Below are 57671 nucleotides of genomic sequence, written 5' to 3' on the forward strand. Positions count from 1 at the left end.
GCGACCGCCTCGGCCTCGGGCGCGTCGGTGGCCGGGCTCAGCCGGGACACCGTGGCCAGCAGATCGAGGCCGTCCTGCGCGCGGCCGACGTCGACGGCCTTGCGCAGCAGGCGCTCCATCGGCCCGGCGACCCGGTTCTCCGGCGAGCACAGCTGCCCGTAGAGGTGGTTGACGAGCTGTTCGGGCGTCGGGAAGTCGAAGACGAGGGTCGCCGGGAGCTGGAGCCCGGTGGCCGCGTTGAGCTGGTTGCGCAGCTCGATGGCGGTCAGCGAGTCGACGCCGTGGTCGCGGAACAGCCGGCGCGGGTCGTCGATCCCGCCGGGGGCCATCCCGAGGATGCTCGCGCTGTGCCTGACGACCAGGTCGAGCAGCAGGGCGCGCTGCTCGGGCTCGGGCAGGGCTTCGAGCCTGGCCCGCAGGTCGCCGGGGCCGGCCGCCGGGGCCGGCGCGCGCCGCGGCCGGGCGAGTCCGCGCAGCAGCGCGGGCGGGGTGTCGATCGCCGCGAGGTCGAGGCGGACCGGCACCAGCGCCGGGCGTTCGCCGGCCAGGGCGGTGTCGAACAGGCCGAGGGCCTGCTCGGTGGCCAGCGGCAGCATCCCGGTCCTCGCCAGCCGGCGCTGGTCGGCCTCGGTCAGGTTCGCGGTGATGCCGCTGGACTCGGCCCACTGGCCCCAGGCCAGGGAGGTGGCCGGCAGGCCGCGCGCGTGCCGGTACTCGGCGAGCGCGTCGAGGAACGCGTTCGCGGCGGCGTAGTTGGCCTGCCCGGGGGCGCCGAACACCCCGGACGCCGAGGAGAACAGCACGAACGCCCGCAGGTCCAGGTGCTCGGTGGCCTCGTGCAGGTGCCACGCGGCATCGGCCTTCGAGCGCAGCACCGTGTCGATCTGCTCCGGTGTCATCGATCCCACCACGGCGTCGTCGACGACCCCGGCGGCGTGCACGACGGCCCGCAGGTCGGGGATCGAGGCGACGAGATCCCTCAGTGCCCCGCGGTCACCGGCGTCGCAGGCGACCACGGTGAGGGCCGCGCCCAGCTCCTCCCGGAGGCCGGGCGGCTCGACGCCGCGGCGGCCGGCGAGCACCACGTGCCGGGCGCCGTGCCGGGCGACCAGGTGCCGGGCGACCAGGACGCCGAGGGTGCCGGTGCCGCCGGTGATCAGCACGGTGCCGTCCAAGGGCGCACCGTTCAGGGGCCCGGCCGGGGCGGTCGGGGCGGCCGGTGCGGCCGGTGCGGCCGGTGCGGCCGGTGCGGCCCGCACCAGCCTCGGCACGAGGGCGGTTCCGTCGCGCAGTTGGATCTCGGGCTCGCCGTCGCTCACGGCGGCGCGCACCGCGGCGGGGATCGCCCGTCGCGAGGCGGCCGTGCCGTCGTGCCGGACGGTCAGGATCCGCCCGGGGTTCTCGCTGTGCGCGCTGCGCAGGAAGCCGCGGGCGGCGGCCGAGGCCAGGTCGTCGCCGGTGAGGACCACGAGCCGGGCCGGCGTGTCGGTGGCCAGGAACTCCCCTACCCTGCCGAGCAGTTCCCGGGTCACCGTGTGGACGGCCGCGACCGGTTCGCCCTCGCCGACGACCTCGTGGAGGACCGTCTCGGTGTCCGGGCCGTCCGGTGCCGCCATCGGGGTCCAGTCGACGGCGAACAGCGTGTTCGGCCGGCGCCCGACCCCGTGACCCGCCGTTTCGACGGGCCGCAGGACGATCTCGTCGATGGTCACGACCGGTGTCCCGGCGGTGTCGGTGATCCGCACCGCGTAGGTGTCCGGCCCGGTCGGGTGCAGCACCACGCGGACCGTCGCGGCCGACCCGGTGACCGACACGCCGGAGAACGAGAAGGGCATCCGCGCCGGGCTGCCGCCGGCGCCGCCGTCCTCGGCCGCGAGGCCGGCGAGCAGGGTCAGCGGCTGTATGGCGGCGTCCAGGAGCGCGGGGTGGACGCGGTAACCGGTGAGCTGCGCGGGGTCCTCCGGGAAGCTCACCTCGGCGTGCAGGTCCTCGCCGTGCCGCCGGATGCCGGTGAGCCCCTGGAAGGCCGGCCCGTACTCGTAGCCGGCTTCGGCGAGCCGGTCGTAGAGCGAGCCGATGTCGATCGGCGCGGCCTCGCTGTCGTCCGCCCCGGGCACGGCCGTCCGGTCGGCCCGTGTCGCCCGGTCCGGCGGACTGAGCACGCCGGTCGCGTGGCGGGTCCACTCGTCGGGCTCGGCGGAGGTGCGGGAGTGGACGGTGACGGGTCGGCGTCCGGTGTCGTCGGGCGCGCCGACGGTGACCTGCACGTACACGCCGTCGCGCTCGGACAGCACGAGCGGCGCCTCCAGGACCAGCTCGGACAGGACGGGGCTGGCCGTGTGCTCGCCGGCGTGGACCGCCATGTCCACGAACGCCATCGCGGGCAGCAGCGTCGAACCGAGTACGGTGTGCTCGGCCAGCCACGGGTGGAGGGAAGCGGAGAGCTTCCCGGTCAGCACCACGCCCTGCCCGTCGGGGAGCTTCACCAGGGACCGCAGCAGCGGGTGGTCGGGCGTGTCGAGGCCCTCCGACGGGGTGGTGGGCTGGAGCCAGTAGTGCCGGTGCTGGAAGGCGTACGAGGGCACCCGCACGTCCGGCGTCCCCGCCGGTGTCGTCGCGGGTGGCGTCCAGCGCGCGGCGCCGTCCGCCCACAGCCGCCCCAGACCTGCGAACAGCCGCTCCGGGGAGTCACCACCACGGCGCATCAAGCCGTTCCCCACCAGCACCGGATGCGGACCCACCTCCAGCAGCCCCGTGACCCCCTGGCCCGTCAGCCACTCCATCGCGTCGGCGAACCGGACCGGCTCCCGCACCTGCCGCACCCAGTACCCGGGCTCCCCCAGGTCCACCGGACGCCCGGCCACCGTGGAGACCACCGGGATCACCGGCTCACCGAACGACAAGCCCTCAGCCACCTTGCCGAGTTCCTCCAGCACCGGATCCATCCGCGCCGAATGGAACGCGTGACTGACCTCCAGCCGCCGCACCCGGCGCCCACGGCCCTGCCACACCTCAGCGACCGCCGCCACCGCGGCCTCGTCGCCCGACACCACCACCGCGTCCGGCGCGTTGACCGCCGCCACCTCGGCACCCGGCGCCAGCGACCCCACGACCTCCTCCAGCGACGCCTGGAGCGACACCATCGCCCCACCACCGGGCAACTCCTGCATCAACCGGCCCCGCGCACCCACCAGCACACACGCGTCCTCCAAGCTCAGAACGCCCGCCACATGAGCCGCCGCCACCTCACCCACCGAGTGCCCCACCACGAAGTCCGGCCGCACACCCAAGGACTCCACCAGCCGGAACAGGGCCACCTCCAGGGCGAACACCGAACCCTGGGTGAACAGCGTCTGCCCCAGCACCCCATCCGCGTCCTCGAACAGCACCTCCACGGGCAGCTCCAGCAGTTCGCAGACCTCGTCCAACACCCGTGCGAACACCGGGAACTCGCGGTACAGGCCCCGTCCCATCCCCGCCCACTGACCACCCTGACCGGAGAACACGAACGCCGACCTGCCCGAGTCGCGGGCTTCGCCGGTCACCAGCCCGGGATGCGCCTCCCCGCGCAGCAGGGCCGCCAGTGCCTCCGGTCCGGTCACCATGGCCCGGTGGGGGAACCGGGTCCGCGCGGCGAGCGCGGCGGCGATTCCGTCCGCGTCGGGGGCCTTGGCCGCGTACGCCTGCAGCCTGCGGGCCTGGGCCCGGAGCGCCTGCTCGGACTTGGCCGACAGCAGCCACGGCACTGGCACGACGGCTGCGGGAGCGGCGGGGGACTCGGGCGAGGTCTCCTCGGCCGGTTCCGGGGCCGGCTCCGGCGCCGGGGCCTCCAGGATCACGTGCGCGTTGGTACCGCTGATGCCGAACGCCGACACGCCGGCACGGCGGGGACGCCCCGTCTCCGGCCACGGCCGGGCCTCGGTCAGCAGTGAGACCTGGCCCGCCGACCAGTCGACGTGGGAGCTCGGCGCATCGACGTGCAGCGTCGGCGGCAACTGCCCGTGCCGTATCGCCATCACCATCTTGATCACACCCGCCACACCGGCCGCCGCCTGGGTGTGCCCGATGTTGGACTTCACCGACCCCAGCCACAACGGCTCCACCCGGTCCCGGCCGTACGTCGCCAGCAGCGCCTGCGCCTCGATCGGGTCACCGAGGGTGGTGCCCGTACCGTGCGCCTCCACCGCGTCCACCTCTGACGCCTCCAACCCGGCGTTGGCGAGGGCCTGACGGATCACCCGCTCCTGCGACGGACCGTTCGGCGCGGTCAGCCCGTTGGACGCCCCGTCCTGGTTGACCGCCGAACCCCGCACCACCGCCAGCACCCGGTGACCGTGACGACGGGCGTCCGACAGCCGCTCCAGGAGCACGACACCCGCGCCCTCACCCCACGCCGTACCATCGGCCGCCTCGGCGAACGCCTTCACCCGCCCGTCGGCCGCAAGCCCCCGCTGGCGGGAGAAGTCGATGAAGGCGGCGGGTGTCGCCATCACCGTCACCCCGCCGGCCAGGGCCAGCGAGCACTCCCCCGAGCGCAGCGCCTGCGCCGCCAGGTGGATCGCCACCAGCGACGACGAGCACGCCGTGTCCACCGACACCGCAGGACCCTCCAGCCCCAGCAGGTACGACACCCGCCCGGAGGTCACACTCGTCGCCGTGCCGGTGGCCACGTAGCCGTCCGCGTCGCGCGAGATCTGGTCCACTCCGCCCGCGTAGCCGGATGCCCAGATGCCGGTGAACACGCCCGTCTGGCTGCCCCGCAGCGACGTCGGATCGATCCCCGCGTCCTCGAAGGTCTCCCACACCGTCTCCAGCAGCACCCGCTGCTGCGGATCCATGGCGAGCGCCTCACGCGGCGAGATCCCGAAGAACGCGGCATCGAAGCCACCCGCATCCCCCAGAAAGCCACCCGACCGCGTGTACGACGTCCCCGGACCACCGGCAGGATCGTAGAGACGACCCACGTCCCACCCACGATCCGATGGGAACTGCCCCACCGCGTCCACCCCACCGGACACCACATCCCACAGCTCCTGGGCGGACCCCACCCCACCCGGATAGCGGGCCCCCAGCCCCACCACGACCACCGGATCATCCGACACCGGTACCCCGACCGGCACGGGCGCGACCGTCCGGCGCTCCTTGCCGAGGACCACCTCACGCAGGTATTCGGCCAGCCGGGCCGGGGTCGGGTGGTCGAAGACCATCGTCGCCGACAGCCTGGTTCCGACCGCCGTGGACAGCCGGTTGCGCAGCTCCACGCCGGTCAGCGAGTCGAAGCCCAGGTCCTTGAAGGCCAGGTCGCCACCGATCTCGTCGCTGCGGCCCAGCACGGCCGAGGCGTGGGTGCTGACCAGGTCGAGCAGAATCTCGCGTTGCCGGGCCTCGGGGAGCGATCCCAGCTCGCCCGCCAGTCCGGTGGTCCGCACCGGTTTGCGGGCGCGTGTCAGCGCGCGCAGCACCGGCCGGTCGCCCAGTGCGGACACCTTGAGTCGGGCCGCGACCACCGCCGGTTCCGCGGTGTCCAGGCCCCCGTCGAACAGCCCGAGTCCGTAGTCGGTCGCCATCGGCAGCAGCCCCGCGCGGGCGAGGCGTTCACCGTCGGCCTCGGACATCTGCCCGGTCAGCCCGCTGGCCTCGGCCCAGTAGCCCCAGGCCAGCGACACCCCCGGCAGGCCCTGGGCACGCCGGTACGCGGCCAGGCCGTCGAGGTAGGCGTTCGCCGCGGCGTAGTTCGCCTGCCCTGCCGCGCCCAGCGTCCCGGCCGCCGAGGAGAAGAGGACGAACGCCGTCAGGTCCCGTCCCCGGGTGAGTTCGTGCAGGTTCCACGCCGCCCGTGCCTTGGGCTCCCAGACCGCGGCGAGACGTTCGGGGGTCAGCGACTCGACCACGGCGTCGTCGAGCACGCCGGCCGCGTGCACGACCGCGGTCAGCGGGTGCGCAGCCGGGATCGCGTCCAGGACGGCCGCCAGCGCGTCCCGGTCGGCCACGTCACAGGCCGCCACGGTCACCTCCGCGCCCAGCCCCTCCAACTCCTCGCGCAACGCCGCCCCGCCACCACCGCGGCTGACCAGCAGCAGGTGCCGCACACCCCGCTCGGCCACCAGGTGCCGGGCCACATGACTCCCCAGCGTCCCCGTACCACCGGTGATCAGCACCGTACCGTCGGGGCCGATCGGCTGGGGGACGGTGAGAACGATCTTCCCCACGTGAGCGGCCCGGCTCATGAACCGGAAGGCGTCCCGCGCGTGGCGGACGTCCCAGGTGGTGAGCGGTGGCAGCCGCAGCTCGCCCGCGCCGAGCAGCCGGACGGCCTCGGCCAGGATCTCCGCCAGCCGCTCCGGTCCCGCGTCGGCCAGGTCGAAGGCCAGCACGCCGGGCCGGACGTCGGCCTTGCCCATCTCCACGAACCGCCCGCCGGTCGCGAGCAGCCGCAGGGAGGCGTCCAGGAACTCGCCGGACAGCGAGTTCAGGACGACGTCCATGGGCGGGAAGCTCTGCTCGAACTCCAGGGTGCGCGACGAGGCGATGTGGTCCTCGTCCAGCCCCAGGGCGCGCAGGATGTGCCACTTGGCCGGGCCCGCCGTGGCGAACACCTCCGCCCCGAGCCGCCGGGCCAGCTGGATCGCCGCCATGCCGACACCACCGGTACCCGCGTGGATCAGCACCCGGTCACCGGCCTTCAGCCCGCCCAGGTCGCACAGGCCGTACCACGCCGTCATGAACGCGATCGGCACGGTGGCGGCCTGGGTGAACGACCAGTCGTCGGGGATGCGCACCAGCACCCGGTGGTCGGCGACGGCCACCCGGCCGAACGCGCCGGGCAGCAGCCCGGCGACCCGGTCACCCGGCCGCAGCCCGGTGACCTCGGCGCCGACCTCGGTGACGACGCCCGCGCCCTCGCTGCCGAGCAGCGCCGGGTCCGGGTAGACGCCGAGGGCGATCAGCACGTCCCGGAAGTTCAGGCCGGCCGCCCGCACGGCGACGCGCACCTCCAGGGGACCGAGCGGGGCCTGCTCGTACGGCAGGAAGGCGAGGTCGTCCAGGCTGCCCGTGCCCGCCTGCGTCAGCCGTCCGTCGAACGCGTCCTCCGGTGCGGAACGCACGAGCCGGGGCACGTAGACGGCCCCCCGGCGCACCGCCAGCTGGTCCTCGTCGCCGACCGACAGGCCGTTGGGCAGCTCGTCGGCGTCCACGAGCACGAACCGGCCGGGGTGCTCGGACTGCGCGGACCGGACCAGGCCCCATACGGCCGAGGCTTCCGGGTCGCTCACCGCGTCACCGGGGACGACGGCGACCGCGCCCCGCGTGCGCACCACGAGCCTTTCGCCGGGCCCGGCCAGGAAGTCCTGGACGGCCGTCAGCGCCTCGACGACCGAGCCGGGCGAGACGACGGCGTCGCCGAGCGCGCCTTCGCCGGGGGTCAGCGGAATCCAGTCGAGGGCGTGCAGCGGGCCGCGTTCGGCCATCGGACGGGTGGTCAGCGCCTCGATGGTCGCCACGGGCTCGCCGGACCGGTCCGCCAGGTGGATGGCGTACGTGCCGGGGCGCACCACCGTCAGCCGTACGCGCGCGGAGGTCACACCGGTGCGGTGGACCGCGATCCCGCCCAGCGAGAACGGCAGCCGCACGTCGCCTTCCGTGCCGGACAGCAGCGCCAGCGGTTGCAGGGCGGCGTCCAGCAGGGCCGGATGGACGGAGAACCGGGCCGCGTCCGGCACGGTGACCTCGGCGAACACCTCATTGCCGCGGCGCCACACCGCCTGCACGGCCTGGAAGGCCGGCCCGTACTCGTAGCCCGCCGCGGCGAGCGTGTCGTAGAGCCCGGTGACCGGTTCCGCGCCGGCCGGCGGCCATTGCGTCAGTTCCCGCTCGACGACGGCCCGCCCGACCACAGGCTGCCCGCTCACCGTGCCGGTGGCGTGCCGCGCCCAACCGTCCGTACGGGACCGGACGTCGACCGTGCGGCGGCCGGTCCCGTCCGGCTCGCCCACGACGACCTGCACGTCCACCGCGCCGTCCGCGGGCAACACCAGCGGCGCCTCCAGGACCAGTTCCTCCACTGCCGCCCCGGCCGCGTGCACCACCAGTTCCACGAACGCCGTCGCGGGCAGCAGCACCGTCCCCAGGACGGAGTGGTCCGCGAGCCAGGGGTGGGTGGCCAGGGAGAGCCGACCCGTCAGGACCCGCTGCTCGCCCACCTCGACAGCGGCGCCGAGCAGCGGGTGGTCCACCGAGTCGAGCCCGGCCGCGGACACGTCTCCCGCGCCTCCGGCGAGCCAGAACCGCGTCCGCTGGAAGGGGTAGGTGGGCAGCGCCACCGGCTCCCCTTCGGGGAACGGCCACCGCACCGGCACACCCGCGACGAACAGCCGCGCCGCGGCGGCCAGGAACTCGGCCGGGGTGCCGTGGTCGCGGCGCAGTGTCCCGGTCACCACACCCGCCTCGTGCTCCTCCAGCGCGGGCGTGAGCACCGGGTGCGGGCTGATCTCGACGAAGACGGGGGCGCTACCCGAGGCGAGCAGCAGCCGGGTGGCCTGGTCGAACAGCACGGGTTCGCGGAGGTTGCGGTACCAGTAGTCGGCGTCGAGGGCGGAGGTGTCGATCTCCTCGCCGGTCACCGTCGAGTGGAACGGGATCGCCGCCGGGTGCGGTGTGATGTCGGCGAGGTCGGTGAGCAGTTGCTCGCGGATCGCCTCGACCTGGACGGAGTGGGCGGCGTAGTTGACGGGCAGGCGGCGGGCGCGGATGCCGTCGGCCTCACAGGACTTCAGCAGTTCGTCCAGCGCGTCCAGATCGCCCGACACGACGACCGAACCGGGGGCGTTGACCACCGCCACCGTCAGCCGGCCGTCCCAGCGGGCCACGAACTCGGCGGCCTGCTCATGCCCGAGGCCGACCGACACCATCCCGCCCTGGTCGGCCAACACCGCCAGCGCGCGGCTGCGCAGGGCGACCACCTTCGCGGCGTCCTCCAACGACAGCGCGCCCGCCACGTACGCCGCCGCGATCTCCCCCTGCGAATGCCCGACGACCGCATCGGGCTCCACACCATGGGCACGCCACAGTTCGGCCAGCGCCACCATCACCGCGAACAGGGCGGGCTGCACCACATCCACCCGCTCCAGCGAACCACCGCCCGTCAGCACCTCCACCAACGACCAGTCCGTGTACGGCGCCAACGCAGCATCACACGCGTCGACCGCCTCCCGGAACACCGGCTCCGAGACGTACAACTCCCCACCCATACCGACCCACTGCGCACCCTGCCCCGGGAACACGAACACCGAACGACCCAGCGGGCGGGCGGTCCCGGTGACCAGACCCGGCGCCGTGCCGCCCTCGGCCAGGGCGTCCAACGCCTCCACGCCGCTCACCACCACGGCCCGGTGCTCGAACACGGTGCGGGCAGCCAGAGCAGCCCCGACGGCCGCCGGGCTCACCTCGGGACGTACGGCGGTGAAGGCGCCCAGCCGGCGCGCCTGCTCCCGCAACGCCGCCTCCGACTTCCCCGACAACACCCACGGCACCACCCCACCCGAGGACCCGGTCGAAACTCCGACCGGCTCCTCGGCAGCCGCCTCGATCACCACATGCGCGTTGGTACCGCTGATGCCGAACGCCGAGATGCCCGCGCGACGCAGGTGGCCGTTGTCGGGCCAGGGCCGGGCCTCGGTGAGCAGTCGGATGTTTCCGGACTCCCAGTCGACGTGCGAGGTCGGCGCATCGACATGCAGCGTCGGCGGCAACTGCCCGTGCCGCATCGCCATGACCATCTTGATCACGCCCGCCACGCCGGCCGCCGCCTGGGTGTGGCCGATGTTGGACTTCACCGACCCCAGCCACAACGGCTCCACCCGGTCCCGGCCGTACGTCGCCAACAGCGCCTGCGCCTCGATCGGGTCACCGAGCGTCGTCCCCGTGCCGTGCGCCTCCACCGCGTCCACGTCCGCCGTCGACAGTCCGGCGTTCGCCAACGCCTGCCGGATCACCCGCTCCTGCGACGGACCGTTCGGCGCCCCAAGGCCGTTGGAGGTGCCGTCCTGGTTGACCGCCGAGCCCCGCACCACCGCCAGCACCCGGTGGCCGTTACGGCGGGCGTCGGACAGGCGTTCCAGCAGCACCAGGCCGGCGCCCTCGGCCCAGGCCGTACCATCGGCGGCCTCGGCGAACGCCTTCACCCTGCCGTCGGGAGCCAGGCCGCGCTGGCGCGAGAACTCCGTGAAGCCCAGCGGGGTCGCCATCACGGTCACCCCGCCGGCCAGGGCGAGCGAGCACTCTCCCGAGCGGAGTGCCTGCGCTGCCAGGTGGATCGCCACCAGCGAGGACGAGCAGGCGGTGTCCAGCGAGACCGCCGCACCCTCCAGCCCCAGCAGGTAGGCGATCCGGCCGGAGGTCACGCTGGTCGCGGCGCCCGTACCGAGGTAGCCCTCGGCGTCGGCGGGTGCCTGGTCGCCGTAGCCGGATGCCCAGATGCCGGTGAAGACGCCCGTCTGGCTGCCCCTCAGCGACGTCGGATCGATCCCCGCGTCCTCGAAGGTCTCCCACGCGGTCTCCAGCAGCACCCGCTGCTGCGGATCCATCGCCAACGCCTCACGCGGCGAGATCCCGAAGAAGTCCGCATCGAACCCCGCCGCGTCCGCGAGGAAACCACCCGACCGCGTGTACGACGTCCCCGGGTGATCCGCATCCGGATGGAACAACCCCTCGACGTCCCACCCACGATCCGACGGGAACGCCCCAATCGCGTCCACCCCACCCGACACCAGGCCCCACAGGTCCTCCGGAGACCCCACCCCACCCGGATACCGGGCCCCCATGCCCACGATCACCACCGGATCAGCGGCATCACCCACTCCACCCGCCGGCACCACCGGCACCACACCTCCACCGAGGATCCCGCTCAGCAAGTGCTCGGCGAGTTGCCGCGGGGTGGGGTGGTCGAAGGTGACGGTGGCGGGCAGGCGCAGGCCGGTGGCGGTGTTGAGCCGGTTGCGCAGTTCGACGGAGGTCAGGGAGTCGAAGCCGAGGTCCTTGAACGGCTGCCGGTCCCATCCGGCCCCCGGTTCGCGGTGACCGAGCACGGCGGCGGTGTTGGCGGTGACCAGGTCGAGTGCGGCTCGCAGCCGTTCGGCCTCCGGCAGTGACCGCAGGCGGTCGGCGATCGCGCCGTGCCGCGCCGGGCGCCGGGCCGCCTTGCGGGAGACGAGGCCCTTGAGGGCCGCCGGGGCCGCCGGGGAGCCCGCCATCACGGACAGGTCGAGGCGTACCGGCACCAGCGCGGCCCGGTCCGTGGCCAGGGCCGCGTCGAACAGCGACAGGGCGTGGTCGGTGGCCAGCGGCACGACCCCGGCTCGCGTCAGCCGGTCCTGGTCGGCACCGGTCAGGTGCCCGGTCATGCCGCTGGCCTCGGCCCAGTAGCCCCAGGCCAGCGAGGTCGCCGGCAGGCCGAGGGCGCGCCGGTGCACGGCGAGGGCGTCGAGGAAGGTGTTGGCCGCGGCGTAGTTGGCCTGCCCGGGGCTGCCGAGCGTCCCGGCCGCCGAGGAGAAGAGGACGAACGCCGTCAGGTCCCGTCCCCGGGTGAGTTCGTGCAGGTTCCACGCCGCCCGTGCCTTGGGCTCCCAGACCGCGGCGAGACGTTCGGGGGTCAGCGACTCGACCACGGCGTCGTCGAGCACGCCGGCCGCGTGCACGACCGCGGTCAGCGGACGCCCGGCCGGTATCGAATCCAGGACGGCCGCCAACGCGTCCCGGTCGGCCACGTCACAGGCCGCCACGGTCACCTCCGCGCCCAGCCCCTCCAACTCCTCGCGCAACGCCGCCCCGCCACCACCGCGGCTGACCAGCAGCAGGTGCCGCACACCCCGCTCGGCCACCAGATGCCGGGCCACACGGCCCCCCAGCGTCCCCGTACCACCGGTGATCAGCACCGTACCGTCGGGGTCGACCGGCTGGGGAACGGTGAGAACGATCTTCCCGACATGAGCGGCCTGGCTCATGAACCGGAACACCTCGACCGCGTCCCTGACCCCGCGGACGTCCAACGGCAGCGGTGCGAACCCGCCGTCCGTGAAGGCCCGTACGACGGCGTCCAGGATCTCGCCGAGCCGTTCCGGCCCCGCGTCGGCGATGTCGAACGCCCGGTAGACGAGGTCGGGATGGTCGGCCGCGTCGCGGATGTCGGTCTTGCCCATCTCCACGAACCGCCCGCCGGGCACGAGCAGCCGCAGGGAGGCGTCGACGAACTCGCCGGACAACGAGTCCAGGACGACGTCCATGGGCGGGAACTTCTGCTCGAACTCCAGGGTGCGCGACGAGGCGATGTGGTCCTCGTCCAGCCCCAGGGCACGCAGGATGTGCCACTTGGCCGGGCCGGCCGTGGCGAACACCTCCGCCCCGAGCCGCCGGGCCAGCTGGATCGCCGCCATGCCGACACCACCGGTGCCGGCATGGATCAGCACCCGGTCACCGGCCTTCAGCCCGCCCAGGTCGCACAGGCCGTACCACGCCGTCAGGAACACCACGGGCACGGACGCGGCCCTGGCGAACGACCAGTCGTCGGGCATCCGGACCAGCAGCCGCTGGTCGGCGACGGTGACCGGGCCGAAGGCGCCGGGGACCAGGCCCATGACGCGGTCGCCGGGCCGGAACCGGGTGTCCGGGCCGGTTTCGAGGACGACGCCCGCGCCTTCGCCGCCCATCAGGGCCTCGCCGGGGTAGACGCCGAGGGCGATCAGCACGTCCCGGAAGTTGAGTCCGGCCGCCCGCGTGGCGATCCGGACCTGCCCGGGCCCCAGCGGCTCCATGAGCTCCGGGCGGGGCACCAGCGCCAGGTCGTCGATGCTGCCGGTGCCCGTGTCCTCCAGCCGCCAGGTCCCGTCGGGCGGGGTGAGGCTCGCGCCGACGCGGACCAGGCGGGGGACGCGCAACGTCCCCTGGCGGACCGCCAGTTCCGGCTCGTCCGTGCCGGCGATCAGCGCGGGGTCCCAGGTCGGGTCGGCGTCGACCAGGACGAACCGGTCGGGGTGCTCGGCCCGCGCGCCGCGGACCAGGCCCCAGACCATCGAATGGTGGAGGCCGACCACGTCACCGGGCGCGGCGGCGACGGCGTTGCGGGTGACGACCGCCAGCCGCGTCCGCTCGCCCGCCAAGTGGTCCCGGATCACGGCGAGTACGCTCCGCGCGCTCTCGTACGCCGCCTCGACGGTGTCCGCCTCGGGCTCCGGCCCGGGCACCTCGTAGACGACCAGGTCCGCGAGGTCGCCGCCCGTCGATGCCGGTTCGAAGGCCGGCGATTCAAAGGGCAGCCAGTCGAGTGCGTACAGGCTGTCCGGGACGGCGCCGGCCTCCCGGACGGTCAGCGACGTGATGACCGCGACCGGGGCGCCGTCCGGATCGGCCACGGCCACGGTGAACGTGTCCGGCCCGGTGGCGGACAGGCGTACGCGCAGCGTCCGGTGGCCCGTGGGCCGTATCGCCACTCCGCTGAACGCGAACGGCAGGCCGGTGCGGTCGGTGAGGAACGCCATGGGGTGCAGTGCGGCGTCGAGCAGCGCGGGGTGCAGGGCGAACGGTTCCTCGGCGGGAAGCTCCACCTCGGCGTAGACGGTGTCGCCGACCCGCCAGGCCGCCGTGACGCCCTGGAACGCCGGCCCGTACTCGTAGCCGAGCACGGACAGCGAGTCGTAGAGCCCGTCGACGTCGAGGGGCTCACCGGCCTGCGGCCAGTCCCAGGCGCTCAGCGCCGGCTCCTCGCCCAGGGTCCCGGTGGCGTGCCGCACCCACTCGTCGCCGTCACGCGAGTACACCGTGAGCGGGTTGCGGCCGTCGTCCTCGGGGCCCACGACGACCTGGAGGTCCACCGCGGTGTCGTCGAGGACGAGCGGCGTTTCGAGCACCAGCTCCTCGACCGCGCGGCCGAGCCGGCCGGCCGCGTAGGCCGCCATCTCCGCGAACGCGGTGCCGGGCAGGAGGACGGAGCCCCGCACGGCGTGGTCGGCCAGCCACGGGTGGGTGGCGAGCGAGATCCGTCCGCTGAGCACCGCGCCGTCGGGCAGTTCCACGAACGTGCTGAGCAGGGGGTGGTCGCCCGACGCCGTCGGGACGGGCCGCAGCCAGTACGGCTGGCGCTGGAAGGCGTACGTCGGCAGGCTGACGGGCTCGGTGTCGTCCGGGAACCGCCACTCGACCGGGACACCGTGGACGTGCAGGCGGCCGAGCGAGGTGAGGAAGTCGTCCTGGTCGCGCCGGAGCGTGCCGGTGACGAGGAGGTCCGAGCCGTGGTGATGACCGGTCTCCTCGACGGCGGAGACCAGGACCGGGTGCGGGCTGGCCTCGACGAAGACGGTGTGGCCGTGGTCGAGCAGCGCACGGGTGGTCTGGTCGAACAGCACGGGTTCGCGGAGGTTGCGGTACCAGTAGTCGGCGTCGAGGGCGGAGGTGTCGACCGGTTCCGCGGTGACGGTGGAGTAGAAGGGAACGTCCGCGGTCCTCGGCTCGATCCCGGCGAGGTCGGTGAGCAGTTGCTCGCGGATCGCCTCGACCTGGACGGAGTGGGCGGCGTAGTTGACGGGCAGGCGGCGGGCGCGGATGCCGTCGGCCTCACAGGACTTCAGCAGTTCGTCCAGCGCGTCCAGGTCGCCCGACACGACGACCGAACCGGGAGCGTTCACCACCGCCACCGTCAGCCGGCCGTCCCAGCGGGCCACGAACTCGGCGGCCTGCTCATGCCCGAGGCCGACCGACACCATCCCGCCCTGGTCGGCCAACACCGCCAGCGCGCGGCTGCGCAGGGCGACCACCTTCGCGGCGTCCTCCAACGACAGCGCGCCTGCCACGTACGCCGCCGCGATCTCCCCCTGCGAATGCCCGACAACAGCGTCGGGTTCCACACCATGGGCACGCCACAGCTCGGCCAGCGCCACCATCACCGCGAACAGGGCGGGCTGCACCACATCCACCCGCTCCAGCGAGCCGCCACCGGTCAGCACTTCCACCAACGACCAGTCGGTGTACGGCGCCAGCGCAGCGTCACACGCGTCGACCGCCTCCCGGAACACCGGCTCCGAGGCGTACAACTCCCCACCCATGCCGACCCACTGCGCACCCTGCCCCGGGAACACGAACACCGAACGACCCAGCGAACCGGCGACACCCGTGATGACACGGGGGTCTCCGTCGGCGAGGGCGGCCAGTTCCGCCATGAGGTCGCTCCGGGTGCTGCCCACCAGGGCCGCCCGGTGCGCGAGCAAGGTGCGGGTGGTGGCGAGGGCCCGACCGATCGCGGCCGGCCGGAGTCCGGGGTGGGCGGTGACATGGTCCGCGAGCCGCCGGGCCTGGGCGCGCAGGGCGTCATCCGTCTTGCCGGACAGCAGCCACACGGTGGGCTCCGCCGAGTCGTCCGCGGCGGACTGTCCGACGGTTTCCTCCGGGAACTGTTCGATGACGACGTGCGCATTGGTGCCGCTGATGCCGAACGCCGACACGCCGGCACGGCGGGGACGCCCCGTCTCCGGCCACGGCCGGGCCTCGGTCAGCAGGGAGACCCGGCCCGCCGACCAGTCGACGTGGGAGGTCGGCGCGTCCACGTGGAGGGTCCGCGGCAGTTCACCGTGTCGCATCGCCATGACCATCTTGATCACACCCGCCACACCAGCGGCGGCTTGCGTGTGCCCGATGTTCGACTTCACCGACCCCAGCCACAACGGCTCCACCCGGTCCCGGCCGTACGTCGCCAACAGCGCCTGCGCCTCGATCGGGTCACCGAGGGTGGTCCCGGTGCCGTGGGCCTCCGCCGCGTCCACGTCCGCCGTCGACAGTCCGGCGTTCGCCAACGCCTGCCGGATGACGCGTTCCTGGGACGGACCGTTCGGCGCCGCGAGCCCGTTCGACGCGCCGTCCTGGTTCACCGCCGAACCCCGCACCACCGCCAGCACCCGGTGGCCGTTGCGACGGGCGTCCGACAGGCGTTCCAGCAGCACCAGGCCGGCGCCCTCACCCCAGGACGTACCATCGGCCGCCTCGGCGAACGCCTTCACCCTGCCGTCGACGGCAAGCCCCCGCTGCCGCGAGAATTCGACGAATCCCGCCGGCGTCGCCATCACCGTCACACCGCCGGCCAGGGCCAGCGAGCACTCCCCTGCCCGCAGTGCCTGCGCCGCCAGGTGGATCGCCACCAGCGACGAGGAGCACGCCGTGTCCACCGACACCGCCGGACCCTCCAGCCCCAGCAGGTACGACACCCGCCCGGACGTGGCGCTGGTGGCCGTTCCGGTGGCGAGGAAACCTTCGAGGTCCGGCGGCGGCTGGTTGCCGTAGCCGGAGGACCACAGGCCGGTGAACACGGCGGTGCGGCTGCCGCCGAGTGTGGTCGGGTCGATGCCGGCGTACTCGAAGGTCTCCCAGGCGGTCTCCAGCAGCACCCGCTGCTGCGGATCCATCGCCAACGCCTCACGCGGCGAGATCCCGAAGAACCCGGCGTCGAACCCGGCGCCGTCGGCGAGGAAGCCGCCCGATCGGCTGTAGGTCGTGCCCGGCCGGTCCGGGTCGGGGTCGTGGACGACGTCCCATCCACGGTCCGGCGGGAACTCGGTGATCGCGTCGGCGCCGTCCGAGACGAGCCGCCAGAGGTCGGCCGGGGACTCCACTCCGCCCGGGTAGCGGCAGCCCATGCCGATGATCGCGATCGGTTCGCGCGCGGCCTCCTCCATGTCGGCGAGGCGCTTGCTGAGCACTCCCAGGTCGGCCGTGGCGCGCTTGAGGTAAGTGCGGAGCTTCTCTTCGTCGGACATCGCTACTTCTCCTCAGCGTTTCGGGACTCGCCCGATCGGATGACCTCGGTCCTGCGGTGCGCATCGTCCAGAAGGCTGAACAGTTCGTCGTCGCTGGCCTCGTCGACACCGGCCGCGGAGCCGGTGCGTTTGGCGGTCCAGGCCGCGAGCAGTGCTTCGAGGCGGGCCGCGACGGTCTCGTAGTCGGCGTCGTCGGCCGCCGCGTCCAGGGTGGACTTGAGCTGGTCGAGTTCGGCGAGCAGGGGGTCGGGTTCGGTTTCGGTGCCGTGCAGCCGTGTGTGCACGAAGGCGGCGAGGCGGGTCGGTGTCGGGTGGTCGAAGACGAGCGTGGCGGGCAGGCGCAGGCCGGTGTCCGCGTCGAGCTGGTTGCGCAGTTCCACGGCGGTGAGCGAGTCGAACCCGATGTCGGTGAACGCCTGGTCGGGGTTGACCGCCTCCGGTGACGAGTGCCCCAGGACGAGGGCGACCTGGCTCACGACCAGGTGCAGCACGTCGGCCTGCGTCCACACGCGGTCGGCGGCCTGCCTGCGCCGGGGCCGTACCAGCTCCCGCAGCAGGGCGGGCGGGTCGCCGGCGCGGCGCAGCGCCGGCAGGTCGAACCTGACGGGGGCGAGGGTGGGGGTGCCCGCGGTCAGCGCGGCGTCGAACAGGGCCAGCGCGTCCGTCGTCGGCAGCGGCCGTACGCCGGCCCTGGCCAGGCGGTGCCGGTCGGTGGCGCTCAGGCCTCCGGTCATGCCGCTGGTCTCCGCCCAGTAGCCCCAGGCGAGCGACACGGCCGGCTGTCCCTGGGCGTGCCGGTGTGCGGCGAGGCCGTCGAGGTACGCGTTCGCCGCCGAGTAGTTCGCCTGGCCCGCGCCGCCCAGCACACCGGCCGCCGACGAGAACAGCACGAACGCCTCCAGGTCCGAGGTCAGTTCGTGGAGATGCCGCGCCGCGAGGGCCTTCGGCTCCCACACGCGCGCGAACTGCTGCGGGGTGAGGGATTCCACGACGGTGTCGGCCAGCGTGCCCGCGGTGTGGATCACCGAGGTGACCGGGTGTTGGGCGAGCAGCCGCGCCACCGCCTCGCGGTCGGACACGTCGCAGGCCACGATGTCGGCGGTCGCGCCCAGCGCGGCCAGGTCGGCGGTCAGCGCGGCCGCGCCGGGGGCGTCCGGGCCGCTCCGGCTGACCAGCAGCAGGTGCCGCACGCCGTGCCGTAGGGCGAGGTGTCGGGCGATCGTGCCGCCCAGGGTGCCGGTGCCTCCGGTGACGAGCACCGTGCCCTCGGGGCTGAGCGGCGAGGGCAGCGGTTCGGTCCGCGCCCGTTCGAGGCGGGGGACGTGAACGGCGCCGGCGCGGATCGCGAGCTGGGGTTCGTCGCCGGCCAGCCGGACCCCGTCGCCGTCATCGCCGTCGTGGCCGTCGACCAGCACGAACCGGCCGGGGTGCTCGGTGGCAGCCGACCGGACCAGGCCCCAGACGGCGGCGGCCTGCGGGTCGACGTCCTCACCGGGCCGGACCGGCACGGCGTTGCGCGTGGCGACCACCATGCGCGGGGTGTCCGTGGTGAGGAAGTCCTGGATCACCCGCAGGGTCTCGACGGGCGAGGTGGCGTGGTGGACCGGGATGTCCGGTTCGGTGGTCGCCGCTTCGAGGACCGGCCACGCCACCTGGTACGGCACGTCCCGCGTGGTGGTCCCGGCCGGCCGGCGCAGGGTCAACGAGGCGATCTCGGCGATCGGCGCGCCCGACTGGTCGGCGAGGGCGATCGCGCAGGTGTCCTGGCCGGTCACGGTCAGCCGGACCCTGGCGTGCTCGGCGCCGCGCCGGCAGGAGATCCCGGCGAAGGAGAACGGCATCTTCGCCCGGTCGTCGGCGACGGTCACGGTCTGGATCGCGGCGTCGAGTAGGGCGGGGTGCAGGGCGAACCGGGTGTCGCCGGCGGGTACGGCCACCTCCGCATAGAGGGTGTCGCCGTCGCGCCAGGCCGCTCGCAGACCTCGGAAGGCCGTGCCGTAGGCGAATCCGGCGTCGGCCAGGTCGTCGTAGAAAGTGTCGAGGTCGACGGCTTCGGCGTGCGGCGGCCACTGCCGTGCCCAGGGCTCCCGTGGTGCGACGGGTAGGGCGCCCAGCGTTCCGGTGGCGTGCCGTACCCATTCGCCGTCCGCGCGCGAGTGGATCGAGACGCTGCGCCGGCCCGCCCGGTCGGGGCCGACGGTCACGGACACCTGCACGCCGTCCGCGACCACCAGCGGTGTCTCCAGCGTCAGGTCCTCGACGGCCGGGCAGTCGACGTGTTCGCCGGCCCGGAGCGCCAGGTCCACGAACGCCGCGCCGGGCAGCAGGGGCGAGCCCGAGATGACGTGTTCGGTGAGCCACGGCTGCGCGGCGGTGGCGAGTTGTCCCGTCAGCACCACGCCGTTGTCGTCGGGGAGTTCCATGGCGTCCCGCAGCAGCGGGTGGTCGATCCGGCCGTCACCGGTCGGTGCCGGGGTGGTGGGCTGGAGCCAGTAGTGCCGGTGCTGGAAGGCGTACGAAGGCACCCGCACGTCCGGCGTCCCCGCCGGTGTCGTCACGGGTGGCATCCAGCGCACGGCGCCGTCCGCCCACAACCGCCCCAGACCTGCGAACAGCCGCTCCGGAGAGTCACCACCACGGCGCATCAAGCCGTTCCCCACCAGCACCGGATGCGGACCCACCTCCAGCAGCCCCGTGACCCCCTGGCCCGTCAGCCACTCCATCGCGTCGGCGAACCGGACCGGCTCCCGCACCTGCCGCACCCAGTACCCCGGCTCCCCCAGATCCACCGGACGCCCGGCCACCGTGGAGACCACCGGGATCACCGGCTCACCGAACGACAAGCCCTCAGCCACCCGGCCCAGTTCCTCCAGCACCGGATCCATCCGCGCCGAATGGAACGCGTGACTCACCTCCAACCGCCGCACCCGACGACCACGACCCCGCCACACCTCAGCGGCCTTCTCCACCGCGGCCTCGTCGCCCGACACCACCACCGCATCCGGCGCGTTGACCGCCGCCACCTCGACACCCGGCACCAGCGACCCCACGACCTCCTCCAGCGACGCCTGGAGCGACACCATCGCCCCACCACCAGGCAAGTCCTGCATCAACCGGCCCCGCGCGCCCACCAGCGCACACGCGTCCTCCAGGCTCAGAACGCCCGCCACATGGGCCGCCGCCACCTCACCCACCGAGTGCCCCACCACGAAGTCCGGCCGCACACCCAAGGACTCCACCAGCCGGAACAGCGCCACCTCCAGCGCGAACACCGCACCCTGGGTGAACAGCGTCTGCCCCAGCACCCCCGCCGCGTCCTCGAACAGCACCTCCACGGGCAGCTCCAGCAGTTCGCAGACCTCGTCCAACACCCGCGCGAACACCGGGAACTCCCGGTACAAGCCCCGTCCCATCCCCGCCCACTGACCACCCTGACCGGAGAACACGAACGCCGACCTGCCCGGGGAGGCAGTGCCCGTGACGATTCCGGGTTTTCCGTCGATCAGCGCGTCCAGGCCGGCCGGGTCCGTCAGCACGGCACGGTGCGGGAACCGGGCCCGCGCGGCCAGGTCCGCGGCCACCTCGGCCGGTGTGACCTCGGGGTGCTCGGCGAGGAACCCGCGCAGCCTGCGGGCCTGGTCACGCAGGGCCGCGTCCGACTTCGCCGACAGCAGCCACGGCACCGGCACCGCGGCCGCAGGGGCGGGCGTGGAAGCGGCGGGGGACTCGGACGACGGCTCCTCGGTCGGCGCCGGTGCCTCCAGGATCACGTGCGCGTTGGTACCGCTGATGCCGAACGCCGACACGCCGGCACGGCGGGGACGCCCCGTCTCCGGCCACGGCCGGGCCTCGGTCAGCAGTGAGACCTGGCCCGCCGACCAGTCGACGTGGGAGCTCGGCGCATCGACGTGCAGCGTCGGCGGCAACTGCCCGTGCCGCATCGCCATCACCATCTTGATCACACCAGCCACACCAGCGGCGGCTTGAGTGTGGCCGATGTTGGACTTCACCGACCCCAGCCACAACGGCTCCACCCGGCCCTGGCCATAGGCGGCCAGGAGTGCCTGGGCCTCGATCGGGTCACCGAGCGTCGTCCCCGTACCGTGCGCCTCCACCGCGTCCACCTCTGACGCCTCCAACCCGGCGTTCGCCAGCGCCTGACGGATCACCCGCTCCTGCGACGGACCGTTCGGCGCGGTCAGCCCGTTGGACGCCCCGTCCTGGTTCACCGCCGAACCCCGCACCACCGCCAGCACCCGGTGACCGTGACGACGGGCGTCCGACAACCGCTCCAGGAGCACGACACCCGCGCCCTCACCCCACGCCGTACCATCGGCGGCCTCGGCGAACGCCTTCACCCACCCATCGGCCGCAAGCCCCCGCTGCCGCGAGAACTCGACGAACCCCGCCGGTGTCGCCATCACCGTCACACCGCCGGCCAGGGCCAGTGAGCACTCCCCCGAGCGCAGCGCCTGCGCCGCCAGGTGGATCGCCACCAGCGAGGACGAGCACGCCGTGTCCACCGACACCGCAGGACCCTCCAGCCCCAGCAGGTACGACACCCGCCCGGAGGTCACACTCGTCGCCGTGCCCGTCGAGAGGTAGCCCTCCAGGTCGGGCGGCTGTGCCCCGGCGCCATAGCCCGAGGACCAGATGCCGGTGAAGACGCCCGTCCGGCTGCCCCGCAACGACGTCGGATCGATCCCCGCGTCCTCGAAGGTCTCCCACACCGTCTCCAGCAGCACCCGCTGCTGCGGATCCATCGCCAACGCCTCACGCGGCGAGATCCCGAAGAACGCCGCGTCGAAGTCTCCGGCGGCGTCGAGGAAGCCGCCCCACCGCGTGTACGACCTCCCCGGACCACCGGCCGGATCGTAGAGACGACCCACGTCCCACCCACGATCCGATGGGAACTCCCCCACCGCGTCCACCCCACCGGACACCAGATCCCACAACTCCTGGGCGGACCCCACCCCACCCGGGTACCGGGCCCCCAGCCCCACCACGACCACCGGATCATCCGTCACCGGAACCCCGACCGGCACGGGTGAGGCAGGGGCCTGGCGGCGGGCGCCGACCAGGAGGTTCCGCAGGTGGCCGGCCAGCGCGTCGGGGGTCGGGTGGTCGAAGACCATCGTCGCGGGCAGCCGTACCCCGGCGACCGCGGACAGGCGGTTGCGCAGTTCCACCGCGGTGAGCGAGTCGAAGCCCAGGTCCTTGAAGGCCCGCTCGGCGCTGACGGCCGAGGTGTCGGTGTGGCCGAGGACCGCGGCCGTCTGGCCGGTGACCAGTTCCAGGACGCGGCTGTGCTGCTCGGTCTCGGGCAGGGCCGCCAGTTCCCTGCCCAGGGTCGGCCGGTCCGTGCGACGGGCGGGCCTGGTACGGGTGAGGCGGCTGAGCAGGGGGCGGGTGGACGCCGCCGACAGGTCGAGGTGTGCGGGGACCAGCACGGGATCGACGGCGCCCAGGGCCAGGTCGAACAGTTCCAGCGCCTGGTCCGTGGGCATCGGCAGCACGCCGGCGCGGGCGAGGCGCTTGAGGTCGGTGTCGGTGAGGTGTCCGGTCAGCCCGCTGGCCTCGGCCCACTGTCCCCAGGCCAGCGACACGCCCGGCAGACCCAGGGCACGCCGGTGCACAGCGAGGGCGTCCAGGAAGGCGTTCGCGGCGGCGTAGTTGGCCTGGCCCGGGCCGCCCAGCACACCGGCGGCGGACGAGAAGAGCACGAACGCGCTCAGGCCGAGGTCCTTCGTCAGCTCGTGCAGGTGCCAGGCGGCGTCGGCCTTGGGCCGCAGCACCTGGTCGATCCGGCCGGGCGTGAGGGATTCGACGACGCCGTCGTCGAGCACGCCGGCGGCGTGGACGACCGCGGTCAGCGGGTGCGCGGCCGGGATCGCGTCCAGGACGGCCGCCAGCGCGTCCCGGTCGGCCACGTCACAGGCCACCACCTCGGCGTCGAAGTCCACCTCCGCCGCGGTCCTGCTGAGCAGGAGCAGGTGCCGGATGCCGTGCCGGTCGCGCAGGTGCCGGGCGACGAGGCGGCCCAGTGTTCCGGTGCCTCCGGTGATCAGCACGGTGCCGTTCGGGTCGAGCGGGCCGGGTGCCGGGGCCGCTTCGGCCCGCACCAGGCGGGCGGCGCGGGCGGCGCCGTCGCGGACGACCAGCTGGGGTTCGTCCCCCGCGACGAGGACGCGGTCGTCGGTGTCGACGAGCACGAACCGGTCGGGGTGTTCCGCCTGGGCCGCGCGGACCAGGCCCCAGACGACGCTGGACGGCAGGTCGACGGGGTCAGGACCGACCGCCCCGCGGGTCACGACGGCCAGCCGGCCGTCCCCGTCGCGCAGGAAGTCCTGGAGCACGCCCAGCGTCTCGGCGGCGACGGTGTGCGCGGCGGCCACGGGGTCTCCCGCCGGGGGCGTGACGTGGTGGACGGCCGGGGGTTCGCCGGTGCTCTCGACGGGCACCCAGTCGAGGCGGAAGAGCTGGTTGGCCCCGGCGCCCGGGATGCCCGGCGGCCGGTGGCGCACGGTCAGCGCGTCGATCACCGCCAACGGCCCGGACTCGTCGGAGAGCGCGACCCGGAAGGTGTCGGGGCCGGTGGGTGTGAGGCGGACCCGGGCCGTGGAGCCGGCTTTCCGCATCGACACCCCGGCGAAGGAGAACGGCAGGCGGCCGGCCGCCAGCAGGGTCAGCGGCTGGAGTGCGGCGTCGAGCAGCGCGGGGTGGAGACCGAAGCGGTCGCGGGTGTCGGCGGGCAGCGCCACCTCGGCATAGAGCTCGTCGCCCTGCCGCCGGATCTCGCGTACGCCCGCGAACACCGGCCCGTACTCGTAGCCCTGGGCGGCGAGGGTGTCGTAGAAGTCGGTCAGGTCGACGGGCTCACCGGCCGGCTGCCAGGGCTCGCCGGTGTCGTACGGGTGGGGGCGGTCGCCGGTCGCCAGCATGCCGGTCGCGTGCCGCAGCCAGGTGCCGCCCGTCCGGGAGTGCACGGTGACGGGGCGCCGGCCCGTCCCGTCCGGTGCGCCGACGACGACCTGGACCGGCACGGAACCGTCGTCCGGCAGGATCATCGGAGCTTCCAGCACCAGTTCGTCCAGGACGTCGCAGCCGGCCTGCCGTCCGGCGTGCATGGCGAGTTCGACGAACACGGTGCCGGGCAGCAGCACGGAGCCCAGGACGACGTGGTCGGCCAGCCATGGCCGGGTGGCCGTCGAGAGCCGCCCCGTGAGCAGGACGCTCTGGTCCCCGGCCAGTTCGACGACGGCCCCGAGCAGCGGGTGACCGGCCGAGTCCAGTCCCGCCGCGGACACGTCGCCCTTCGCGGCGGTGGGCGTCAACCAGTACGGCCGGTGCTGGAAGGCGTACGTCGGCAGCGGGACGTGGTGGGGCTCGCCGGGGAAGACCGGCGTCCAGTCGACGGCCACGCCTTGCGTGTGCAGGCGCGCCAGGGCGAGGTGGAATTCCTGCTGGCCGCTGCCGCGGCGCAGCGTGCCGGTCACGACGCCGTCCAGCACCGGCACCAGTACGGGGTGCGGGCTGACCTCCACGAACACGCCGTGCCGGTCCTGCGTGAGGGTTTCGACTGCGAGGTCGAAGCGTACGGGTTCGCGGAGGTTGCGGTACCAGTAGTGGGCGTCGAGGGCGGAGGTGTCGACCGGCTCGCCGGTGACCGTGGAGTAGAACGGGATCGCCGCCGAGTGGGGCGTGATGTCGGCCAGTTCGGTGAGCAGTCGCTCGCGGATCGCCTCGACCTGCGCGGAGTGGGCGGCGTAGTTGACGGGCAGGCGGCGGGCGCGGATGCCGTCGGCCTCACAGACCGCCAGCAGTTCGTCCAGCGCGTCCAGATCACCCGATACCACCACGCTGTCCGCCGAGTTGACCACCGCCACCGTCAGCCGGCCGTCCCAGCGGGCCATGAACTCGGCGGCCTGCTCATGCCCGAGGCCGACCGACACCATCCCACCCTGGTCGGCCAACACCGCCAGCGCGCGGCTGCGCAGGGCGACCACCTTCGCGGCATCGTCCAAGGACAGCGCGCCTGCCACGTACGCCGCCGCGATCTCCCCCTGCGAATGCCCGACGACCGCATCGGGTTCCACACCATGGGCACGCCACAGCTCGGCCAGCGCCACCATCACCGCGAACAGGGCGGGCTGCACCACATCCACCCGCTCCAGCGAGCCGCCACCGGTCAGCACTTCCACCAACGACCAGTCCGTGTACGGCGCCAGCGCAGCGTCACACGCGTCGACCGCCTCCCGGAACACCGGCTCCGAGGCGTACAACTCCCCACCCATACCGACCCACTGCGCACCCTGCCCCGGGAACACGAACACCGAACGACCCAGCGAACCGGCGACACCCGTGATGACGCGGGGGTCCGCGTCGGCGAGGGCGGCCAGTTCCGCCATGAGGTCGCTCCGGGTGCTGCCCACCAGGGCCGCCCGGTGCGCGAGCAGGGTGCGGGTGGTCGCGAGGGCCCGACCGATCGCGGCCGGCCGGAGTCCGGGGTGGGCGGTGACGTGGTCCGCGAGCCGCCGGGCCTGGGCGCGCAGGGCGTCATCCGTCTTGCCGGACAGCAGCCACACGGTGGGCTCCGCGGAGTCGTCCGCGGCGGGCTGTCCGACGGTTTCCTCCGGGAACTGTTCGATGACGACGTGCGCGTTGGTGCCGCTGGCCCCGAAGGCCGAGATGCCCGCGCGGCGGGGACGCCCCGTCTCCGGCCACGGCCGGGCCTCGGTCAGCAGCCGGATGTCACCGGTGTCCCACTCGACGTGCGGCGTGGGCTCCTGGACGTGCAGCGTCGGCGGCAGTTCGGCGTGCCGCATCGCCATGACCATCTTGATCACACCGGCCACGCCGGCCGCCGCCTGGGTGTGGCCGATGTTCGACTTCACCGACCCCAGCCACAACGGCTCCACCCGGTCCCGGCCGTACGTCGCCAACAGTGCCTGGGCCTCGATCGGGTCACCGAGCGTCGTCCCCGTGCCGTGGGCCTCCACCGCGTCCACCTCGGACGCCTGCAACCCGGCATTGGCGAGGGCCTGACGGATCACCCGCTCCTGGGAGAGGCCGTTGGGCGCGGTCAGCCCGTTGGACGCCCCGTCCTGGTTGACCGCCGAGCCCCGGACGACCGCCAGCACCCGGTGGCCGTGACGGCGGGCGTCGGACAAACGCTCCAGCAGCACCAACCCCGCACCCTCACCCCACGCCGTGCCGTCGGCCGTCGACGAGAAGGGCTTGCACCGGCCGTCGGGGGCCAGGGCACGTTGGCGGGAGAACTCCGTGAACTGCAGGGGGGTGACGCTCACGGTCACCCCGCCGGCCAGGGCGAGTGTGCACTCCCCCGAGCGCAGTGCCTGCGCGGCCAGGTGGATCGCCATCAGGGACGAGGAGCAGGCGGAGTCGACGGACACGGCCTGGCCCTGGAGGCCCAGCAGGTAGGACACCCGGCCGGAGGTGATGCTCGGCGAGATGCCGGTGGCGAGGTAGCCCTCGGTGTCGGGCGGTGCCTGGTCGGGGCTGCCGACGTAGCCGGAGGACCAGATGCCGGTGAACACGCCCGTCTGGCTGCCCCGCAACGACGTCGGATCGATCCCCGCGTCCTCGAAGGTCTCCCACGCGGTCTCCAGCAACACCCGCTGCTGCGGATCCATCGCCAACGCCTCACGCGGCGAGATCCCGAAGAAGTCCGCATCGAACCCCGCCGCGTCCGCGAGGAAACCACCCGACCGCGTGTACGACGTCCCCGGGTGATCCGCATCCGGATGGAACAACCCCTCGACGTCCCACCCACGATCCGACGGGAACGCCCCGATCGCGTCCACCCCACCCGAGACCAGGCCCCACAACTCCTCCGGAGACCCCACCCCACCCGGCAACCGGCACCCCATGCCCACGATCACCACCGGATCAGCGGCATCACCCACTCCACCCGCCGGCACCACCGGCACCACATCCGCACCCTCACCGGAGAGTTCGGCTGTGAGGTGGTCGGCGAGGTCGGCGGGGGTGGGGTGGTCGAAGACGAGGGTCGCGGGCAGCCGCAGGCCGGTGGCGCCGGCGAGGCGGTTGCGCAGTTCGACGGCGGTCAGGGAATCGAAGCCGAGGTCGCGGAAGGCGAGTCCGGGGGTGATCGCGGCGGCGTCGGAGTGGCCGAGGACGGTGGCGGTGTGGGCGGCGACCAGGGACAGCAGGTCCGACGCGGGCGCCTTGGGCGTCGGCAGGGTCTGCGGCATCGAGAGGTCGGCCGTGGTCAGCGCGGGACGTCCGGCAGCCAGCGCGGTGTCGAACATGGCCAGGGCGCGTTCGACGCTGATGGGGCGGATGCCCTTGCGGGCGAGGCGTTGGCGGTCGGCCGCGGTGAGGTGGGCGGTCATGCCGCTCTCCTGCTCCCAGTAGCCCCAGGCCATCGACACGGCGGGCAGTCCGAGGGCCTGCCGGTGTGCGGCGAACGCGTCGAGGTAGGAGTTCGCGGCCGCGTAGCCGGCCTGGCCGGCGTTGCCGAGTACACCCGCGGCCGCGGAGAACAGCACGAAGGCGGCGAGGTCGTGCTCGCGGGTCAGCTCGTGCAGGTGCCAGGCACCGTCGACCTTGGGACGCAGCACCCGGTCGAGCTGCTCCGCGGTCAGCCGTTCCATGACGGTGTCGTCGAGCACGCCGGCCGCGTGGACGACGGCGGTGAGCGGATGCTCGGCCGGGATCGAGTCCAGAACGGCCGCCAGCGCGTCCCGGTCGGCCACGTCACAGGCCGCCACGGTCACCTCCGCGCCCAGCCCCTCCAACTCCTCGCGCAACGCCGCCCTGCCACCACGGCGGCTGACGAGCAGCAGGTGCCGTACCCCGTAGCGGGACACCAGGTGCCGGGCGACGGCCTGGCCGAGGGTGCCGGTGCCGCCGGTGATCAGCACGGTGCCGTCGGGGTCGATCGGCTGGGGGACGGTGAGGACGATCTTGCCGGTGTGGCGGGCCTGGCTCATCAGCCGGAAGGAGTCGACGGCCTGGCGCAGGTCCGCGGCGGTGACCGGCAGCGGCTCCAGCGTCCCGTCGGCGACCATCGCCACGACCCTGGAGAGGATGTCGCCCTGCCGCGCGGGGTCGACGTCGTTGAGGTCGAAGGCCCGGTAGAACAGGCCCTCGGGTGAGCGGACGTCCGTCTTGCCCAGCTCGACGAACCGTCCGCCGTCGGCGAGCAGCCGCAGGGAGGCGTCGGTGAGTTCTCCCGCGAGCGAGTTGAGGACGACGTCCATGGCCGGGAACCGGTCGGCGAAGCGGGTGTCGCGGGACGAACCGATGTGGTCGTCCGCCAGTCCGAGGCGCCGCAGGGTGTCCCACTTGGCGGGGCTCGCGGTGGCGAAGACCTCCGCGCCGCTGTTCAGGGCCAACCGGATGGCGGCCATGCCCACACCGCCCGCGCCGGAGTGGACCAGGACCCGGTCGCCGGGGCGCAGTTCGCCGAGGTCGAACAGCCCGTACCAGGCGGTGGTGAACGCGACGGGCACCGACGCCGCCTCGGTGAAGCTCCAGCCGTCGGGGATCGCGGTCAGGAGCCGGTGGTCGGCGACCGCGCGCGACCCGAAGGCGCCGGGCATCAGTCCCATGACGCGGTCGCCGGGCCGCCAGGCCGTGACGCCGGGGCCGACCTCGAGGACGGTGCCGGCCCCTTCGCCGCCCAACGGGGGCCGGTCCGGGTACATGCCGAGGGTGATGAGCACGTCGCGGAAGTTCAGGCCGGCCGCGCGTACGGCGACCCGTACCTGTCCGGGTTCCAGCGCGGCCTCCTGCCAGGGCAGCAGGGCCAGGTCGTCCAGTTGCCCGGTGCCGGACTCGCTCAGCCGGTACGCGCCGTCGGGGGCGGTCGGTTCCGGCGCGTACCTGGCCTGCCGCGGCACGAGGACGCCGTCGCGGCGCAGGGCCAGTTCGGGTTCGTCGCCGGCTGTCATGGCGGCCCGAACCGCGTCCTCCTCGGACGCGTCGCCCATGTCGACCAGGACGAACCGGCCGGGGTGCTCGGCGGCGGCGCTGCGGACCAGGCCGCGTACGGCCGCGCCGGCCACGCCGCGGGTCAGGACGGCCAGGCGTGCGGCCGCCCGCTCCGGCTGCTCGGCGAGGAAGTCCTGGACGAGCGCGCGGGCCCGCTGGACGAGGGCGTGCACGGAGTCCGCGTCGGCTTCCGCGGTGAGTACCGGGCTCGGCACCACCTCGGTCGGTGTGCTCGCGGTGAGGGGCACCCACCGGGTGTGCAGCACCGCGGCCCGGGCCTCGGCGGCCGGACGGACGGTCAGCGCGGTGATGTCCGCGACCGGCCTGCCGGACAGGTCGGTCAGTGTCGCGCGGTAGGTGTCGGTGCCCGTGCGGGCCAGGTGGACCCGGGCGGACGACACACCGGTGGCGTGCACGGCGACGCCGGAGAAGGAGAACGGCAGCCGGACCCGGGTGTCGGGGCTGAGCAGGATCAGCGGCTGGAGTGCGGCGTCCAGGAGCGCGGGGTGGATGCCGAAGCCGGCGCCGTCGGGGACGGACACCTCGGCGTACAGTTCGTCCTCGCCCTGCCACAGCTCCCGCACGCCCCGGAACGCGGGTCCGTACTGGTATCCGAGTCCGGCGAGGAAGGCGTAGAACCCTTCGGGGTCCACGGGTTGGGCGTTCCTCGGGGGCCAGTCGAGGCGTCCGGCCGTCACCTGGCCGCCGAGGGTTCCGGACGCGTGGCGGATCCAGCCGTCGCCGCCCTTGGAGTGCACGGTGACCGGGCTGCGGCCGGCGTCGTCCGGGGCGCCGACCGAGACCTGGATGTCCGTGGGTGTGTCCGGGAGCGCGAGGGGCAGGTGCAGGACGAGGTCGTCGACGGTCCCGCCGGCCAGGGTGGCGAGTTCGAGGAAGGCGGTGCCCGGCAGCAGGACCGTGCCGTCGACGGCGTGGTCGGCCAGCCAGGGGTGGGTGCGGGTGGAGACGCGGCCGCTGTGCACGGTGCCCCCGTCGGGCAGTTCGACGGTGGTGCCCGCCAGCGGGTGCCCGGTGCCGTGGTCGCCGGCCGCGGGGGTGAGCCAGTAGGTGCTGCGCTGGAAGGCGTAGCCCGGCAGCCTGACGCCGTGCGGGCGGTCGTGCGGCCAGGTCACGGCGACGCCCTGGACGTGGAGGCGGGCCAGGGCGGTGTGGAATTCCCCGATGGCGCCCTGGTCGCGGCGCAGGGTGCCGGTCGCCACGCCGTCCAGGTCCTGCACCAGCACCGGGTGCGGGCTGACTTCCACGAACACCTCGTGGCCGTCGGCGGTGAGCCGGGCGGTGGCCAGGTCGAACCGTACGGGTTCGCGGAGGTTGCGATACCAGTAGCCGGCGTCGAGGGCGGAGGTGTCGACGGGTTCCGCGGTGACCGTGGAGTAGAAGGGAATCGCCGCGGGCCGGGGCCGGATGTCCGCGAGGTCGGTCAGCAGCTGCTCGCGGACCGTCTCGACCTGCGCCGAGTGCGCCGCGTAGTCGACGGGGATGGCGCGGGCGCGGATGCCGTCCCCGGCGCAGGCTGCCAGCAGTTCGTCCAGGGCCCCGGGTTCGCCGGACACGACGACGGTCGAGGCGGAGTTGACCACCGCGACGGTGATCCGGTCGCCCCAGGGGCCCAGGTAGCCGGCGGCGTCGTCCGCGGACAGCGCGACCGAGACCATGCCGCCGTGCCCGGCCAGGGCGACCAGGGCCTTGCTGCGCAGGGCGACCGCCTTGGCGGCGTCCTCCAACGACAGCGCGCCTGCCACGTACGCCGCCGCGATCTCCCCCTGCGAATGCCCGACAACGGCATCGGGCTCCACACCATGGGCACGCCACAGCTCGGCCAGCGCCACCATCACCGCGAACAGGGCGGGCTGCACCACATCCACCCGCTCCAGCGAACCACCGCCCGTCAGCACCTCCACCAACGACCAGTCCGTGTACGGCGCCAACGCCGCGTCACACGCGTCGACCGCCTCCCGGAACACCGGCTCCGAGGCGTACAACTCCCCACCCATACCGACCCACTGCGCACCCTGCCCCGGGAACACGAACACCGAACGACCCAGCGGGCGGGCGGTCCCGGTGACCAGACCCGGCGCCGTGCCGCCCTCGGCCAGGGCGTCCAGGGCGGCGGCGGTGCCCACCACCACGGCCCGGTGCTCGAACACGGTGCGGGCAGCCAGGGCGCCTCCGACCGCAGCCGGGCTCACCTCGGGACGCACGGCGGTGAAGGCGGCGAGCCGGCGCGCCTGCTCCCGCAACGCCGCCTCGGACCTGGCCGACAGCGGCCAGAGGACCTGGTCGTCCGCGCGGCCCCGGGGAGAGGGTGCGGCGGAGTCGGCCTCTGCGGGCTGTTCGAGGATGCCCTGCTCGATGATGACGTGGGCGTTGGTGCCGCTGATGCCGAAGGCGGAGACGGCGGCCCGCCGGGGCCGCCCGCTCTCGGGCCAGTCGACCGGTTCGGTGAGCAGGCGGACCGCGCCGGAGGCCCAGTCGACGTGCGGGGTGGGCGCGTCCACGTGGAGGGTCCGCGGCAGTTGCCCGTGCCGCATCGCCATGACCATCTTGATCAGGCCGGCCGCGCCGGCCGCCGCCTGGGTGTGGCCGATGTTGGACTTCACCGACCCCAGCCACAACGGCTCCACCCGGTCCCGGCCGTAGGTCGCCAGGAGGGCCTGGGCCTCGATTGGGTCGCCGAGGGTGGTGCCGGTGCCGTGGGCCTCCACCGCGTCCACCTCGGACGCCTCCAACCCGGCATTGGCGAGGGCCTGACGGATCACCCGCTCCTGGGAGGGGCCGTTGGGCGCGGTCAGGCCGTTGGAGGCGCCGTCCTGGTTGGTGGCAGAGCCTCGGACGACCGCCAGCACCTCGTGGCCGTTGCGGCGGGCATCGGACAGCCGTTCCAGCAGCAGCAGGCCGGCGCCCTCGGCCCAGCCCGCCCCGTCGGCCGCGGCGGCGAAGGACTTGCTGCGGCCGTCGGGCGCGCTCGCCCCCTGCCGGGACATCTCGGTGAACAACGTGGGGGCCGCGTTGACGGTGACGCCGCCGGCCAGGGCGTAGGAGCATTCTCCCGAGCGCAGCGCCTGAGCGGCCAGGTGCAGGGCCACCAGGGACGACGAGCAGCCGGTGTCCAGGGACAGTGCCGGGCCGAGCAGGCCCAGCTGGTACGCCAGCCGGCCGGACCCCACGCTCGACGCGGTGCCGGTGACCTGGTAGCCCTCCAGGTCGTCGGGGACCGGCCCGGCGGCGTAGCCGGTGGACCAGATGCCGGTGAACACGCCGGTGGATGTGCCCTCCAGCGTGGTCGGGTCGATCCCGGCGTACTCGATGGTCTCCCACGCGGTCTCCAGCAGGATCCGCTGCTGCGGGTCCATGGCGAGCGCCTCGCGGGGCGATATCCCGAAGAACGCCGCGTCGAAGTCGCCGGCGGCGTCGAGGAAGCCGCCCCGGGACGTGCTCGACGTGCGGGGGCGGCTTCCCGTCGGGTCGTACAGGCGGTCGGTGTCCCAGCCCCGGTCGACCGGGAAGTCGCCGACCGCGTCCACACCGTCCGCGACCAGCCGCCACAGGTCCTCGGGGGTGCCGACGCGTCCGGGGAAGCGGCAGCCCATGCCGATGACCGCGATCGGCTCGTCCGTCGCGGCCGGGGCCGGGGCCCGCGGCGCGTCCTGCTCGCCGGACCCGCCGGACAGGTGGGCGGCCAGCCGTGCCGGGGTGGGGTGGTCGAAGACGAGGGTGGCGGGCAGTTTCACCCCGAGCGCGGCGGTCAGGCGGTTGCGCAGTTCCACCGAGGTCAGTGAGTCGAAGCCCAGGTCCTTGAACGCCTGCCGGGGATCGAGCCGTTCGGGGGTGGCGTGTCCCAGCACCCCGGCGACGTGGGTGGTGATCAGCTCCAGCAGGTCCGTGCCGCCCGCGGGGGGCGCGGGTCGGGGGGCCTGCGGCCGGCTGTGGGCCTCGGGCAGGTCCCGCAGCAGCCGGCTCGGCCGTGCGTGGGTGTAGGCGCGGGCGAACTGTGCCCAGTCGGCCTCGGTGACGACCGCGAGGGCCTCGTCGTGGTCGAGGACGTCCTGCAGCGCGTCGAGTGCCCGGCCCGGGTCCAGTTCGCCGAGGCCGAGCAGGGTGCGCTGGCGCTGCACGGACTCCAGGGCCGCCATGCCGCCTTCGGCCCAGATGCCCCAGGCGACGGAGGTCGCGGCGCGGCCCTGGGCGCGGTGCTGTGCGGCCAGGGCGTCGAGGAAGGCGTTGCCGGCGGCGTAGGCCGCGCCGTGGCCGTCGCCCCACACGCCCGCGGTGGAGGAGAACAGGACGAAGGCGTCGAGGTCCGGCAGGAGTTCCGCCAGGTTCGCCGCCCCGGCGACCTTGGCCGTGACGACCTCGGCGAACTCCGCCGGTGTCGTGTCGGCCAGCCTGGTCGCCCTGATCACGCCGGCGGTGTGGAAGACCGCGCGGATGTCTCCGACGCGCTCGACGAGGTCCCGCAGGGCGTCCCGGTCGGCCACGTCGCACGCCGCCACGGTCACCCGCGCCCCGGCTGCCTCCAGTTCGTCGCGCAGGCCGGCCGCGCCGGGTGCGTCGGGGCCGCGGCGGGCGGCCAGCACGATGTGCTCCGCGCCCTGCCGCGCGAGGCGGCGGGCCACGTGTCCGCCGAGCGCGCCGGTGCCGCCGGTGACCAGCACCGTGCCCCGCGGCCGCCAGGGCCGCGCGGCCGGGCCCGATGGGGCCTTGTGGCGCAGCCGCTTGGCGAAGCGCCGGGTACCGCGGATCGCCACCTGGTCCTCGCCGGTGCCGGCGAGGACGACGAGCAGCGCGTTCACGCTCTCCTCGTCGGGCACGGCGGGAAGGTCGACCAGGCCGCCCCAGCCGTGCGGGAATTCCAGCGCCGCGGACGCGCCGGTGCCCCACGCCAGGGCCTGGGCCGGGCTGGTGACCGGGTCGGTGCCCGAGGTGCTCACGGCCCCGCTGGTCGCGCACCACAGCGGGACCGCCGCCGTCCTCACCGGGTCCAGGCCGGGCACCGGGTCCAGGGTGCGGACCAGATCCAGGGTGCGGACCAGGCCCGCCGGGAGCACCGGGTGGTCGGGGTGCGGCTCCTCGTCCAGCGCCAGCAGCGACAGCACACCGTCCGGCCCGGGCCTGGCGTCCCCGGTGTCGGCCGCCTCCCAGGTGTCGGCCACGGCGAAGCCCCGTTCGCGCAGGGCCTCGGCCCACGGGTGCCCGGTCGCGGCCAGGACGAGCCAGCGAGCCGGGTCCACCGGGGCCGCGGTACCGCCCACCGGTGCCCACGCCACCTCGTACCGCCAGTCGTCGCGGGGCACCGGCGGGGTCGCGGTCACCCAGTAGGGCTCGCGCTGGAAGGCGTACGTGGGCAGGTCCGCCCTGGGTGCGGTGCGGGGCAGGAGCGGCATCCAGTCGACGTCGGCTCCGGCGGCGTAGAGGCGTCCCGCCGCGGCGAGGAACTCGGTGAGGCCGCCGTGATCGCGGCGCAGTGTTCCGGTGGCGGCGACGTCCAGCGCGGGCACCAGCACCGGGTGCGGGCTGACCTCCAGGAACAGGTCGTGGCCGTCGGCGGTGAGCCGGGCGGTGGCCAGGTCGAACCGTACGGGTTCGCGGAGGTTGCGGTACCAGTAGTCGGCGTCGAGGGCGCAGGTGTCGAGCGGCTCGCCGGTGACCGTGGAGTAGAACGGGATCGCCGCCGAGTGGGGCGTGATGTCGGCCAGTTCGGCGAGCAGTTGCTCGCGGATCGCCTCGACCTGCGCCGAGTGGGCGGCGTAGTTGACGGGCAGGCGGCGGGCGCGGATGCCGTCGGCCTCACAGGACTTCAGCAGTTCGTCCAGCACGTCGAGGCCGCCGGACACCACGACCGCCGCGGGTCCGTTCACCACGGCGGTGGTCAGCCGCTCGCCCCAGCGGGCCAGGTAGCCGGCGGCCTGTTCGACGGACAGCGCGAGCGACACCATGCCGCCCCGGTCGGCGATGGCGGCCAGTGCCCTGGACCGTAGCGCCACGACCTTGGCGGCGTCCCGCAGCGACAGCGCGCCTGCGACGTACGCGGCGGCGATCTCCGCCTGAGAGTGGCCGACCACCGCGTCCGGCCGCACGCCGTGGGACCGCCACAGGTCGGCCAGCGCCACCATGACGGCGAACAGGGCCGGCTGCACCACGTCGACGCGGTCCAGCGAGCCGTGGCGCAGTTCGTCGACCAACGACCAGTCGGTGTACGGGGCCAGGGCGGCGGCGCAGGCGTCGATGCCGGCGCGGAAGACCTCGGACTGCTCGTACAGGTCACGGCCCATACCCGCCCACTGCGCCCCCTGCCCGGGGAAGACGAACACGGTCCCGCCGGTACGGGCCGGCAGGCCCGGCAGGCCCTGCGGGAGCGCGGCCAGGGTGGACAGCAGGTCGTCCCGGTCGGCGCCGACCACCGCGGCCCGGTGCTCGAACCGGGTGCGGGCGGCCAGTGCGCGGCTGATCGCGGCGGCCGGGACGTCGGGGTGGGCGGTCGCGTACGCGTGCAGCCGCTCGGCCTGGGCGCGCAGCGCGGCGCCGGTCTTCGCGGACAGCAGCCAGGCGGTGGGGGCGGCCTGGCCGGCGGGTTCGGCAAGGTGGCCGGGGTCGGGCTCGGAGGACTGCTCGATGATCAGGTGGGCGTTGGTGCCGCTGATGCCGAAGGCCGAGATGCCGGCGCGGCGCAGGCGCTCGTGCTCCGGCCACGGCCGGGCCTCGGTGAGCAGCCGGACGCCGCCGGAGGCCCAGTCGACGTGCGGGGAGGGGGCGTCCACGTGGAGGGTTCGCGGCAGTTCGCCGTGCCGCATCGCCATGACCATCTTGATCACACCCGCGATGCCGGCGGCGGCCTGGGTGTGGCCGATGTTGGACTTCACCGACCCCAGCCACAACGGCTCGTCGCGGTCCTGGCCGTAGGCGGCCAGCAGGGCGTGGGCCTCGATGGGGTCGCCGAGGGTGGTGCCGGTGCCGTGGGCCTCCACCGCGTCCACCTCGGACGCCTCCAACCCGGCGTTGGCGAGGGCCTGACGGATCACCCGCTCCTGCGACGGACCGTTCGGCGCGGTCAGGCCGTTGGAGGCGCCGTCCTGGTTGACCGCGCTTCCCGCGACGACCGCCAGCACCCGGTGGCCGTTGCGGCGGGCGTCCGACAGGCGTTCCAGCAGCACCAGGCCGGCGCCCTCGGCCCAGCTGGTGCCGTCGGCCGCGGCGGCGAAGGGCTTGCTGCGGCCGTCCGCCGCGAGGCCGTGCTGGCGGGAGAACTCGGTGAAGCCCAGTGGTGTCGCCATGATCGTGACACCGCCGGCGAGCGCCAGCGAGCACTCGCCCGCGCGCAGGGCCTGGGCGGCCAGGTGGACGGCGACCAGGGACGACGAGCAGGCGGTGTCCACGGACAGCGCCGGACCGCGCAGTCCGAGGTGGTAGGCGACCCGGCCGGACGTGACGCTGGTCGCGACGCCGGTGAACAGGTAGCCCTCCAGGTCCTCCGGCAGGCCCGGCCCGGTCGCGTAGCCGGACGACCAGACGCCGGTGAACACGCCGGTGTGGCTGCCGCGCAGCGAGGCCGGGTCGATCCCGGCGTGCTCGAAGGTCTCCCAGGCCGTCTCCAGCACGAGCCGCTGCTGCGGGTCCATGGCGAGCGCCTCGCGGGGCGAGATGCCGAAGAACGGAGCGTCGAAGCCGGCCACCTCCTCCAGGAACCCGCCCCGGGTGATGTACGTGGTGCCCGCGCCGCGCAGTTCCGGGTCGTAGAGGCCGCCCAGGTCCCAGCCGCGGTCGTCCGGGAAGTCGCCGATCGCGTCCACGCCGTCCGTGACGAGCCGCCACAGGTCGTCCGGTGAGGCCACGCCGCCGGGGAAGCGGCAGCCCATCCCCACGATGACGACCGGGTCGTCGTGGGCGGCCTGGGCGGCGGGGGCCGGCCGGTCGCCGGGGCCGGTGCGCAGCCAGTCGATCAGTTCCGCGGGCGTCGGGTGGTCGAAGACGAGACCGGAGGGAAGTCGCCGGTCCAGGGCGCCGGCCAGGCGGTTGCGCAGTTCGAGCCCGGTGACCGAGTCGAAGCCGAGGTCCTTGAAGGTGAGCGCGGGATCGATGTCCGCGGGGTTCTCGTGGCCCAGCACGAGCGCGATCTGCGCGGTGACCACGGCGGCCGTGTCGCCCGACTCGGGGTCGCCCGTGTCCGTGCCGCCCGCCCCGGTGTCCAGGCTCTCCGGGCCGCCGTCCGGCCGGCCGGGCGCGGCGGTCCGCGCCGCGTGTGCCCCCGGTCCGGCCGGGGTCCGTCCGCTCTGCCCGGCAGGCGCTTCGGGCAGCCAGTACGAGCGCCGTTGGAAGGCGTACGTGGGCAGGTCGACCGGCGCGGCCTCGGCGACGGCCGGGGACCAGTCGACCGGCACGCCGGCCACGAACAGCCGGGACAGCGCGGTCAGGAAGGCGTCCGGCCCGCCCCGGTCACGGCCCAGCGTGCCGGTGGCGACGCCGGACACGCCGGTCCGCTCGCGGGCCTGTTCCAGGCTCTGTTCGAGGGCGGGCAGCAGCACCGGGTGCGGGCTGACCTCGACCACGACGTCGTGCCCGTCCGCGAGCAGTGCGGCGGTGGCCAGGTCGAAGCGGACCGGCTCGCGCAGGTTGCGGTACCAGTAGCCGGCGTCGAGCTCCGTGGTGTCCTCGAGGAGGCCGCCGGTGACCGCGGAGTAGTACGGGATGGTGCCCTGCCGCGGCCGCACACCGTCCAGTTCGGTGTGCAGCCGCTCGCGGATCGCCTCGACGTGCGCGCCGTGGGAGGCGTAGTCCACCGGGACGACACGTGCGCGGACACCGTCCGCCGCGCAGGACTCGACCAGTTCGGACAGGGCCTGGGTGTCGCCGGACACCACGACCGAGCCGGGGGCGTTGACCACGGCGACCGTCAGCGCGCCGCCCCAGCGCGACACGTAGTCCTCGGCCCGCTCGGCGGACAGGGCCACGGACACCATGCCGCCCCGGCCGGTCAGCGCCACCAGCGCGCGGCTGCGCAGTGCCACGATCCGGGCCGCGTCGGACAGCGACAGCGCGCCCGCGACGTGTGCCGCGGCGATCTCGCCCTGCGAGTGCCCGACCACCGCGTCGGGCTCGACCCCGAAGGAACGCCACAGTTCCGCCAGGGACACCATCACCGCGAACAGGGCGGGCTGCACGACGTCCACGCGGTCGAGCGGGGCGCCGTCCAGGACATCGGCCAGGGACCAGTCGGTGTACGGGGCCAGGGCCTGGGCGCACTCGTCCATGGCGGCCCGGAAGACGGGGTACGCGGCGTACAGCTCCCGGCCCATGCCGACCCACTGCGCGCCCTGGCCGGGGAACACGAAGACGGTGCGGCCCGGGGTGCCGGCCCGGTCGGCGGCGACCTGGACGGAGTCGAGCAGGACCGCGCGGTGCGCGAAGCGGGTCCTGGTGGTGGCCAGCGCGTGCGCGACCTCGGCGGCGGTCAGGTCCGGGTGGCTGCGCACGTGTTCGCGCAGGCGCCCGATCTGCGCTCGTAGCGCCTGCTTGGTCCGCGCCGTGACGATCCACGGCGCCGGCCGGGCCTCGGGAGCGGGCCGCCGGGCCGGCGGCGCGGCCGCGTCGGGCGCCTGCTCGACGATCACGTGCGCGTTGGTGCCGCCCATACCGAACGACGACACGCCGGCGAGCAGGGGCGCGTCCGGCCGCGGCCAGGGGGTCAGAGCGGTCTGGACCCGCAGCGCCAGGGCGTCGAGGGGGATGCCGGGGTTGGGGGTTTCGTAGTTCAGGCTCGGCGGCAGTGCGCGGTGGTGCACGCTGAGGACGGCCTTGAGCAGACCGACGATGCCCGCGGCGCCTTCCAGGTGGCCGACGTTCGTCTTGGCGGATCCGACCCGCAGGGCGCTGTCGGCGTCGCCGGACCCGGCCGGGGCGCGGTAGGCCGCCGCGAGGGCGGCGGCCTCGATGGGGTCGCCGACGGCGGTGCCGGTGCCGTGCAGTTCCACGTACTGCACATCCGCGGGACGCACGCCGGCGCGGGCCAGTGCTTCGCGGATGACCTGTTCCTGGGCCTGCGCGCTGGGCACGGTCAGGCTCCGGGTGGCGCCGTCGTTGTTGACCGCGCTGCCCCGGATGACGCCGTAGACGCGGTCCCCGTCGGCCAGGGCCCGGTCCAGCGGTTTCAGGACGAGGAAGGCGCCGCCCTCGCCGCGGACGAAGCCGTTGGCCCGGGCGTCGAAGGTGAAGCAGCGGTCGTCCGGGGACAGGCCGCCGAACTCCGCCGCTCCCTCCTCGCGGGCGGCGGTCAGATTGAGGTTCACCCCGCCGGCCAGGGCGAGCGCCGACTCGCCGCGGCGCAGGCTCTCGACCGCCAGATGCACCGCGACCAGCGCCGACGACTGGGCCGTGTCGACCGTCATGCTCGGTCCGCGCACACCGAGGAAGTGCGAGACGCGGTTGGCGATGACACCCCGGTTGGTGCCGGTCAGCGTGTGCGGCGTGATGTGACCGGGGTAGGCCAGGGACGTGTAGTCCTCCCACATCGAGCCGACGAACACCCCCGTCGGGCCGCCCGTCAGCGTGCTCGGCACGATCCGGGCGTCCTCCAGGGCCTCCCAGGCGAGTTCGAGCATGAGCCGCTGCTGCGGGTCCATGCCGACGGCCTCACGGGGGGACACACCGAAGAACGCCGCGTCGAAGCCGTCCACCCGGTCCAGGTAGCCGCCGTGCCGTACGCCCTGCCGGCCCACGGGCGGCGCGGTGATCGCGTCGGCCCCGTCGCACAGCAGTCGCCAGAACGCCTCCGGATCCGGGGCTTTCGGCAACCTGCCCGCCATTCCGATGACAGCGACACGATCAGCGTCCGAATCCAGGGGGAAGCGCATCACATCGACACCTCGTGAGCCGGGGGGATGAAGGAAGGCGGTGTTTCCGTAGCAGTCCCGATGGTGCGGCTCCGGCCGTGCGAGCGGCCGGATCATCGAGCACGCGGGCGGCCCGGCGACCGGGTGCTGTCCGAACCCGGACTCGCCCGCGCTTCGGGCTTGTGGATCAGTGGAGCGGTCCTCGAAAGCGACAGCGTCGGCGACGCGATTCGAGGAGATGCACTGGTGAACTGAGCGTAGGGGCCGAGGCGATGATCGTTCCGCCGCGCAGCTGAGCATGGCAGCAACACCACGCCCTCGCCACAGGCCAGGCGAAGGCTGTCTCGAAGGAGGCACATCACAACGTCATATGCCTGCACGAAAGAGGCACCGTGGCGAGATCCGTCCCGTGTCCTCTATGAAACGCGTCATTTCTCACGGACGGCCCGTCGCAGCGTCAGCCGGCGAACGCGCCGGTGAACCCGCCCGTGCGGTCGGGAAGTTCGTCCACGCCCTGCACCGTCACGCCCCGGCCGAATTCATGGGAACCGTCGACGCCGCCGGTGACAACGCCCTAGAATCCCGTTCGCACTCGCGCAGAAGAACGTCCTCGACCGTCATCCGGCCACCCGGGGAAACCTCCGCACGGCGATCACCACCCGGATCGGGCGAACCGACCACCGGCGCCGCCGACGGCTCCGGCCGAAGCGTTCGCCCCCACCGACGTCGAGACGATCGCGAAGCGCCACCGCCCCCCGGCGGCACAGAACCCGGCGGCATAGAACCCAGCTGTCACCGATCCGTGCATCGATCCCGGCCGTTCGCGCCCGGACCCGGCGCCCGGGCCTGGTGACATTCAGTCAGGAGGCAGCGATGCAGGCCACGTTCCCCCTCACCACACCACACCACCTCGACAACGAGCCCGAAGCGGAGGCTCTGCTCGCGCAGGCTCCGGTCGTCCTCGCGACGATGGGTCCGGCAGACGTCTGGCTCGCCCTCTCCTACAAGGCGGTGCGCCAGGTTCTGAGCGACAGCCGGTTCAGCCGGGAGGCGGCCACACTTCCGGGCAGCCCGCTGAAACTGTCCGTCGCCTCCGACCCCCTCCTGATCTCCAGCCAGGACGGCGAGGGCCACACCCGCCTGCGCAAGCTGATGTCGCAGGCGTTCAGCCCACGCATGGTCGATCAGCTCGAACCACGCGTGCAGGCCATCGTGGACTCCTTGCTCGACTCCCTCGACCCGACCGCGGATCTGGTGGCAGGCCTCTGCGCTCCACTGCCGTTGATGGTCATCTGCGAGCTGCTCGGCGTGCCCTACTCCGAGGCGGAGGCCATCCGCCGGTGGACCAGGCGGCTGTTCGTCACGAACATCACTCCGGACGAACTGCGGGCAGCACAGGGCGAGATGCAGGACTGGCTCGCCGACCTGGTGCGTCACAAGCGGGCGCAGCCGGACGACGGGTTGATCTCGGCGATGGTCGCCGCCAACGACGAGGGCGACCACCTCACCGAACCCGAGCTGCTGGCCAACCTCGAGGGCCTGCTGATCGCCGGCCACGAGACGACCGTCAACCAGCTGGGCAACTCGTTGCTGACCCTGCTGCGCCACCCGGACCAACTCGCGCTGCTGCGGTCGTCACCGGACCTGATCGGACCGGCGGTCGACGAACTACTGCGCTACAGCAGGCTCTTCACCTCGGCCGAGGTCCGGGTCACGACCGAGCCCGTCAATCTGGAGGGCGTCGAACTGGGAGCGGGCGAACCGGTGTTGCCGGTCATCGTCGCGGCCAACCGCGACCCCGGCGTGTACCCGGATCCCGGCCGCTTCGACATCACGCGCGAAGGACCGGCGGCGCACCTCGCCTTCGGGCACGGGCCGCACTTCTGCCTCGGCGCGGTACTGGCCCGCCGGGAGATGCGGGTGGCGATCGGGTCCGTGGTGAAACGGTATCCGGGACTGCGCCTCGCCGTCGACGAATCCGAACTCACCTACGTGCCGGAACTGGTCTTCCGCGGCCTGCAGGCGTTGCCGGTCACCTGGTGATCCGTGGCCTCTCGTACCGCAGGCGCGGGAACCGGACGCGCTGATGACCGAACCGCCGGCCGAGGCGCAGCTCGCCTCGGTGGGCCGGCGGGGCCGCCAGGGCTTCTCGGACAGCGCCACCCGCTCCCCGGCCCGGCTTTCAGCCTGCCCGCCCGCAGCGCTCGGTGTCGGTCCCGGCGGGGGTCGCCTCGTTGTAGCGGGCCCCGTGCACGGTCGAGGCGTTCAGCACCCGTCCTGCCGCGTCGAGAGCCTCGTCGGGCCGACCGCCGGGACCTCGAACGGCCCGGGCCGCCGCGACACGCGGCGGCCCGGAGCCGAGGTCTTCGCCGCGGTCACGAGGCGGCGGCCGCGAGCTGTTCCTCGAGGGCAGCCAGCGTCCGGTAGCAGTTCAGCACCCGGGCGATGGACGCGTTCGGCTCGCGGCCCTCGCGGATGGCGGCGACGAACTCGCGGTCCTGCAGCTCGATGCCGTCCATCGAGACGTCGACCCCGCTCACGTCGATCGGCACGTCGTTGCCGGTGAACAGGTCGTCGTAACGTGCGAGGTAGGTGCCGGTGTCGCCGATGTAGCGGAAGAAGGTGCCCAGCGGACCGTCGTTGTTGAAGGACAGCGACAACGTGCAGATGGCCCCGTTCTCCGCGCGCAGCTGGATGGACATGTCCATCGCAATGCCGAGTTCGGGGTGGATCGGTCCCTGGATCGCGTTGGCCTGCACGATCGGGGCCCCGGCCTGGTACGCGAACAGGTCGACGGTGTGCGCGGCGTGGTGCCACAGCAGGTGGTCCGTCCAGGAACGTGCCTGGCCCAGTGCGTTAAGGTTCTCGCGGCGGAAGAAGTAGGTCTGCACGTCCATCTGCTGGATCCGGTAGTCCCCGGCCTGGATCCGCTGCCGCACCCACTGGTGGCTGGGGTTGAAGCGCCGGGTGTGTCCCACCATGGCGACCAGCCCGGTGCGTCGCTGCGCCGCGTCGCAGGCCTCGGCGTCGGCCAGCGAGTCGGCCAGCGGGATCTCGACCTGGACGTGCTTGCCCGCCTCCAGACAGGCAAGGGTCTGCCCGGCATGCATCTGGGTGGGCGTCGCGAGGATCACCGCGTCGACGTCGTCCATCGCCAGCACTTCCTCCAGCGTGGCGACGGCGCGGCCCACGGCCTGCTCCTCGGCGAACCGCCGCGCCTTCTCCAGGCTGCTGCTGACCACGGCGGTCACCTCGACGCCCTTGATCCGGCGCAGCGCGGCCGCGTGCTTGGCGCCGAAGGCGCCGCCGCCGACCAGGGCGATCCGGACGGTCTGCTCGTCGGTCATGTCGTCACTCCTTCTCGGCGGGCGTCTCGCCCACCGGGTGGTTCTCAAGGATCAGGTGGCCGACGGCGGTGTTGGACGCCGGCACGTGGTAGAAGCGGTGCTTGACCTCTGTACGGCCCGAGCCGTCGACATCGCTCATCGCTCCGCGGGCGATCAGCCACATGACCAGCTCGATCCCCTCGGAGCCGGCCTCCTCGACGTACTCCAGGTGCGGCACCTGGGCCAGGCCCTCCGGGTCCGAGATCAGCCGGTCCAGGAAGGCGTTGTCCCACTCCCGGTTGATCAGGCCGGCGCGCGGCCCCTGGAGCTGGTGGCTCATGCCACCGGTGCCCCACACCTGGACGTTCAGCGGCCTGTCGTAGGACTCGATGGCCCTGCGCAGCGCCTGGCCGAGTCGGAAGCACCGCGCGCCCGAAGGCACCGGGTACTGCACCACGTTGACGTGGAACGGGATCACCTTGCACGGCCACCGCTCGACGTCGCCGAACATCAGCGACAGCGGCACGGTCAGGCCGTGGTCGACGGTCATCTCGTTGGCGAGGGTGAGGTCGAAGTCGTCGCGGATCAGTGAGTGCGCGATGTGCGCGGCCAGCTCCGGGTCGCCCTCGATCCCGGGGACCGGCCTGGGTCCGTAGCCCTCGTCGGCGGTGGGGTAGGCCGCGCCGGTGCCGAGCACGAAGGTCGGGATCATCGACAGGTCGAAGGCGGAGGCGTGGTCGTTGTAGACCAGGAAGATCACGTCGGGGGCGTTGTCCCGTTCCCACTGCTTGGAGAACTCGTAGCCCTCGAAGACCGGCCGCCAGTAGGGCTCGTCGGTCTTGTGGTGGTCCATCGCCGCGCCGATCGCCGGTACGTGCGAGGTGAACACCGCGCCGGTGATGACGGCCCGTCCCCGCGGCGACCGCCGGTCGGTGTGCGCCGCTTCGAGGACGGCGTGGTCGATCCGGTTGCCGGCGATGGAGCGGCCCCCGGCGACCATCATGTCGCGGTAGTCCTGCTCGGTCATGCCGGTCATCGAGCCTGCCATCTGCTGGAACGACAGCCCCAGCGTCGCACCCCACTTGGCGAGGAAGTAGATGTTGCCGCCCTCGCGTATCGCGGCGTTGAGGTCGCGGTCGAGCAGCGCCTGCTTCTGTTCCTCCCGCAGTGGCCACGCGTCCAGGTAGGCGCGCTCGTCGGCGAGGTAGCGGTCCCGGTTCTCGGCCGTCATCAAGGACATGCAGAACTGGTTGAGGTGGTAGCCCTTGGCGGACTGCTCGGCGTCGAAGACGGTCGTCCCCGGGACCAGCTTGTAGCTCTTGTCCAGCGACATGGGTGGGTCCTCCGTTCGTGGGACGGTTCAGTTCGATTCGGGCCAGTACAGGCGCATCGGGTTGTCGACGAGGAGCCTGTGCCGCAGCTCCGGCGTCGGCGCGATGTGCGGCACGAAGTCGACGAGCAGGCCGTCGTCGGGCATGTGGTCGGTGAGGTTCGGGTGCGGCCAGTCGGTGCCCCACAGCACCCGGTCGGGGAACTCCTCGACCACGCGCCGGGCGAACGGGACGACGTCGCGGTAGGCCGTCCGCTCCCCGTCGAGGGCCGGCGGGCCGCTCACCGACAGCCGCTCCGGGCAGGTGACCTTGCACCAGATGTCGGGCTTGGCCCGCATGAAGTCCAGGAAGGCCTCGAACTCCGGGCCGTGCGGGTCCTTGGTGACGTCGGGCCGGCCCATGTGGTCGACGACCAGCGGCACCGGGATCGAGAGGAGGAACTCGCGCAGGTCGGGGAGGTCGGCCGCCTCGAAGTAGACGACGACGTGCCAGCCGTACGGTCGGATCCGCTCGACGACGTCCCACAGGTCCTGCTGCGGCGCGGCGTCGACGAGCCGTTTGACGAAGTTGAACCGCACGCCGCGCACACCGGCCTCGTGCAGTTCCCGCACCTGCGCGTCGGGGATCCCGGGGCGCACCGTCGCCACCCCGCGGGCCAGGCCCCCCGATGCCCGCAGGGCGTCGACCATGGCGCTGTTGTCGGCGCCGTGGCAGGTCGCCTGGACCACGATGTTGCGGGCGAAGCCCAGGTGGTCGCGCAGCGCGAAGAGCTGGTCCCTGGACGCGTCGCACGGGGTGTACTTGCGTTCGGGGGCGAACGGGAACTCCGCGCCCGGCCCGAAGACGTGGCAGTGCGCGTCGACGGCTCCCGCGGGCAGCCGGAACTCCGGGCGGCTCGGACCGGCGTACCAGTCCAGCCAGCCGGGCGTCTTCTCGAAGGTCGTCGTCATCCTCAGTCCTCGTACCGCAGCCCGAGCGCGGCCAGCGGGCCGCGCATGTCGTAGATGTCCAGGCCGAGTTCGCCCGCGCGGAACCTCGCGCGCTTGCCCGCCTCGCCCGCGTCGCGCCTGGCCGCCGCCCCGGCGACCTCGGCGGCCCGCTCGCGCGGCACGACGACGACGCCGTCGCCGTCCGCGACGACGACGTCGCCGGGCCGGACCAGGGCGTTGGCGCAGACCACCGGCACGTTGACCGAGCCGAGGGTGGCCTTGACCGTGCCCTTGGCGTTGATCGACCGCGCGAAGACCGGGAAGTCCATCTCCTCGAGCTCGGCCACGTCGCGCACGCCGCCGTCGATGACCAGGCCCCGGCATCCCCGGGCGCGGAAGGAGGTGGCGAGCAGGTCTCCGAAGAAACCGTCCTCGCTCTCGGTCGTGCAGGCGGCGACGACGACGTCGCCCTCGCGGATCTGCTCCGCGGCGACGTGGAGCATCCAGTTGTCGCCGGGCTGCAGCAGCACGGTCACGGCCGTGCCGCAGGTGCGCGCCGTCGGGTAGACCGGACGCAGGTAGGGGCGCATCAGTCCGACCCGGCCCATCGCCTCGTGGATCGTCGCGACGCCGAACTCCGACAGCGCGGCGACGGTCTCGGGGTCGGCGCGGGTGATCGCCGTGTGGACGACACCGATCTGGGTGTGTTCCATGCCTTCTTCTCCTCGGGTCAGCGGCCGGCGGCGAGGCGCGCGGCGAGGCGGGGGTAGACGCGCAGGGCGTTGCCGGCGTAGACGGCCGCCCGCTCCTCGTCCGAGAGGTTCGGCGTCGCGTCGACGTACCGCTTGGTGTCGTCGAAGTGGTGGCCGGTGCGCGGGTCGATGTCGCGGACCGCGCCGATCATCTCGCTGGCGAAGAGGACCGACCGGCTGGGGATCACCCGGGTCAGCAGGTCGACGCCGGGCTGGTGGTAGACGCAGGTGTCGAAGAGGACGTTGTCCAGCAGCGTCTCCGGATCCGGCTTGCCGAGCGCCATCGCCAGGCCGCGGAACCGCCCCCAGTGGTAGGGCACCGCGCCGCCGCCGTGCGGGATCACGAACCGCAGCGTCGGGAAGTCGGCGAACAGGTCGCCCTGGACCAGCTGCATGAACGCCGTGGTGTCGGCGTTGAGGTAGTGGGCACCGGTGGTGTGGAAGGCCGGGTTGCACGAGGTGCTGACGTGGATCATGGCGGGGATGTCGTACTCGGCCATCGCCTCGTAGACCGGGTACCAGCTGCGGTCGGTCAACGGCGGTGCGGTCCACCGGCCGCCCGACGGGTCGGGGTTGAGGTTGACCGTCACCGCGCCGAGCTCCTCGACGGCGCGGCGCAGCTCGGGCAGACAGGTGGCGGGGTCGGCGCCGGGCGACTGCGGGAGCATCGCGCCCATCGCGAAGCGGTCGGGGTAGAGCGTGCTGACGCGGTGGACCAGGTCGTTGCAGATCCGTGCCCACACCGAGGAGACCGCGAAGTCGCCGATGTGATGGGCCATGAAGCTGGCCCGCGGGGAGAAGATCGTCAGGTCGCTGCCGCGCTCGTCCATGAGCCGCAGCTGGTTGCCCTCGATCGCCTGGCGCAGGTCGTCGTCGGTGATGACCAGGTCGTCTGGGTCGGGCGCGTCGCCGGCGGAGCCGGCCGCCGCCACCTGCCGGTCCCGCCACTGCGCCAACTGCGGCGGTGCGGTGGTGAAGTGACCGTGACAGTCGATGATCATGTGTGCTCTCCTGAAGGGCGTCCGGGTCAGTCCTGGGCGGCGGTGGGCCAGCCGGTGTACTGCTCGGCGAGGAAGGTGCGGCCGGCCCGGGTGCCCACCGCGTTGTCGAGCTCGCCGAGCTGACGCCGCAGGTCGAACGGCGTGGCGCCGGGCGCGGTGTGCAGCAGCCGGGTCATCCAGTACGAGAAGTTCTGTGCCCGCCAGACCCGTTGGAGGGCGCGCGGCTGGTAGTCGTCCAGCGCGGCCGCGCCCTCGCTGCCGAGCGCCCGCAGCAGGACACCGGCGAGCACCTTCACGTCGTGCAGCGCCAGGTTCAGCCCGCGGGCGCCGGTCGGCGGTACGGTGTGCGCGGCGTCGCCCGCCAGCGCCATCGAGCCCCAGCGCATCGGCTCCTGAACGAACGAGCGGAACCGCAGCACCGTCTTCTCCAGGATCGGCCCCTCCTTGAGCCGGAAGCCGTCCTCACCGGCCACCCGGGCCTGGAGCGTCTCCCAGATGCGGTCGTCCGACCAGGCCTCCACGGGCTCGTCGGGGGCGCACTGGAAGTACATCCGCTGCACGGTCGGGGTGCGCTGGCTGATCAGCGCGAACCCGTGCTCGGAGTGGGCGTAGACCAGCTCGGGTGCGCTCATCGGCGCCTCGGCCATGATGCCGAACCACGCGAAGGGGTACTCCTTGCCGTAGCGCACCCGCCGGTCCTCGGGCACCAGGTCGCGGCACGTGCTGCGCGACCCGTCCGCGCCGACCACGTACCGCGCCCGGACTTCGTGGCGGGTCCCGTCGGGCGCGGTCCAGCGGACCCGGGGAGCGTCGGTCGTCACGTCGAGGACCTCGGTCTCCCTGACACCGAAGTGGACCGTGCCGCCGTCGCGCTCCCGGGCGTCGGCCAGGTCGACGAACACGTCGGTCTGCGGGTAGAGCCACACCGACGCGCCGACCAGCTTCTTGAAGTCGACGCGGTACGGCCGGCCGCCGAACCGGAGTTCGACGCCCTCGTGCTCGTGACCGTCGAGCAGGATCCGCTCGGAGACTCCGGTCTCCACCAGGTCCCGGGCCGCGTCGGCTTCGAGGATGCCGGCCCGGTGCGTCGTCTCGATCTCGCGCCGGGTGCGGGTGTCGAGCACGATCGTCTCGACACCGGCGCGCCCGAGCAGGTGGGCCAGCATCAGTCCGGCTGGGCCGGCACCGACGACGGCGACTGGGACCGAGGCAACGGTGTCGACGATGGCATCGGCCATGGCATCTCCTGAACGGTGGCGCGGGGTTTCGAACACCCCGAACGCTCGCATCCGGGCCCTCGACCGGTCGCCCCTCTTTCCGTCAGGCGGAAACCGCCCCGGGCTTCAGACCGTCGTCCGGGCCCGCCTGCCGAGTTCCTCGGAGATGCCCCGCACCGCCCTCAGCAGCGGCTCGCGCAGCCCGCGCGCCCGGCTCGCGCCCTGCGCCGCGACGACGATCCCCAGGGCGGCGCTCACCGGGCCGGACCGGCCGATCCGCACCGGCGCGGCCACCGCGACGGAGCGCTCCGAGAGCTGCCGGTCACTGACGAAGGCCTGCTCGCGGCGGATCCGGTCCAGCTGCGCCCGCAGCGCCTTCGGGTCGGTGACGGTGTGCGGGGTCCAGGCCCGGAGCGGCGATCCGAGCACCTCCTCCTGGATCTCCCGGGGCGCGTGCGCCAGCAGCACCCGCCCCATCCCGGTGGAGACGACGGGGAACCGCGATCCGACCATCGTGACCACCTCCACCGACCGGTGCCCCGCGATCCGTTCCACGAAGACCAGCTCCGTGCCCTCGCGCACCGCGAGCTGGACGTTCTCGTGGGTCGCCTCGTAGAGGTCCTGCATGAACGGCAGCGCCGAATCGCGCAGGATCTGGGTCCGGGGACACCCCGAGGCGATCTCCCACAGGCGCAGCCCGACGTGCCACGACCCGTCCTCCGCGCGCTCGAGCGCTCCCCATCCCGCCAGCTCCGTGATCACTCGGTGCGTGGTGCTCAAGGCCATGCCCGTACGCTGAGCGATCTCCGACAGCGTCTGCGAGGGGTGCTCACGGTCGAAGGTCGAGAGGACCTCAAGGACCTTGCCGGCTGCCGTACTTCGGGTTGTGCTCATCCGGCCAGTGTCGCAGACCGGCGTCGAGCCCCTGAGCGCACGTCGTACCATCTGCCGAACTCAAGGAGGCGATGTGAACCAGGAGATCTCCGGGCTGTCCTCGATGGCGACACGGCCGATCCTGACCGACCTTTCCGAACACATCCGACACACCCACGGCATCGCCGTGCGCTTCGACTCCGCCGGCGGGGTCGAGATCGCGCGGCGGGTGCGCGAGGGCGCCGAGGCAGATCTGCTCGTCCTCGCCGAGGGAGCACTGACCGAACTGGAGGAGGAGGGGCACCTCCTGGGGGGCACGGCGCGCCCGCTGTGGGTCTCCCAGGTCGTCGCGGCCGTCCCGGACGGAACGCCGGTTCCGGCGTTCGACGCGGAATCCGACCTGCGAGCCGCTCTCCTGTCCGCGGAGAGGATCGCGTACTCCACCGGTCCCAGCGGGACGGCTCTCGTCGGGCTGATCACCCGGCTGGGCCTCGCCGAAGCGCTGTCGGACCGGCTCGTCCAGGCGCCGGCGGGGGTGCCCGCCGGCAGCCTGCTCTCGTCCGGCCGGGCCGATCTGGCCTTCCAGCAGCACAGCGAGCTGATGGACCTGCCAGGCGTCGTCGTCGTCGGCCCGCTGCCGGGCGACACCAAGATCGAATCGGTCTTCGGCGGGGCCGTGCCGGCCTCCTCCGTCCGACCGGACCGTGCCCGCGAAGTCCTCGACCTCCTCGGTTCCGACGCGGCGTCGGGGATCGCCCGCACCAGGGGCATGCGGGCGTTCGGGCAGCAGAGCTGACACGGCGCTCCGAAGTGGCGACCGGGGTCGGCTGACGGTCGTCCGGCCGCCGACCCCGGTTCTTATGACAACGGCATTGACGTTTCCCGTCGCCCCCGGTTTCATGACTCGCACTTCCCCCACCCCCGCCGCCACCAGCGGTACCGGGATCGGCCCGGGCTCGACGGCCGGGGTGGTCGGCCTGCGCCTGCCGGCGGTCGTGCACCTCGTCGACGGTCGGCGTCACGTGCCCGCCACCGCCCGCACCGGGCGGCGGCGGACGACGAGGTCCACCCCGGCCGGACCATCCCCACCTGCCCCGGCACCGGGGCAGGTGCATCCGCGGTGCCCGACCGCCAGCGAATTGAGGAGCCTTCCCTTGAGCACGATTTCCATCGAACACCGCGACGGGGTGGCGGTGCTGACACTCCGTCGCCCCGCCAAGCGCAACGCCCTCGACGACGCCACCGTGCTGCGCGTCGAGGAGTTCTTCCGGAAGCCGGGCGCGGACGTCCGCGCCGTCGTCCTGGACGCCGAAGGCGATCACTTCTCGGCCGGGCTCGACCTCGGCGAGCTGACCGAGCGCTCCACCGAGGAGGCGCTGGAGCACTCGCTCATGTGGCACCGCGTGTTCGACACCATCGAGGGCGGGCGCGTCCCCGTGGTGGCCGCGCTCAAGGGCGCGGTGATCGGCGGCGGCCTGGAGCTCGCGGCCTGCGCGCACATCCGCGTGGCCGAGCCGTCCACCTTCTACGCGCTGCCCGAGGGACAGCGCGGACTCTTCGTCGGCGGCGGCGGCTCGGTCCGGATCCCCCGGCTGATCGGCGCGCACCGGATGGCGGACATGATGCTCACCGGCCGCGTCCTCGACGCCGCCGAGGGCCAGGCCGCCGGCCTCTCGCAGTACCTGACCGAGGAGGGCGGGGCGCGGGCCCGGGCCCTGGAACTCGCGGAGCGGATCGCCGCCAACGCCCCCCTGACCAACTTCGCCGTCCTCCAGGCACTCCCCCGGATCGCCGAGGCGTCGCCCGCCGGCGGCCTGCTGCTCGAATCCCTCATGTCGGCCGTCGCCGCCGGCAGCCGCGACGCCCAGGAGCGGATGCGGGCGTTCCTGGACGGCCGCGCCGCGAAGGTCGCCGCCGGACAGGACTCCCACGGGAAGGACGCCCGATGAGCGAGATCCTCAGCACCCCCAGCCCGACGGTCAGGGACGACTCGGAGATCGGCCGCTACCTCCGCTGGCTGGAGTCGGAGCGGCAGCTGGGCTTCGCGGACTACGACAGCCTGTGGCAGTGGTCCGTCACCGATCTGGACGGCTTCTGGTCGTCGGTCTGGGAGTTCTTCGACGTCCGCCCGCACACCCCGCCCACCGCCGCCCTGGGCCGCCGGTCCATGCCGGACACCGAGTGGTTCCCCGGCGCGACCCTCAACTACGCCGAGCACGCGCTCGGCCGCGAGGAGGACCTCGACGCCGTCGCGCTGGTCGCCCGCTCCCAGACCCGGGCGCCGGTCGAGCTGACCTTCGGCGAACTCCGCGACCAGGTCGCCCGGGCACGCGCCGGGCTGCTGCGCCTCGGCGTCCGCGAGGGCGACCGGGTCGTCGCCTACCTGCCGAACATCCCGGAGACGCTGGTGGCCTTCCTCGCCACCGCGAGCATCGGCGCGGTCTGGGCCGCCTGCGCACCGGAGTTCGGCCCGCGCAGCGTGGTCGACCGGTTCGCCCAGCTCGAACCGAAGGTGCTGCTGACCGTCGCCGGATACCGCTACGGGGACCGCGACATCGACCGCCGTACCGAGGTGGCGGAGATCGCCTCCCTGCTGCCCACCGTGGAGCGGGTCGTCCACGTCCCGTACGGACCGAACGCCCTCCCCGACGCGCTGGGCTGGACGGAGCTGCTGGCCGAGTCCGCCGAACTGTCCTTCGAGCCCGTGCCGTTCGACCATCCGCTGTTCGTGCTCTTCTCCTCCGGCACCACCGGCATCCCCAAGGCGATCGTCCACCGGCACGGCGGGATCCTCCTGGAGCACCTGAAGAACAACGCGCTGAGCTGGGACCTGAAGCCGGGCGACCGGATGCTCTGGTTCAGCACGACCGCCTGGATGTTGTGGAACACCCTGGTCTCGGCGCTGCTCGTGCGCGCCTCGATCGTCATGATCGACGGCAATCCGGTCCACCCCGACCTGCGGGAGCAGTGGCGGATCGCGGAGGAGACCGGGGCGACGCTGATGGGCGTGAGCCCCGGCTACCTCATGGCCTGCCGCAAGGCCGGGATCCGGCCCGCCGAGGAGTTCGACCTGTCGCGGCTGCGGCAGCTCGGCGCGGCGGGCAGCCCGCTCGCCGCCGACGGTTTCCGCTGGGTGGCCGAGCAGTTCGGGGACCAAATCCTCCTGAACGTCGGCTGCGGCGGCACCGACGTCTGCACCGGCATCCTCCAGGGCAGCCCGCTCCAGACCGTGCGCGCCGGAGAGATCTCCGGCCCCTGCCTCGGGGTCGCCGCGTACGCCTACGACAGCGAGGGCCGGCGGGTCGTCGGCGAGCTGGGCGAGCTGGTGATCACCGAGCCGATGCCGTCGATGCCCGTCGGCTTCTGGGGCGACACCGACGGTTCCCGCTACCGGGCCGCGTACTTCGAGGAGTACCCGGGCGTGTGGCGGCACGGCGACTGGGTGCGGTTCGCCCCCGAGGGCCACTGCGTCGTCGCCGGACGCTCCGACGCCACCCTCAACCGGGGCGGCGTCCGGCTCGGCACCGCCGAGTTCTACGCCGTCGTCGAGGACCTGCCCGAGATCGAGGACAGTCTCGTCGTCCACATCGAGGACCCCGAGGGCGGCAACGGCGAGCTGCTGCTCTTCGTCGCGGGCCCCGTGGACCTGGACGACGCCCTGCGCACGAGGATCGCCCGCGCGCTGCGCTCGGCACTGTCTCCGCGGCACGTCCCGGACGTCATCGAACGGGTACCGGCCATCCCGCGCAACCGCACCGGCAAGAAGCTGGAGGTGCCGGTCAAGCGGATCCTCCTCGGCGCGCGTCCCGAGTCCGTCGCCAGCGCCGACGTCCTCGCCGACCCCCGTTCGCTGACCGCCTTCGTCGCGTACGCCGCCGACCGGGCCGCCGGCACCGGGCACGGGAGCGCGTCGTGAAGGTCGCCGTCGTCGGCACCGGGGTCATCGGGGCCTCCTGGACCACGCTCTTCCTGCTGCACGGGCACGAGGTCGTCGCCAGCGATCCCGCGCCCGGCGCGGAGGAGCGGCTCCGGGCGGCCGTCGCCGCCGACCAGCGCCGGCTGTCGTTCACCCCCGACCTCGCCGAGGCCGTCGCGGACGCCGACTTCGTCCAGGAGAACGGCCCGGAGCGTCCCGAGCTGAAGGACGAGGTCTTCGCCGTCCTCGACGCCGCCGCCCCACCGGGGACGATCCTGGCGAGCAGTTCCTCCGGGCTGCCGCCGTCGCGGATCCAGCGGGCCTGCGCGGCCCACCCCGAACGGGTCCTCGTGGGGCACCCGTTCAACCCGCCCCACCTCATCCCGCTGGTCGAGGTCGTGCCGGGCGAACGGACCGGCGAGGCCGCCGTCGACGAGGCCATGGGCTTCTACCGCAGCCTGGGCCGCCACCCGATCCGGCTGCGCCGGGAACTGCCCGGCCATGTCGCGAACCGGCTCCAGGCCGCGCTCTGGCGGGAGGCGTACTCCCTCGTCGAGCGGGGCGCGGCGAGCGTCGCCGACATCGACGCGGCCATCGCCCACGGTCCCGGCCTGCGCTGGGCGCTGCTCGGCCCCTTCCTCAACCAGCACCTCTCGGGCGGGGCGGGCGGCATCGCGCACGTCCTGGAACACCTCGGCCCGCCCATGGAGGAGTGGTGGGCCGACCTCGGCACACCGCGCCTCACCCCCGAGCTGACCCGCGCGATCACCGAAGGCGTCAGCGACGAGCTGGCCGGGACCGCGGAGGCCGACCTCGTCGCGGAACGCGACGCCCTCCTCTCCCTCCTCCTCGACGCCAAGAACCGGACCGACCACCTGTGAGCACTCCGATGAACCCCACCGATCCGATCGCCATCGACTTCCACGTGCACGTGGAGCAGGACGCCCACGGCCATCTCGCGCTCGACGCGGAGCTGATGGACGCCTCGGCCGCCTACTTCAAGTCCGGCCAGGACCGCACCCCGACCGTGGAGCGCCTGGCCGCGTACTACCGTGAGCGCCGCATGGCCGCCGTGATCTTCACGGTGGACGCCACCACGGGCCTGGGCCACCCCGCCCTGTCCAGCGAGGAGATCGCCGAGGCGGCGGCCGCCCACCGCGACGTCCTCATCCCGTTCGGCTCGGTCGACCCGCACCGGCCGGACGCCGTCGCCCGGGCCCGCTCGCTCGTCCTCGACCACGGCGTCCGCGGCTTCAAGTTCCACCCGAGCCTCCAGGCGTTCGCGCCGAACGCCCGCGAGCACTACCCGCTCTACGAGGCGATCCAGGAACTCGGTGTCCCCGCCCTGTTCCACACCGGGCAGACCGGGATCGGCGCGGGCCTGCCCGGCGGGCGCGGCATCAAGCTGCGCTGGTCCGACCCGATGCTCCTGGACGACGTCGCCGCCGACTTCCCCGGCCTGACGATCGTCCTGGCGCACCCGTCGGTGCCCTGGCAGGACGAGGCGATCTCCGTCGCCACGCACAAGGCCAACGTCTACATCGACCTGTCGGGGTGGTCGCCGAAGTACTTCCCGCCGCAGCTCGTGAAGGCGGCCGGCTCCTTCCTCCGGCACAAGGTGCTGTTCGGCTCCGACTTCCCCGTCGTCACGCCCGACCGCTGGCTGGCGGACTTCGCCGCCCTCGACATCAAGCCGGAGGTCCGCCCCCTGATCCTCAAGGAGAACGCCGTCCGCGTCCTGGCCCTCTGACGACGCCCCCGGCCGAGCCGTCACCGGGGCCGCGGCCTCCCGGACCGGCCACGGGCGGCGCCGGCTCAGAGCTTCTCCAGTCTCCGGCCCGCCGCCTTCAGGGAACGGCCCCGGCGCAGCTCCGGCCCCCAGGGATCGTCGCGCTCCAGGCGCTCGTCGATGGTGGCGAGCGTCCAGCGCCGCGCGGTGAGCTCGGGGTCGTCCAGTTCGCTCCAGCTCAGCGGGGCGGCGATCGGGGCGCCGGGCAGGGCGCGGACGGCGTACGGGGTGACGGCGGTCTGGCCGTACGCGTTGCGCTGGGTGTCGAGGTAGAGGCGTCCCTTGCGGGCCTGCTTGCGGGCTGCGGTGGTGAGCTCGTCCGGGTGCCGGTCGGCGAGCAGGTCGGCCAGGTCGCGGGCGAAGGCGCGGACGTCGTCGAAGGGAGCGCGGCGGTCGAGCGGGACGAGGACGTGCAGACCGCGGGAACCGGTGGTCATCAGGGCGGCGGGCAGGTCGAGTTCGTCGAGCAGTTCGTGCAGCTGGGCGGCGGCCTGCCGGACCGGCTCGAAGTCCTCACCGGGAGGGTCGAGGTCGAGGACCAGCAGATCGGGGTGGTCGGGCCGGTCGGCCTTGGACAGCCAGCGGTGCGGGGTGAGGCAGGCCTGGTCGACCAGGTAGAGCAGCGTGGCCAGGTCGTCGCAGACCGGGTAGCCGACGGTGCCGTCCTCCTTGGGCAGTTCGGCGCGGTGGATCCAGTCCGGGAAGTAGTCGGGGGTGTCCTTCTGCATGAAGCGCCCGTCGTCGATGCCGTCGGGGTGGCGCTCCAGCATCAGCGGGCGTCCGCGCAGGTGCGGCAGGATGCGCCGGCCGACCCTGCGGTAGTAGCCGGCGAGGTCGGCCTTGGTGATGCCGTCGTCGGGGAACAGCTCCTTGCCGGCCCGCTTGATCGCGACGGTCCGGCCGCTCGCGCGGATGTCGGTGGTGGTCATGGCGTGCCTCGCTCGCGGATGACGTCGGTGGGCCGCTTGTCGTCGCGCAGGCCCAGGTACCGGGGGCGGCGCAGCCGCCCGGCCGTGGTCCACTCGGTGAAGCCGACCTGGGCGCGCGCCTACCCCGCCGACATCGCCCGACACGTTCGGCTTGGGGGCCCGGATTCGGGGCAGCCGCAGCACTGCGGGGCTTCACGGAAGGCGAGGTACCAGGGCGATGACAGTCGACACGATCACCTCCCGGCTGCTGTCCGAACACGGCCGGACGTACGCCGAGGAGGCCGGCATCACGCTGCGCGACAAGCCCGCGCCGTTGTACCAACTGCTGGTGCTCACGGTGCTCTGCTCGATCCGCATCAAGGCCGACACGGCCACCGCCGCCGCCCGGGAGCTGTTCCGGGCCGGCCTTCGGACACCCCGGGCGATGACCGACTCCGACTGGCAGGACCGCGTGGACGCGCTGGGCCGCGCCCACTACGTGCGGTACGACGAGAGCACCGCCACCGCCCTCGGCGAAGGGGCACAGCTGGTGCTCGACCGCTGGCACGGCGACCTGCGGCGGATGCGGGAGGAGGCCGACGGCGACCTGGACACCCTGCGCGACCTGCTGCGGGAGGTTCCGAGGATCGGCCCGGTCGGCGCGGACATCTTCTGCCGGGAGGCCCAGACGGTCTGGCCGCAGCTGCGCCCGTTCTTCGACGACCGGGCGTGCGGCATGGCGAAGGACCTCGGTCTGCCGCACACGCCCCGCGGCCTCGGAGACCTGGTGCCGCCGAAGGACCTCGCGAAACTGGCCGCCGCCCTGGTGAGGGTCAGCCTCTCGAAGGACGCGGCGAAGGACCTCCAGGCCGCGTGACGCCGCCGTCCCCGGGGAAAACGCTGACCGCCTTTCCCCGGGAGGAAACGCTGACCGCCTTCCATGACGCGCGGACCATCACACCGCCAGGAGCCCCGTACTCCCCAAGACCGTGGTCGGCATGTGACGGTCGGGCCTCGGTGCCGAAGTCGGTACCGAAGTGGTACCGAAGAAGAGTCAGTGGAACACGATGGCATGGCCGCCGGCGATGCTCGCCAGGCATGCCCGGTAGAGCTGGTGCCAGGCGAAACGCTCGGTCTCGAACGGTCCGTCCGTCAGGGGATCCGCGGCCTGCCCGGCCTCCCCCGTCACGAAGGGAACGCCCTTGTCGTCAAGGTTGATGCCGATCGACGACGCCATGCCCGAAAGTTCAGCCAGCAGGCGCTGACTGGAGCCGACGATTCCAGCGCCCTCGACTTCCGCCTCGTCGGGAAGGAAGAGCGGGTCCTCGAAGTCGACCGGCACGTAGTAGCCGGCACTGTCGGAATGGCAGAGCAGATGAGAATCGAACCTCGTCATCTCGTCCCGAACCTTCTCGCAGTCGAGCTCGTACTGGCGCTCACTGACCTCCAGAGCCGACGTGACGGGTTCACCGAGGTCCGTGAGCACCAGAATGCGGCGCAGCTGGGTCAGGTACCCGTAGGGGAAGCCGCCGGAGAAGGTACGGGTACGAGGCGGATCGGTCATCTCCGGCTCCTGCCAGCTGATCTCCTCCGCCTTGAGCGCCCGGCCGAGGCGGGCGAAGGCCGAGCGGTGGTATTCGAGCCCCTCGGCGTCATTGCGAGCCTGGTCGTAGAGGAGTCCCACGGATATCGAAAGTCCCATGGGCCTCACTGTAGGAGCGGCCTCTGACAGCGGCGGCCCCGCCCCCCGCAGTGACACCGAGCGGCTGCGCCGGGACCCGCTGCCACCACTCCCGCGCACAGCAGGCATGACACGGCGTTGAGCGCCGGGCACGCCGTGGCACCGCGCGTACGCGCCGCGCCCTTCCGGTGGGGCGGGGCCCTCCGGGACCCGGATTCGGTGCCCTGGCACTGCTCCGGTCCGTGCTCACCCATGCCCCGCCCCCGCGGCTCGACGGGGCGCGTGAACCGGTATCAGGCCCGGCCGGCCGTGGACGCCCTGACGTTCAGCATCCA

19 protein-coding genes and 1 pseudogene (2 of these 20 cut by a window edge) are annotated in these 57671 nt (G+C 73.4%); 7 read left to right on the forward strand and 13 right to left on the reverse strand.

Features of this window, described 5'->3' with window-relative positions; translation table 11 throughout:
* Together ACZ5OX_RS34005 and ACZ5OX_RS34010 are read right to left on the reverse strand one after the other, a co-directional pair.
* Positions 1–16790, reverse strand: partial view of an SDR family NAD(P)-dependent oxidoreductase gene (locus tag ACZ5OX_RS34005; protein ID WP_465635479.1) — the 5' portion only. It extends 658 nt beyond the left edge of the window; 16790 of the gene's 17448 nt are visible here — the first part of the coding sequence; the start codon lies at positions 16788–16790; its stop codon lies off the left edge, out of view.
* 2 nt (positions 16791–16792) lie between these two features.
* Positions 16793–39634, reverse strand: a complete 22842-nt coding sequence (locus tag ACZ5OX_RS34010; RefSeq protein WP_465635481.1) for an SDR family NAD(P)-dependent oxidoreductase — start codon at positions 39632–39634, stop codon at positions 16793–16795.
* Between the two features lie 852 nt (positions 39635–40486).
* Here ACZ5OX_RS34010 and ACZ5OX_RS34015 point away from each other — a divergent pair.
* The gene (locus ACZ5OX_RS34015) at positions 40487–41656 is read left to right on the forward strand and encodes a cytochrome P450 family protein (protein WP_465635483.1); all 1170 of its coding nucleotides are present in this window, start codon (positions 40487–40489) and stop codon (positions 41654–41656) included.
* Between the two features lie 332 nt (positions 41657–41988).
* Here ACZ5OX_RS34015 and ACZ5OX_RS34020 read toward each other — a convergent pair whose 3' ends face one another.
* The 7 genes from ACZ5OX_RS34020 to ACZ5OX_RS34050 all read right to left on the reverse strand — a co-directional run bounded on the left by ACZ5OX_RS34020 (position 41989) and on the right by ACZ5OX_RS34050 (position 49063).
* Positions 41989–42960, reverse strand: a complete 972-nt coding sequence (locus ACZ5OX_RS34020; protein WP_465635485.1) for a Gfo/Idh/MocA family oxidoreductase — start codon at positions 42958–42960, stop codon at positions 41989–41991.
* 4 nt (positions 42961–42964) lie between these two features.
* The gene (ligA, locus tag ACZ5OX_RS34025; protein ID WP_465635487.1) at positions 42965–44272 is read right to left on the reverse strand and encodes a protocatechuate 4,5-dioxygenase subunit alpha; all 1308 of its coding nucleotides are present in this window, start codon (positions 44270–44272) and stop codon (positions 42965–42967) included.
* Positions 44273–44299: 27 nt separating this feature from the next.
* A complete protein-coding gene (locus ACZ5OX_RS34030) occupies positions 44300–45220 on the reverse strand; it encodes an amidohydrolase family protein (protein WP_465635489.1) in 921 nt (306 codons plus the stop codon).
* Between the two features lie 2 nt (positions 45221–45222).
* Positions 45223–45912, reverse strand: a complete 690-nt coding sequence (gene ligK / locus ACZ5OX_RS34035; RefSeq protein ID WP_465635491.1) for a 4-carboxy-4-hydroxy-2-oxoadipate aldolase/oxaloacetate decarboxylase — start codon at positions 45910–45912, stop codon at positions 45223–45225.
* 17 nt (positions 45913–45929) lie between these two features.
* Positions 45930–46952, reverse strand: coding sequence for an amidohydrolase family protein (locus tag ACZ5OX_RS34040; protein WP_465635493.1), 1023 nt, complete (start codon positions 46950–46952; stop codon positions 45930–45932).
* Positions 46953–46978: 26 nt separating this feature from the next.
* Positions 46979–48190 (reverse strand): 4-hydroxybenzoate 3-monooxygenase, encoded by a 1212-nt coding sequence (locus ACZ5OX_RS34045; RefSeq protein ID WP_465635495.1) that lies wholly within the window; start codon positions 48188–48190, stop codon positions 46979–46981.
* 105 nt (positions 48191–48295) lie between these two features.
* The gene (locus ACZ5OX_RS34050; RefSeq protein WP_465635497.1) at positions 48296–49063 is read right to left on the reverse strand and encodes an IclR family transcriptional regulator; all 768 of its coding nucleotides are present in this window, start codon (positions 49061–49063) and stop codon (positions 48296–48298) included.
* A 73-nt stretch (positions 49064–49136) separates the two neighbouring features.
* Here ACZ5OX_RS34050 and ACZ5OX_RS34055 point away from each other — a divergent pair, with 73 nt between their 5' ends.
* From ACZ5OX_RS34055 to ACZ5OX_RS34075, 5 genes are all read left to right on the forward strand, one after another.
* Positions 49137–49838: a substrate-binding domain-containing protein gene (locus ACZ5OX_RS34055; RefSeq protein WP_465635499.1), complete on the forward strand. Its 702-nt coding sequence runs from the start codon at positions 49137–49139 to the stop codon at positions 49836–49838.
* Between the two features lie 358 nt (positions 49839–50196).
* Positions 50197–50991, forward strand: coding sequence for a crotonase/enoyl-CoA hydratase family protein (locus tag ACZ5OX_RS34060; RefSeq protein WP_465635501.1), 795 nt, complete (start codon positions 50197–50199; stop codon positions 50989–50991).
* Positions 50988–52958 (forward strand): acetoacetate--CoA ligase, encoded by a 1971-nt coding sequence (locus ACZ5OX_RS34065; protein WP_465635503.1) that lies wholly within the window; start codon positions 50988–50990, stop codon positions 52956–52958. The genes ACZ5OX_RS34060 and ACZ5OX_RS34065 overlap by 4 nt, the downstream gene beginning before the upstream one ends.
* Positions 52955–53839 carry a 3-hydroxyacyl-CoA dehydrogenase NAD-binding domain-containing protein gene (locus ACZ5OX_RS34070; protein WP_449808511.1) on the forward strand — a complete coding sequence of 295 codons (885 nt, stop codon included), beginning with the start codon at positions 52955–52957 and terminating at the stop codon, positions 53837–53839. The genes ACZ5OX_RS34065 and ACZ5OX_RS34070 overlap by 4 nt, the downstream gene beginning before the upstream one ends.
* Positions 53840–53847: 8 nt before the next feature.
* Positions 53848–54708, forward strand: coding sequence for an amidohydrolase family protein (locus ACZ5OX_RS34075; RefSeq protein ID WP_465635506.1), 861 nt, complete (start codon positions 53848–53850; stop codon positions 54706–54708).
* Positions 54709–54773: 65 nt separating this feature from the next.
* Here the strand turns inward: ACZ5OX_RS34075 and ligD are convergent, their stop codons facing one another.
* Both ligD and ACZ5OX_RS34085 read right to left on the reverse strand, forming a co-directional pair.
* Positions 54774–55676, reverse strand: a complete 903-nt coding sequence (gene ligD, locus ACZ5OX_RS34080) for a non-homologous end-joining DNA ligase (protein WP_465635508.1) — start codon at positions 55674–55676, stop codon at positions 54774–54776.
* Positions 55673–55789, reverse strand: a pseudogene (locus tag ACZ5OX_RS34085) (ATP dependent DNA ligase); the annotation flags it as partial. The pseudogene ACZ5OX_RS34085 and the gene ligD, both read right to left, overlap by 4 nt.
* Positions 55790–55893: 104 nt before the next feature.
* Between ACZ5OX_RS34085 and ACZ5OX_RS34090 the strand changes: the two are divergent.
* Positions 55894–56532, forward strand: coding sequence for an endonuclease (locus tag ACZ5OX_RS34090; RefSeq protein ID WP_465635510.1), 639 nt, complete (start codon positions 55894–55896; stop codon positions 56530–56532).
* Between the two features lie 177 nt (positions 56533–56709).
* On the opposite strand, the gene ACZ5OX_RS34095 is transcribed toward ACZ5OX_RS34090, so the two are convergent.
* Both ACZ5OX_RS34095 and ACZ5OX_RS34100 read right to left on the reverse strand, forming a co-directional pair.
* Positions 56710–57357 carry a hypothetical protein gene (locus tag ACZ5OX_RS34095; protein ID WP_465635512.1) on the reverse strand — a complete coding sequence of 216 codons (648 nt, stop codon included), beginning with the start codon at positions 57355–57357 and terminating at the stop codon, positions 56710–56712.
* A 272-nt stretch (positions 57358–57629) separates the two neighbouring features.
* Positions 57630–57671, reverse strand: partial view of a LacI family DNA-binding transcriptional regulator gene (locus ACZ5OX_RS34100; RefSeq protein WP_465635514.1) — the 3' end only. Its footprint extends 960 nt past the window's final position; the window shows 42 of its 1002 coding nt (coding positions 961–1002); the start codon falls outside the window, past its right edge; its stop codon occupies positions 57630–57632.

The organism is Kitasatospora sp. NPDC032121 (genome assembly GCF_055580145.1).

Coding starts and splice junctions, on each gene's coding strand:
- ACZ5OX_RS34010 (WP_465635481.1), bottom strand. CDS start 39,634: ATGCGCTTCCCCCTGGATTCGGACGCTGATCGTGTCGCTGTCATCGGA.
- ACZ5OX_RS34015 (WP_465635483.1), top strand. CDS start 40,487: ATGCAGGCCACGTTCCCCCTCACCACACCACACCACCTCGACAACGAG.
- ACZ5OX_RS34020 (WP_465635485.1), bottom strand. CDS start 42,960: ATGACCGACGAGCAGACCGTCCGGATCGCCCTGGTCGGCGGCGGCGCC.
- ligA (WP_465635487.1), bottom strand. CDS start 44,272: ATGTCGCTGGACAAGAGCTACAAGCTGGTCCCGGGGACGACCGTCTTC.
- ACZ5OX_RS34030 (WP_465635489.1), bottom strand. CDS start 45,220: ATGACGACGACCTTCGAGAAGACGCCCGGCTGGCTGGACTGGTACGCC.
- ligK (WP_465635491.1), bottom strand. CDS start 45,912: ATGGAACACACCCAGATCGGTGTCGTCCACACGGCGATCACCCGCGCC.
- ACZ5OX_RS34040 (WP_465635493.1), bottom strand. CDS start 46,952: ATGATCATCGACTGTCACGGTCACTTCACCACCGCACCGCCGCAGTTG.
- ACZ5OX_RS34045 (WP_465635495.1), bottom strand. CDS start 48,190: ATGGCCGATGCCATCGTCGACACCGTTGCCTCGGTCCCAGTCGCCGTC.
- ACZ5OX_RS34050 (WP_465635497.1), bottom strand. CDS start 49,063: ATGAGCACAACCCGAAGTACGGCAGCCGGCAAGGTCCTTGAGGTCCTC.
- ACZ5OX_RS34065 (WP_465635503.1), top strand. CDS start 50,988: ATGAGCGAGATCCTCAGCACCCCCAGCCCGACGGTCAGGGACGACTCG.
- ACZ5OX_RS34075 (WP_465635506.1), top strand. CDS start 53,848: ATGAACCCCACCGATCCGATCGCCATCGACTTCCACGTGCACGTGGAG.
- ligD (WP_465635508.1), bottom strand. CDS start 55,676: ATGACCACCACCGACATCCGCGCGAGCGGCCGGACCGTCGCGATCAAG.
- ACZ5OX_RS34090 (WP_465635510.1), top strand. CDS start 55,894: ATGACAGTCGACACGATCACCTCCCGGCTGCTGTCCGAACACGGCCGG.
- ACZ5OX_RS34095 (WP_465635512.1), bottom strand. CDS start 57,357: ATGGGACTTTCGATATCCGTGGGACTCCTCTACGACCAGGCTCGCAAT.